The organism is Pseudomonas sp. LBUM1657, assembly GCF_059716075.1.
The window spans coordinates 1,036,029-1,093,699 of record NZ_CP166799.1 but is presented as its reverse complement, the minus strand read 5'-3'; the positions used below and the strand labels follow the sequence as shown (position 1 = coordinate 1,093,699).

Below are 57,671 nucleotides of genomic sequence, written 5' to 3'. Positions count from 1 at the left end.
CGAGCCGCGAATCAGCGCTTGTCGCGGCGCTTCTTGTCGGCTTTCTTGTGGTGCGACATCATCCGACGCTTCTTGTTGACCTGGCGGTCGGTGAGCGAATTCTTGTTGCCTTCGTACGGGTTCTCGCCGCCCTTGAACTCGATGCGGATCGGAGTACCGACCAGCTTCAAGACACGACGGTAAGTGTTTTCCAGATAGCGCACGTAAGACTTCGGCACCTTCTCGATCTGGTTACCGTGAATCACGATGATCGGCGGGTTAGCACCGCCCAAGTGGGCATAACGCAGCTTGATCCGGCGGTTGTTGACCATCGGCGGCGCGTGCTCACCAACCGCATCTTCCAGAATCGTGGTCAGGCGGTTGGTTGGCCAGCGGGTGACCGCAGACTTGAACGAGTTCTGTACGGAGGCGTAGAGGTTGCCCACGCCCGTGCCGTGCAGGGCCGAGATGAAGTGAATGTCGGCGTAGTCAACGAAGAACAGTCGACGTTGCAGCTCGACCTTCACGAAGTCACGCTCGCTCGGTGTCATGCCGTCCCACTTGTTGATCGCGATCACCAGCGCACGACCCGACTCAATGGCGAAGCCCAGCAGGTTGAGATCGTGATCGACCACGCCTTCGCGGGCGTCCATCACAAAGATCACCACGTTGGCGTCTTTGATCGCCTGCAGGGTCTTGACCACGGAGAATTTTTCGACTTCTTCATGGATCTTGCCGCGCTTGCGCACACCGGCGGTGTCGATCAGCGTGTACTTCTCGTCGTTACGCTCGAACGGGATGTAGATACTGTCGCGGGTGGTGCCGGGCTCGTCATAGACGATTACCCGGTCTTCACCGAGCATGCGATTGACCAGGGTCGACTTGCCGACGTTCGGGCGGCCGATGATCGCGATCTTGATCCCGTCTTTTTCGCTAGGGCCAGGAATGCGCTTGGCTTCCTCGCCTTCGGCAACGATCTCTTCCTCGCCTTCTTCCAGCTCGTCATCGTCTTTCGGGAAGTCGCTGAGGGCGATTTCCAGCATCTGGGTGATGCCACGACCATGTGCACCGGCGATCGGGATCGCGTGGCCCATGCCCAACGGGGCGAATTCAGCGCGGGCCATTTCAGGGTCGATGTTGTCGACCTTGTTGGCAACCACGTAAGAACGCTTGTTACGTTTGCGCAAATGCTCGGCGATCATCTGGTCGGCGGCGGTGAAACCGGCCTTGGCATCTACCAGGAACAGAACGACATCCGCTTCTTCAATGGCCAGCAGCGACTGCTCGGCCATTTTTTCGTCCATACCGTGCTCGTCACCGGAGATACCGCCGGTGTCGACCAGAATGTAGGAACGCCCTTGCCACTTGGCCTCACCGTATTGGCGATCACGGGTCAGACCGGACAAGTCGCCGACGATAGCGTCGCGAGTCCTGGTCAGGCGGTTGAACAAGGTGGACTTGCCGACGTTCGGTCGGCCCACCAGGGCGATTACGGGAACCATGCGGCTCTCCACTTCGTTATTTCAGAAAATACAAAAGCCGCTGCTAGGCAGCGGCTGGTGCTCGGGGCAGCACTTGGGAGTGCTGCGAACCCCGTGATACCGGGGCCGCCTGGGGGTTTAACCCCAAGCATAGTCAAACCTTTACTTGATGGTCAGGGCTTCCAGTTTGCCGCTGTTGCCATACAGATAAATCGTGTCACCCACCACCAGCGGACGGGCACGCAGGCCGTCGCTGTCGATGCGCTCGCGGCCGACGAAACGACCGTCCACCTGACTCAGCAAATGCAGGTAACCTTCCATATCACCGACTGCAACATAGCTGGAGAACACTTCCGGAGCCGACAGTTGACGGCGAGCCAGCGAATCGTTGCTCCACAAGGCTGTGGTGGAACGTTCGTCGACGCCTTCAACGGTGCCCGCAGACAGGCTCACGTACACGCTGCCAAAACCCTGGGCGACACCGGCATAGCTGGAAGCATCCCGCTGCCAGAGCTGACGACCGCTTTCCAGATCCAGTGCCGCAACGCGGCCCTGATAGCTGGCGACATACAGCGTACCGCCGGACAGCAGCAGACCGCCGTCGATGTCGACAACGCGCTCCAGCTCCGAACGGCCTTGCGGAATCGCTACCCGTTGTTCCCATACCGGCACGCCGTTGGAAATATCGAGAGCGACCACTTTACCGGTCGACAGGCCAGCCACCGCGAGGCGATTGGTGACGATCGGCGCACTGGTACCGCGCAGGGTCAGGACTGCCGGAGTGCTGTCGTACAACCAGCGCTGGCTGCCGGTGGCGGCATCCAGACCGATCAGACGGTCATCCTGAGTCTGGACCACAACCACGTCACCGTTGTTGGCCGGCGGCGCGAGAACTTCGCTGGAAACGCGAGCGCGCCATTTCTCTTCACCGTTGATGGCGTCCAGGGCAACGATTTCGCCCTTGGTCGTACCGATCAGGAGCAGACCGTAACCCACGCCAACGGCGCCGGAAACAGGCAGTTCGAGATCCTTCTTCCATTTGACGTCGCCATTGCTGCGATCCATCGACATCACCACACCGGTGACGTCGGCGGCGTAGATGGTATCGCCATCGATCGCCGGAACCAGCATGTTGTACGTTTCGCCCTGACCGTCACCGATCGAACGACTCCACTGCTTTTGCAAAACCACTTCTTCTTTGAAGTCGGTCAGCTCGGCCGGTGGCAGTTCTTTTTTGCTGTTGCTGCTGCAACCCGCGGCCAGTATGGCCAGAGCCAGCAATGCTGCATGTTTCCAACGGATCACGTCACGCATCCCCTTTGGCCAGGTCGTCCAGCTTGATTTGTAGGCCACCGACCGCCGCTTCATCCGACAGTGCCGCCTTGGCTTTCTGATACGCCGTGTTTGCTTCGTCGGTACGACCCAGTTGCACCAGCAGATCGCCCTTGAGCTCCTCGCGAGTGGCCAGGAATGCCTTGTCCGCTTCGCCGTCGAGCAATTTCAGGGCTTCATCGGCCTTGTTCTGCGCGGCCAGCACCTGCGCCAGGCGCTGACGGGCGATTTCGCCCAGGGCCGGGTTGGCTGGTTTGGCGACGATTGCTTTCAGTTCAGTGACGGCGTCGTCCAGCTTGCCGCTGTCGACCGCGACTTTCGCCATGAACAGGCTGCCGTACTGCGCGTAGGCGGTACCGCCGAATTCGCTGTTGAGCTTGCCGGCCAAGTCCGAAACGCGGGCGGCATCAGGCTTGCCGTCAGGCGTCAGCGTGGTTTCCAGCAGTTGCTGATAGAGAATCGAGGCGCCTTGCGACTGATTGCTCTGATACTTCTCAAAGGCCTGCCAGCCGAACACGATGACCAGCGCCAACAGGCCGCCAGTGACCAGGGGCTTGCCGTTGCGTGTCCACCAGTCCTTAAAATCCGCCAGCTGTTCGTCTTCGGTACTCGACACCCCAATACTCCTTAATCGCTAAATCGGCTGTTTGACAGCTTCAACCCTGCACGACGCAGGTGGCCAGGTGTGCTGCAAGCGCATCCCAGGCAATGCTTTGTTGTTCGCCCTGGCCACGCAGGGGTTTGAAACCTACCACTTGCTGGGCCATTTCGTCGTCACCGAGGATCAGTGCGTACAGCGCACCGCTCTTGTCGGCCTTCTTGAACTGGCTTTTGAAGCTGCCGGCGCCGGCATTGACTTGCAGGCGCAGGTTGGGCAATTGATCACGAACACGCTCGCTCAGCGCCAGACCGGCCAGCTCGGCGGCTTCACCGAAGGCGCAGAGGTAGACGTCGACCTGACGGGAGATCTCTTCCGGGATCTGTTCCAGGGTTTCAAGCAACAGCACCAGACGCTCGATGCCCATGGCGAAACCTACGCCCGGGGTCGGCTTGCCGCCCATCTGCTCGACCAGACCGTCATAACGACCACCGGCACACACGGTGCCTTGGGCGCCCAACTTGTCGGTAACCCATTCGAAAACGGTCTTGCTGTAGTAGTCCAGCCCGCGAACCAGCTTCGGGTTGATCACGTAAGGAATGCCGGCGGCGTCCAGGCGAGCCGTGAGGCCCTCGAAGTGCACGCGGGATTCTTCATCGAGGTAGTCGGCCATCTTCGGCGCGTCGACCAGAATGGCTTGTGTGTCAGCGTTCTTGGTATCCAGGACCCGCAGGGGGTTAGTCTTCAGACGGCGCTGGCTGTCTTCGTCCAGCTTGTCCAGGTGTGCAGACAGGAATTCGACCAGCGCTTCGCGATAACGACCACGGGATTCGCTGGTGCCCAGGCTGTTGAGTTCGAGCTTGACCGCATCGCGGATACCCAGCTCGCCCCACAGGCGCCAGGTCAGCACGATCAGCTCGGCGTCGATGTCCGGACCGTCGAGGTTGAAGACTTCGCAACCGATCTGGTGGAACTGGCGATAACGACCTTTCTGCGGACGTTCGTGGCGGAACATCGGGCCGATGTACCAGAGTTTCTGCACCTGGCCACCACCGGTAATGCCGTGCTCGAGCACCGCACGCACGCAGGCCGCCGTGCCTTCAGGGCGCAGGGTCAGGGAGTCGCCGTTGCGGTCGTCGAAGGTGTACATCTCTTTTTCGACGATGTCGGTCACTTCACCGATGGAGCGTTTGAACAGCTCGGTGAATTCGACGATAGGCATGCGGATCTGCTTGTAACCGTAGTTATCCAGCAGACGCGAAACGGTGCCCTCGAAATGACGCCACAGGGGAGTCTGTTCGGGCAGGATGTCGTTCATGCCACGAATGGCTTGCAGAGACTTGCTCACTATAAATCCTTAAATTCGTTCGGCTCTTCAGTCGGGCTCAGCCGCGGGCGATTACTGCCGCGTCGGCTTCGACCTTTTCGGCCGCTTTCTGGCGGATCAAGCGTTCAAGCTCATCCACCAGATTGTCATTCGTCAGTTTCTGCGACGGCTTGCCGTCGATGTAAATCAGGTTTGGCGTGCCGCCGGTCAAGCCGATATGGGCTTCCTTGGCTTCGCCCGGTCCGTTGACCACGCAGCCGATGACCGCGACATCCAGCGGCACCAGCAGGTCTTCGAGGCGCCCTTCCAGCTCGTTCATGGTCTTGACCACATCGAAGTTCTGCCGCGAGCAGCTCGGGCAGGCGATGAAGTTGATGCCACGGGAACGCAGGTGCAGGGATTTGAGAATGTCGTAGCCGACTTTCACTTCCTCGACCGGGTCGGCCGCCAACGAGATGCGAATAGTATCGCCAATCCCTTCGGCGAGCAGCATACCGAGGCCCACGGCGGATTTCACCGTGCCTGAACGCAAACCACCGGCTTCGGTGATGCCCAGGTGCAGCGGCTGGACGATTTCCTTGGCCAGCAAGCGGTAGGCGGCGACGGCCATGAACACGTCGGAGGCTTTCACGCTGACCTTGAAGTCCTGGAAGTTCAGGCGTTCAAGGTGCTCGACATGACGCAAGGCAGACTCGACCAGCGCGGCCGGGGTCGGCTCGCCGTATTTCTTTTGCAGGTCTTTTTCCAGGGAACCGGCGTTCACACCGATACGGATCGGGATTCCGCGATCACGGGCGGCATCGACCACTGCACGCACGCGGTCTTCACGACCGATGTTGCCCGGATTGATCCGCAGGCAGTCAACACCTAGTTCGGCTACGCGCAGCGCGATCTTGTAGTCGAAGTGAATGTCGGCAACCAGTGGAACCTTGACCAGTTGCTTGATCTTGCCGAAGGCTTCGGCAGCGTCCATGTCTGGCACGGAAACCCGCACGATATCGACGCCAGCGGCTTCCAGACGGTTGATCTGGGCAACGGTGGCAGCCACGTCATTGGTGTCGCTGTTGGTCATGCTCTGAACAGCGATAGGCGCATCGCCGCCAACAGGCACGTTACCGACCCAGATCTTGCGGGATTCGCGACGTTTGATTGGAGATTCGCCGTGCATGACTTATTGACCCAACTTCAGGCGAGCAGTCTCGCCACTGGTGAACGGAGCGACATCAACCACCTGCCCGTTGTAACTGACCTGCGCGCCACGGGCGAAGCCCAGACGCACGGCAAAGGGCGGTTTGCCGCTGACGGTAACGTTTTCGCCTTTGCGCTTGAGACCACTCAACAGCACTTTACCGGTGCCGTCGGTCACTTGGGTCCAGCAATCGGCGGTGAATTGCAGTTGAACCTGACCTTGGCCGGCGAACGGAGCCGCAGCTGCTGGCGCGGGAACGACCGGGGCAACCGGAGCCGTCACAGTCGGGGCCGGCACAGCAGGAACGGCTGGGGCCGGCGTCGCTGGGGTCGGGACAACCGGAGCAGTGCTGTGCGTCGGTGCAGCAGGCACGGGTGCAGTAGATGCAGTAGGCGCGGTTGCTTCAACTTCTGCCGGTGCTTCAGACGAAGTATCGGCTTGCGGCAACGCCAGCGCCGTGGTGCCTTCAGCCTGACCTTCCGCGACGGCCTGGTCTTCCGGCTCGTCCAGCGGATGGATCTGGGTGGTGCCGTCGGCGCCTTCGACTTCTACGTGTTCCGGGCTCAAGCTGATCAGGTCCTTGGTGCGCAGCGAGGTTTGATCCTGCCACCAGACAAAACCACCGCCAATCACCGCGATCAGCAACAGCAGGCTGACAATTCGCAAGATGGTGTGGGAAACCCGAACCGGCTCTTCGATACGACCCAGGCTGTGAACGCTGCTGCCCTGGGAGTCGGTGCCGGTGGATTGGTCGAACTGCTGGACCAGAACGGTCTGATCCATGCCCAGCAATTTGGCATACGCGCGAATATAACCACGAGCGAAGGTATGCCCAGGCAGCTTGTCGAACGCGCCCGCTTCCAGATTGCTCAGGGAATTGACAGTGAGGTTGAGCTTGAGGGCCACTTCGGCCAGCGACCAGCCATTGCTTTCGCGGGCCTGGCGCAAAGTCTCACCGGGATTAACGCGATTCGCTGCTACAACTTCGGGATGCGCCGCTTTCATCATTGCTCCGACAGGTATTGCTGATATTCCGGCGTACCGGGATAGAGTCGTTTTAGTTGCAGGCCAAAACTGGCGGCCTTGTCGCGATCTTCAAACACTTTTGCCAGCCGAACGCCGAGCAATAGACTACGTGCATTTTGCTCGGTGAGCTGGCTAAAACGGTCGTAATAGTCTCGCGCGGGCACATAATGCCTGTCTTCGAAGGACAACTCAGCCATTTCCAGCAGTGCACGAGGCTGTTGGCGATTCAAACGCAGGGCTTTTTCCAGTTGTTGCCGGGCCAGATCACGCTCGCCGAGCTTCGAAGCGGTCATGCCGAGGTTCTCGAACACTCGCGAACGCTCAGGATACAGGGTATCGGCAGCGGCCTGTTCGAAGCGCTCGTAAGCCTCTTTGTAACGTTTTTCCTGGAAAAGAAAACTGCCGTAGTTGTTCAGGATTCGCGCATCTGTGGGGCGGGAAGACAGCGCCTTGCGAAAATGTTCGTCGGCCAGTTCCGGTTCCATTTCGGCCTGGAACACCAGACCCAGCGCCGCGTTGGCGTCGGGGTCCGAGCTATCCAGTTCCAAAGCCTTTTTCAGCGGGACTTTGGCACGTTCGGTCATGCCCTGCTGCAAATACCCCAAACCCAGTTGCACATAAGCAACGCGCGCTTCGTCACGCCCCTTGCTGGTCTTCATCGGGTTGAAATCGCCCGACAGGACACAACCAGCACACAGGCTGGCCAACAGCAAAAGCAGCGCGAAGCGCAGGGACATAGAGATCCTCTCTTAATTATTGTTCGCAGCGTTCTGTGCGATATCGTTTTCGGCGCTCAACTCGCGCACGGCGATATAACGCTCGCTGCGACGGGTGCGATCCAGCACCTGTCCTACCAATTGGCCACACGCGGCATCGATGTCTTCACCGCGAGTGGTGCGCACGGTGACATTGAAGCCTGCATGGTGAAGCTGATCCTGGAAACGGCGGATCGCATTGTTGCTCGGACGCTCGTAACCGGAATGCGGGAACGGGTTAAACGGAATCAGGTTGATCTTGCACGGAATGTTCTTGAGCAACTCGATCATTTCGACCGCGTGTTCGACCTTGTCGTTGATGTCCTTGAGCAAGGTGTATTCGATGGTCAGCACGCGCTTTTCGCCCAGGGACGACATGTAGCGCTGGCACGACTCGAGCAGCATCTTAAGCGGATACTTCTTGTTGATCGGCACCAATTGGTTACGCAATGCGTCGTTCGGTGCGTGCAGGGACAACGCCAGGGAGACGTCGATGTGCTTGGACAGCTCATCGATCATCGGCACCACGCCCGAAGTGGACAGGGTCACGCGGCGCTTGGAGATCCCGTAGCCCAGGTCATCCATCATCAGATGCATGGCGGCCACGACGTTGTCGAAGTTCAGCAGCGGCTCACCCATGCCCATCATCACCACGTTGGTGATGGCACGGTCGGCGGTTGCCGGGATGCTGCCGAACGATTTATTGGCAATCCACACCTGGCCGATGACTTCAGCGGCGGTGAGGTTGCTGTTGAAACCTTGCTTGCCGGTGGAGCAGAAACTGCAATCCAGGGCACAGCCTGCCTGGGACGAAACGCACAGAGTGCCGCGTTTGCCCTGGGGAATGTACACGGTCTCGACGCAGCTGCCGGACGCCACGCGCACCACCCATTTACGGGTGCCGTCGGTGGAGATGTCCTCGCTGACCACTTCGGGGCCGCGAACCTCGGCAATAGCCTTGAGCTTGTCGCGCAAGGCCTTGCTGACGTTCGTCATGGCGTCGAAATCATCGACGCCAAGGTGGTGAATCCATTTCATTACCTGACCGGCACGGAAACGCTTCTCCCCGATTGAGTCGAAGAATTTTTCCATTTCCTGCTGAGTCAGACCCAGCAGGTTAGTTTTTACAGTCGATGTAGTCATGGATTCACCTTCACTCTTAAGCCAATGCTTAGCGAGTGGTTACTTCGGTAGCTGCGAAGAAGTACGAGATTTCGCGAGCAGCAGCGGCTTCGGAGTCCGAACCGTGTACGGCGTTGGCGTCGATGGAATCAGCGAAGTCAGCGCGGATGGTGCCGGCAGCAGCTTCTTTAGGGTTGGTAGCGCCCATCAGCTCGCGGTTCAGAGCGATAGCGTTTTCGCCTTCCAGAACCTGAACGACAACCGGACCGGAGATCATGAAAGCAACCAGGTCGCCGAAGAAACCACGAGCGCTGTGCTCAGCGTAGAAGCCTTCAGCTTCAGCTTTGGACAGTTGCTTCAGTTTCGAAGCTACAACGCGCAGGCCAGCTTTTTCGAAACGAGTGGTGATCTCGCCGATAACGTTTTTTGCAACAGCGTCAGGCTTGATGATGGAGAAAGTACGTTGAACAGCCATGGTGTAACTCCAGAAACGGTAATTTGTGAAAAATTAAACCCGCGAATTATACGCGGGTTCTTGGGTATTGCCTAACTGCGTACGGCGCAGACTCAGTCTGCTTCTTCGATCCAGGCGGCCTGAATGGCTTCAAGCACCTTCTCGCCACCGCGGGTCGGATCATCGCTGAACTCCGGCAATGCCAGCACCCATTTGTGCAGATCGACGAAGTTCACGTAACGCGGGTCCACATCCGGCTTGGATTCAGCCAGCTGGATCGCGATTTCCAGCACATCAACCCATTTCAGACTCATGTCACTTCCTTGAATCAGTGCGGCGCTTCGGCAGCATGGTTGAGCGAATATTTAGGAATTTCGACGGTCAGGTCTTCTGTCCCGACGATCGCCTGACAGCCTAGACGCGATTGTGCTTCCAGGCCCCAGGCCCGATCAAGAAAGTCTTCTTCCAGCTCATCTGCCTCGTCCAGCGAGTCAAAACCTTCGCGGATGATGCAGTGGCAGGTGGTGCAGGCGCAGACGCCGCCACAGGCGCTTTCCATCTCGATATGGTGCTCATGAGCCAGTTCGAGAATGGAAATACCGGGCTCGGCCTCCACAACCATGCCCTCAGGGCAAAACTTCTCGTGTGGTAGAAAAATGACCTGCGGCATCAGTTATCCTCGATTTCATTCAGATTGCGCCCCGCCAGAGCGGCTTTCACCGTCGAGTCCAGGCGGCGGGCAGCAAAGGCATCGGTCACTTGAGACAGACGCTTGGTCTGCTGCTCGATGGCGTAACCATCGGTGCCTTTCATCAGTTCGGTCAGTTCCTGCATCTGCAATTCGATGACCATGCGCTCTTCGGCGTCGAGCAAGCGCTCGCCGTCGGCATCGAGGGCGCCTTGCACCGCCTCGATCAGACGCTGGGCATCGACCTGCTGCTCACGCAGCACACGGGCGACCTTGTCGTCATTGGCATGCTGGAACGAATCCTTGAGCATCTTGGCGATTTCGCCGTCGGTCAGACCGTAGGACGGTTTGACCTGGATGCTCGCCTCGACGCCCGACCCCAATTCCCGGGCTGCAACGCTGAGCAGACCGTCGGCATCGACCTGGAAGGTCACGCGAATCTTCGCCGCACCGGCCACCATCGCTGGGATGCCGCGCAATTCAAAGCGCGCCAGGGAGCGGCAGTCGCTGATCAGCTCGCGCTCACCCTGCAACACATGGATCGCCATGGCCGACTGGCCATCTTTATACGTGGTGAAGTCCTGGGCACGGGCGACGGGGATGGTGGTGTTGCGCGGAATCACCTTCTCCATCAGGCCGCCCATGGTTTCCAACCCCAGGGACAGCGGGATCACGTCGAGCAGCAGCAGTTCGTCGCCATCGCGCTTGTTGCCGGCCAAGGTATCGGCCTGGATCGCGGCACCAATGGCCACCACTTGATCCGGGTCGATGTCGGTCAGCGGCTCGCGACCGAAGGCTTCAGCCACCGCTTCACGAACGCGAGGTACACGAGTCGAACCGCCAACCATGACAACAGCGTGGACGTCTTCCAACTCGACACCGGAATCACGCACCGCACGGCGGCAGGCTTTCAGGCTGCGGGCAACCATTGGCTCGATCAGCGCATTGAAGGCTTCACGGGTCAGCTCAGCCTTCCAGTCGCCATAAGCGACTTCAACAGCCGCAGCGTTGGTCAGGGCTTCTTTGGCCGCGCAGGCGGTTTGCAGCAGATTGCGTTGCGCACCCGGATCGAGGTCGGCGGACAAACCGGCGCGCTCGATGATCCAGCCAGCGATCGCGTGATCGAAGTCATCGCCGCCCAGGGCGCTGTCGCCGCCGGTAGCCAGCACTTCAAACACACCGCCAGTCAGGCGCAGAATCGAAATATCAAACGTACCGCCGCCCAGGTCATAAATGGCGACCAGGCCTTCAGCGTGCTGATCCAGACCGTATGCCACGGCAGCGGCGGTCGGCTCATTGAGCAGACGCAGCACATTCAGGCCGGCCAGTTTGGCTGCATCCTTGGTGGCTTGACGCTGAGCATCGTCGAAATAGGCCGGAACGGTGATCACCGCGCCAACCAGTTCGCCGCCCAAAGTGGCCTCGGCGCGCTGACGCAGCACCTTGAGAATATCGGCGGAGACTTCGACCGGGCTTTTCGGGCCCTGGATCGTGTCGATGAACGGCATGTGCGACTCGCCGCCGACAAAGCGGTACGGCAGTTGATCGCCCAATTGCTTGACGTCGGACAGACCACGACCCATCAAGCGCTTGACCGACAGCACGGTGTTCAAAGGATCGGTAGCGGCAGCCAGCTTGGCCGACTCGCCCACTTCGACGCGATCGGCGTGATAGCGCACGGCAGACGGCAGGATGACCTGCCCGTCAGCGTCGGCCAGAGGCTCGGAAAGACCACTGCGCAACGCAGCGACCAGCGAATTGGTAGTGCCCAAGTCGATCCCCACAGCCAGACGACGCTGGTGCGGTTGAGGACTTTGGCCGGGTTCGGCGATCTGCAGTAGGGCCATCGTAATCAGGACTTATCTGTATATCAGGCGTGCGACCGGAGCGGCACTGGGTTAATCGTCGAGGCGCTCTTCTAACTGGCGCACTTCGTAGGTGAGCTTGTCGAGGAACTGCATGCGCCGCATCAGGCGTTCGGCCTGTTCACGTTGCGCTGCATCATCCCAACAGGCTGCGAAGCTTTCGTTCAGTTCATCCTGAGCGGTTTTCAGGCGGCGCTTGAACGCTGCAATACCGGCCATGTCGGCGCTGTCTTGCAGGTCTTCGAGCTCTTCACGCAACTCCATTTGCTGCAGAAGAAACTCCGGATCATGCACCGTGACCTCCAGCGGCAGCTCGCGACCGCCCATGGCGAGCAGGTATCGCGCGCGCTTTGGGGGATTTTTGAGCGTCTGGTAGGCCTCGTTGAGGCTCGCGGATTGCTCTAGCGCCAGCCGCTGCTCGCGCTCGGAAGCGTCTGCAAAGCGGTCTGGATGAACACCGCGCGCCAACTCACGATAGCGCGTGGCCAACTGATCGAGATCCAGACGGAAGCTCGGTTTCAGCTCAAATAAAGCGAAATGACAAGGAGTACCCACGAGCAGCCTCAGATATTGAAGCTTTCGCCGCAGCCACATTCACCGCGTACGTTGGGGTTGTTGAACTTGAAGCCTTCGTTCAACCCTTCCTTGACGAAATCGAGTTCGGTACCGTCCAGGTAGGCCAGACTTTTCGGGTCGATGATCACTTTCTCGCCGTGACTTTCGAACACCTGATCCTCTGCAACCACCTCGTCGACAAACTCCAGCACGTAGGCAAGGCCGGAACAGCCTGTGGTGCGAACACCCAGACGAATCCCTTCACCTTTGCCGCGCCCGTTGAGGGAGCGTCGCACGTGTTGAGCAGCCGCTTCTGTCATGCTGATAGCCATCGGTGACTCCTTACTCGTCGCCAAATCTTGAAAGTCAGATCAAGCCTTTCTTCTGCTTGTAGTCGCGAACGGCCGCTTTGATAGCGTCTTCAGCAAGTACGGAGCAGTGAATTTTCACTGGCGGCAGGGCCAGTTCTTCAGCCAACTGAGTGTTTTTGATGGTCTCTGCTTCATCCAGAGTCTTGCCTTTCATCCACTCGGTAGCCAGGGAGCTGGAGGCGATAGCCGAACCGCAACCATAGGTTTTGAACTTGGCGTCTTCGATGATGCCTTGCTCGTTGACCTTGATCTGCAGACGCATCACGTCGCCGCACGCCGGAGCGCCGACCATGCCGGTGCCGACATCAGGATCTTCCGCGTCCATCTTGCCGACGTTGCGCGGGTTTTCGTAGTGGTCGATGACCTTTTCGCTGTAAGCCATGATTCTTAATCCTCACTCATCAGAGAGTCGCTCTTGAAGCCCTGCCAACCTTAAGTCTACAGGGCCGGTTTGCGGCGACTTGAAATCAGTGTGCCGCCCACTCGATTTTCGAAATGTCGACACCGTCTTTGTACATGTCCCACAGCGGCGACAGGGTGCGCAGCTTGGTAACTGCCTCGCAGACTTTCTGCGCGGCGTAGTCGATCTCTTCTTCGGTGGTGAAACGGCCGAAGGTGAAGCGAATCGAGCTGTGTGCCAGTTCGTCGTTGCGGCCCAGGGCGCGCAGTACGTACGAAGGCTCAAGCGATGCAGAGGTGCAGGCCGAACCGGACGAAACCGCCAGATCCTTGAGCGCCATGATCAGCGACTCGCCTTCAACATAGTTGAAGCTCAGGTTGAGGTTGTGCGGTACGCGGGCGGTCATGCTGCCGTTGACGTACAGCTCTTCCAGGTCTTCAACCTGCTTGAAGAAGCGGTCGCTCAGGGCTTTGATGCGCACGTTCTCGGCAGCCATGTCTTCCTTGGCTACGCGGAAAGCTTCGCCCATGCCGACGATCTGGTGGGTCGCCAGGGTGCCGGAACGCATGCCGCGCTCGTGACCGCCGCCGTGCATGGTCGCTTCGATGCGAACACGCGGCTTGCGGCTCACGTACAGTGCGCCGATGCCTTTAGGGCCATAGGTTTTGTGTGCAGAGAACGACATCATGTCGACTTTCAGCTTCGACAGGTCGATCTCGACCTTGCCGGTGGACTGAGCAGCATCGACGTGGAACAGGATGCCCTTGGAACGGGTCAGCTCGCCGATGGCTTCGATGTCGTTGATGGTGCCGATTTCGTTGTTCACGTGCATGACCGAAACCAGGATGGTGTCGTCGCGCAGGGCTGCTTCGATCATCTCTGGCGTCACCAGGCCATCAGTGCGAGGCTCGAGGTAGGTGACTTCGAAACCTTCACGCTCCAGTTGGCGCATGGTGTCCAGGACAGCCTTGTGCTCAATCTTGGTGGTGATCAGGTGCTTGCCTTTGGTGGCATAGAAATGCGCCGCGCCCTTGATTGCCAGGTTGTCGGACTCGGTGGCACCGGAGGTCCAGACGATTTCACGCGGGTCGGCGTTGACCAGGTCAGCGACCTGGCGACGAGCGTTTTCGACGGACTCTTCAGCTTTCCAGCCGAACACGTGGGAACGGGACGCCGGGTTACCGAAGTTTCCGTCGACCAGCAGGCATTCACTCATCTTTTGCGCGACACGCGGATCAACCGGGGTGGTCGCAGAGTAATCAAGGTAAATCGGCAATTTCATGGACTATCTCCTAAATCAGGCTGGCTGGCGTGCCGCTAGCTCTTTGGCTGTCATTCGACGGCGGACGCTTCAATCTTGTCCAGGCGTGGCGCCTTGCTGTTGCAACGGCGCTGGTCCTGACGCTGGGCTACTTCTTGTACCTCACGGCGAGTGACAAGATCAGCCAAGCTGATACCGCTCAGAAATTCGTGAATCTGCAGGCTCAGATCGCACCACAAGTGGTGGGTCAGACAGGTATCACCTTGATGGCAATCACCCTGGCCCTGGCATTTGGTTGCATCGACCGATTCGTTTACCGCATCGATCACCTGGGCGACCTGGATGCCCTGCATGTCGCGGGACAGCTGGTAGCCGCCGCCAGGACCGCGGACGCTGGACACCAGATTGCTGCGGCGCAATTTGGCGAAAAGCTGTTCGAGGTAGGACAGGGAGATGCCTTGGCGCTCGGAGATATCGGCCAGGGACACCGGCCCGTGTTGCGCGTGCAACGCCAGGTCAAGCATGGCGGTCACGGCGTATCGGCCTTTTGTAGTCAGTCGCATGGACAATTACCACGGAGTTCGGAATGGGGCGAGTATGCAATTCCCGAGTATTTAAGTCAACTATAAGACCTAGTGTTTTAGTCAGGATTGCTCGCAAAAGAGCGCGCGCATCATAGCAAAGGCTGGCGGCGTACAGCCAGTAATTGCGCGTTATCGTTCTTCGCGAGCAAGCCCGCTCCCACACTTGACCGAGCTGTCCGGAAGGACGCGCTCTAATGTGGGGGGCTTGCTCGCGAAAGGGCCACCTCGGTTTAGCTGGCCTGACTCTGATCCTTGTCCTTCACACAGGCAAAATCTTCTTCGCGCAGCTCAGGCAGCTCCTTGGCGCAATAATTACTGCCCAGATCCTTCAAAGCCCCGCACATCCCCTCCAGACGACCATCGACCGCCTGCAAGTGATCGAGCAGTTGACCAATGGCACGAGCCACCGGGTCGGGCATGTCTTCGCCGACGCCGTAGGCATCGAAGCCGATCTTCTCGGCCATGGCCTTGCGCTTGGCGTCTTGCTCATCATCGGACTTGACGATAATCCGCCCTGGAATCCCGACTACCGTAGCCCCGGCCGGCACAGCCTTGGTCACCACGGCATTCGAACCCACCTTCGCCCCGGCACCGACCGTAAACGGACCAAGCACCTTGGCACCTGCGCCGACCACCACACCGTCTTCCAGGGTCGGGTGACGCTTGCCCTTGTTCCAGCTGGTACCGCCAAGGGTCACGCCTTGATAAAGAGTGACGTCGTTACCGATCTCGGCGGTTTCGCCGATGACGATGCCCATGCCATGGTCAATAAAGAAGCGACGACCGACCTTGGCGCCCGGATGGATCTCGATCCCGGTCAACCAGCGACCGAAGTTCGATACCAGGCGTGCCAGCCATTTCCAGCCCATGCCCCACAGGGCCGACGACAGGCGATGGATCCAGATGGCGTGCATGCCCGGGTAGCACGTCAGGACTTCAAATGCGTTACGCGCCGCCGGGTCACGATGGAAAACACTCTGGATATCTTCACGCAAACGCTCGAACATCATTAATCCTTCCGCTTTAGAAGCTCGCCACGGGCCGCTTTTTGGGTTTCCGTGAGGATGCCACGCAATATATTCATTTCCGCCCGGCTGACCGAGCTGCGTCCGTACAACCGGCGCAGGCGCGCCATCAAGTGCCGTGGCTTTTCCGGATCGAGGAACTCAATGGCCACCAGGGTTTGCTCCAGGTGTTCATAGAATCGCTCCAGCTCATCCATGGTCGCCAGTTCACCACTTTTGGTGGACGCCACTTCATCCTTCTCGACCTTGCTTGGCTGACCTTGGGCCGCCAGCCAGGACATGCGCACTTCATAGCTCAACACCTGCACCGCTGCCCCAAGGTTCAGCGAACTGAACTCAGGGTCTGATGGGATGTGCACGTGATAATGACATCGCTGCAGCTCTTCATTGGTCAGGCCGGAATCTTCACGGCCGAACACCAGAGCGATTTCGGCGCCCTGCGCGGCTTCCTCGACCACTTTCACACCGCATTCGCGGGGATCGAGCAGCGGCCAGGGAATGCGACGGTCACGAGCACTGGTGCCGAGCACCAGATTGCAGCCGACCAACGCATCTTCCAAGGTGGCGACGACTTGCGCGTTTTCAAGGATATCCCCAGCGCCGGAGGCACGAGCATCGGCCTCGTGGTGCGGGAACAACCGCGGTTCGACCAGCACCAGCCGCGACAGGCCCATGTTCTTCATGGCACGCGCAGCCCCGCCGATATTCCCGGGATGGCTGGTATTGACCAGGACGACACGAATGTTATGCAGCAAGGGAGGCGCTCTCGAACACTTTAATAGGGAGCCGAATCTTACAGTTCCTCCTACCGTTAAGCTATGAAAGCGAACACCGACCTTCACCTGTAGAAACTTTCTGATAGAATGCCCGGCTTTCTTTAACAACCTTAGGTGACACATCCATGCAGCCCATGCTGAATATCGCGCTGCGCGCCGCCCGCAGCGCCAGTGAATTGATCTTCCGCTCCATCGAGCGCCTGGATACCATCAAGGTCGACGAAAAAGACGCCAAGGATTATGTATCCGAGGTGGATCGCGCCGCCGAACAGAAAATCATCGATGCGCTGCGCAAGGCCTACCCTACCCACGGCATTCTCGGTGAAGAAACCGGCATGCACCCGGGCAGCGGCGAAGGCGAAGACTACCTGTGGATCATCGATCCGCTGGACGGCACCACCAACTTCCTGCGCGGCATTCCTCACTTCGCTGTCAGCATCGCCTGCAAATACCGCGGTCGCCTGGAACACGCTGTTGTTCTGGACCCGGTTCGCCAGGAAGAATTCACCGCCAGCCGTGGTCGCGGCGCTCAACTGAACGGTCGTCGCCTGCGCGTCAGCGGTCGCACCAGCCTGGACGGCGCCCTGCTGGGCACCGGCTTCCCGTTCCGTGACGACCAGATGGACAACCTCGACAACTACCTGGGCATGTTCCGCGCCCTGGTTGGCCAGACCGCAGGCATCCGCCGCGCCGGCTCGGCAAGCCTGGACCTGGCCTATGTGGCCGCCGGTCGTTTCGACGCCTTCTGGGAGTCGGGCCTGTCCGAGTGGGACATGGCTGCAGGCGCCCTGCTGATCCAGGAAGCAGGCGGCTTGGTGAGCGACTTCACCGGCGGTCACGACTTCCTTGAGAAAGGCCACGTCGTCGCCGGCAACACCAAGTGCTTCAAGGCAGTATTGACGGCCATTCAGCCGCACCTGCCGGCATCGCTGAAGCGCTAAGCGCCGAGCCACAAAAAAGCACCCTTCGGGGTGCTTTTTTTATGCCTGAAATTCGGTTTCGCAAACATCTTGAGTCCAATGTGGGAGCGGGATTGGTGGTGAGGCATAAATCTCGGGCACAAAAAAAGCACCCAACCGGGTGCTTCTTTTTGAATCTGAATTTCAGCTGATTACTGAGCCGGCTCATTCTGCGACAGTATCAACTTACCTTCCTTGTCGACCGGTATCTGGTTGCCCGGATCGCGATCCATCCGCACTTTACCTTCCTTGCCATCCAGCGAATAACGAACGTCGTAACCTACAACCTTGTCGCTGATGTCATTCACGGTGTTGCAGCGAGCTTGGGTCGTAGTGTAGGTATCGCGATTCTGCATACCCTCCTGAACCTTGTTGCCTGCATAACCACCGCCGACAGCACCCGCAACGGTAGCGATCTTTTTACCCGTGCCGCCACCGACCTGGTTGCCGAGCAGACCACCTGCGACGGCACCGATGGCAGTACCGAGGATCTGGTGTTGATCCTTGACCGGCGCCTGACGGGTTACTGCAACGTCCTTGCAAACTTCACGTGGTGTCTTGATTTGTGTCTTGACCGGTTCAACGGCTAGAACTTGCGCATACTCAGGGCCGCTTTTAACCAGGCTGTAGGTGGCAACAGCACCCCCGGCAGTCACACCGACAGCACCCAATACCGCACCAACCAGCAACGACTTGTTCACATGAACCTCCTGACCATCACATGCGGGACATGCCCGCGCTTCTCCCAGCCTTGGAGCATAAAAAAAGGCGCGAGTTCAACTCGCGCCTTTTTTGGCAGACAACTGGAAACCGATAGCCGTTATGGGCGGTCGTCGACTTCCTTCTCGGTAGCCACGGTCGGAATCAGATCCTCAGTGCTCAGGTTCAGCCAGATCAGCACCACGTTGGCGATGTAGATCGACGAGTAGGTACCCGCCATAACACCGACGAACAGTGCGATGGAGAAGCCGAACAGGTTGTCGCCACCGAAGAACAACAGGGCCGCGATCGCCAGCAACGTGGAGATCGAAGTTGCCATGGTTCGCAGCAGGGTTTGCGTGGTCGAGATGTTGATGTTCTCGATCAGGGTCGCCTTGCGCAGCACGCGGAAGTTCTCACGAACCCGGTCGAATACCACGATGGTGTCGTTGAGCGAGTAACCGATGATCGCCAAAACCGCCGCCAGCACCGTCAAATCGAAGGTGATCTGGAAGAAGGAGAGGATACCCAGGGTCACGACCACGTCGTGAATCAGCGAGACGATGGCTCCGACCGCGAATTTCCACTGAAAGCGGAAGGCCAGGTAGATCATGATCCCGCCCAGCGCCATCAGCATGCCCAGGCCACCCTGGTCACGCAGCTCTTCGCCGACCTGCGGGCCGACGAACTCGACCCGCTTGACCACCGCCGGGTTGTCGCCACCGACCTTCTGCAGCGCTTCAGCCACCTGGTGACCCAGTTGCGGGTCTTCGCCCGGCATGCGCACCAGCAAATCGGTGGTTGCACCGAAGCTCTGCACGATGGCTTCGTTGTAACCCGCCGTCGTCAGCTGCTCGCGCACCTTGGTGACATCGGCCGGACGCTCGTAGGTCAGCTCGATGAGCGTACCGCCGGTGAAGTCCAGACCATAGTTCAGGCCCTTCTGGAACCAGCTGAACAACGCCAGAACCGTAAGGAGCAATGTGACGCCGAACGCAACGTTTCGAACGCCCATGAAGTTGATTGTACGTAACATGGCAGCCCCTTAAATCCACAACTTCTTGAAGTCACGACCGCCGAAGATCAGGTTGACCATCGCGCGGGTCACCAGGATGGCCGTGAACATCGAGGTAAAGATCCCGAGGGACATGGTCACTGCGAAGCCTTTGACCGGGCCGGTGCCCATGGCAAAGAGAATCCCGCCGACCAGCAACGTGGTCAGGTTGGAGTCGAGAATCGCAGTAAATGCCCGGCCGAAGCCTTCGTTGATTGCACGTTGTACGGTCATGCCCGCCGCAATCTCTTCACGAATCCGCGAGAAGATCAGTACGTTGGCGTCGACCGCCATACCCATGGTCAACACGATACCGGCGATACCTGGCAGGGTCAGCGTTGCACCCAGCAGCGACATCAGGGCCAGCAGCATCACCATGTTCACCGTCAAAGCGACAGTGGCGATGATGCCGAAGAAGCGGTAGATGGCGATGATAAACAGCGAGACGAACAGCATGCCCCACAGCGACGCGTCGACACCCTTGACGATGTTGTCGGCACCCAGGCTCGGGCCAATGGTGCGCTCTTCAGCGAAGTACATCGGTGCAGCCAGACCACCGGCACGCAGCAGCAGCGCCAGTTCGGACGACTCACCCTGGCCGTTCAGGCCAGTGATGCGGAATTGAGCACCCAGTGGCGACTGGATGGTCGCCAGACTGATGATTTTCTTCTCTTCTTTGAAGGTTTGTACCGGTACGTCTTTTTCGACGCCGTTCACCACTTGCTTGGTGTACGTGGTGACCGGACGCTGCTCGATGAAGATCACCGCCATGCTGCGACCGACGTTGCTGCGAGTCGCACGACTCATCAGCTCGCCACCGTGGCCATCCAGACGGATGTTCACTTCTGGCGTGCCCTGCTCGCCGAAGCCAGCCTTGGCGTCAGTCACCTGGTCGCCAGTGATAATCAGGCCACGCTCGATCTGTGCTGGAGGACGATTGCCTTCACGGAACTCGAAGGATTCGGAAGTGGCTTTCGACGCGCCCGGCTCAGCGGCCAGACGGAACTCAAGGTTGGCCGTCTTGCCGAGGATACGCTTGGCTTCGGCGGTGTCTTGTACGCCCGGCAGCTCAACCACGATGCGGTTGGCGCCCTGACGCTGAACGATCGGTTCGGCAACACCCAGCTCGTTGACGCGGTTACGTACCGTGGTCAAGTTCTGCTTGATGGAGTATTCGCGGATTTCCGCCAGCTTGGCCGGGGTCATCGCCAGACGCAGCACCGGTTGACCATTGAGGTCGGCCGGAACAATGTCGAAATCGCTGAAATTCTTGCGGATCAGTGTACGGGCTTGTTCGCGAGCAGCTTCATCAGTGAAGCCCAGCTGAATGGCACCGTCCAGTTGCGGCAGGCTGCGATAGCGCAGACGCTCTTTGCGCAACAGACTTTTGACGTCGCCTTCGTAGACTTTCAGGCGTGCGTCGAGGGCTTTGTCCATGTCCACTTCCAACAGGAAGTGCACACCACCGGACAAGTCCAGACCCAGCTTCATCGGATGCGCGCCGAGGTTGCTCAGCCATTTCGGGGTGGTTTGCGCCAGGTTCAGTGCAACGACATAGTCATCACCCAATGCCTTGCGCACGACGTCTTTGGCAGGCAACTGATCTTCAGCCTTGACCAGACGGATCAGACCGCCCTTGCCGCCCTCTGCCAGGTTGGCAGCCTTGACGTTGATCCCGGATTCCTTGAGCGCTGCGCTCACACGATCCAGATCAGCCTGAGTAACCTGCAGCGAAGTGCTTGCACCGCTGACCTGAATGGCCGGGTCATCAGGATATAGATTGGGAGCGGAATAAATCAGACCGACCGCCAGCACTGCCAGGATCAGAATGTATTTCCACAGAGGGTATTTGTTCAGCATCACGCCGCCCGCTTATGACGCGGGGCGCCTTGCGCGCCCCGTCGATTGAGTAGAAGTTGAAACTTAGATCGCTTTCAGCGTGCCTTTTGGCAGCGTGGCGGCGATGGCGCCTTTCTGGAATTTCATTTCGACGGTGTCGGAAACTTCCAGAACAACGAAATCGTCTGCCACTTTAGTGATCTTGCCGGCGATACCACCAGTGGTCACAACTTCGTCGCCTTTTTGCAGGCTGCTCAGCAGGTTTTTCTGTTCTTTGGCGCGCTTGGCCTGTGGACGCCAGATCATCAGGTAGAAGATGACCAGGAAACCGACCAGGAAAATCCACTCAAAGCCGCCGCCCATTGGGCCTGCAGCAGGTGCAGCAGCATCAGCCATGGCGTTAGAGATAAAAAAGCTCATTTAGCACTCCAGTTGCAAATGTTGAATCTTGGGGTCAGAAAACTCAGTCCAAAGGCGGAACAGCAAGCCCGCGTTTGGCGTAGAAGGCATCGACAAAGGCGGCCAATGTACCCTGTTGAATAGACTCGCGCAAACCAGCCATAAGCACCTGGTAATGGCGCAAATTGTGGATGGTATTCAACATGCTACCCAGCATTTCGCCACACTTGTCCAGATGGTGCAGATAAGCACGGGAGAAGTTCTGGCAGGTGTAGCAATCGCAGGTCGGATCCAGCGGCGAATCATCATGGCGATGGAACGCGTTACGGATCTTCAGCACGCCTGTATCAATGAACAGATGCCCATTGCGGGCATTACGGGTTGGCATCACGCAATCGAACATGTCCACACCGCGGCGCACACCCTCAACCAGATCTTCCGGTTTGCCAACGCCCATAAGGTAACGAGGTTTGTCAGCCGGCATCTGACCTGGCAGGTAATCAAGCACCTTGATCATTTCGTGCTTGGGCTCGCCCACCGACAGACCGCCAATGGCCAGGCCATCGAAGCCGATCTTGTCGAGGCCTTCCAGGGAGCGCATGCGCAAATCCTGGTGCATGCCGCCCTGAACGATGCCGAACAGCGCCGCGGTGTTGTCGCCGTGGGCTTCTTTCGAACGCTTGGCCCAGCGCAACGACAGCTCCATCGATACACGAGCGACGTCTTCGTCGGCCGGGTACGGCGTGCATTCGTCGAAAATCATCACGATGTCGGAGCCCAGATCACGCTGGACCTGCATCGACTCTTCCGGCCCCATGAACACTTTGGCGCCATCAACCGGAGAGGCGAAGGTCACGCCCTCCTCCTTGATCTTGCGCATGGCGCCTAGGCTGAACACCTGGAAACCGCCGGAGTCTGTAAGAATCGGGCCTTTCCACTGCATGAAATCGTGCAGGTCGCCGTGCTTCTTGATCACTTCGGTGCCAGGACGCAGCCACAAGTGGAAGGTGTTGCCCAGAATGATTTCCGCGCCCGTGGCGGTGATATCCCGCGGCAGCATGCCCTTGACCGTGCCATACGTGCCCACCGGCATGAAGGCCGGGGTCTCAACGGTACCGCGCGGGAAGGTCAAACGACCGCGACGAGCCTTGCCGTCGGTAGCAAGCAACTCAAACGACATACGACTTTGGCGACTCATTCTTTGTCCTCAGGGCCACGTGGTGCGGGGTTACGGGTGATAAACATCGCATCACCGTAGCTGAAAAAGCGGTATTCATGCTCCACGGCGGCTTTATAAGCGGCCATGGCTTCGGGATAACCGGCGAACGCCGAAACCAGCATCAACAGCGTGGATTCGGGCAAATGGAAGTTGGTGACCAAGGCATCGACCACATGAAACGGCCGCCCAGGATAGATAAAGATGTCTGTATCGCCGCTGAACGGCTTGAGCACGCCATCGCGCGCGGCGCTTTCGAGGGAACGCACGCTGGTGGTCCCCACGGCGATCACACGACCACCGCGAGCGCGACAGGCCTCGACTGCATCGACCACATCCTGGCCGACTTCCAGCCATTCGCTGTGCATGTGGTGATCTTCGATCTTCTCGACCCGCACCGGCTGGAACGTGCCCGCACCGACGTGCAAGGTCACGAACGCCGTCTCGACGCCTTTGGCGGCAATCGCCTCCATCAGCGGCTGATCGAAATGCAGCCCCGCCGTCGGCGCCGCCACAGCGCCCAAACGCTCGGCGTAGACCGTCTGATAACGCTCGCGGTCCGAGCCTTCATCCGGGCGGTCTATATAAGGAGGCAACGGCATGTGCCCGACGCGGTCGAGCAGCGGCAACACCTCTTCGGCAAACCCCAGCTCGAACAACGCATCGTGACGCGCCAGCATCTCGGCTTCGCCACCGCCATCAATCAGGATCTTCGAACCCGGCTTCGGCGACTTGCTGGACCGCACATGCGCCAGCACGCGATGACTGTCGAGCACCCGCTCCACCAGGATTTCCAGCTTGCCGCCGGAAGCCTTCTGGCCAAACAGCCGCGCCGGAATCACCCGGGTATTGTTGAACACCATCAAATCGCCCGGGCGCAAATGCTCGAGCAAATCAGTGAATTGACGGTGTGCCAGGGCGCCGCTGACCCCATCAAGGGTCAACAGGCGACTGTTGCGACGCTCGGCCAAAGGGTGGCGAGCGATCAGCGAATCTGGGAGTTCGAAAGTAAAGTCAGCAACGCGCATGATGGGGTTCGTCTAGCAGGGGCCGGAAGTCTAGCCGAAATAGTGAAAATTCTCTATGTACCTGATTGACCGACGGTAATCTCATCTCTATACTTCGCCGCCATTGAGCCCTGATGGCGGAATTGGTAGACGCGGCGGATTCAAAATCCGTTTTCGAAAGGAGTGGGAGTTCGAGTCTCCCTCGGGGCACCAAAATTAAGAAAGGTCTTGCTTAGCAAGGCCTTTTTTTTCGTCTGCGATAAAGTGGCTGACGCCCCGCCGACCTGTAGGAGCCGGCTTGCTGGCGATGCTTTTGATCTTCTCGTTCTCGGTTGGTACGACAATTCTCAAGGATTCACCCCATGGAACTGCTACTGGAAACCGTCGCCCTCTTCTCTCTCAAGCTTGCTTATGAGACGGAGGATTCAAGCCCGATTCTTCGGGATGATCCGATCATGAGTGATTATGAACGGGAGGTATTTGGGTTGCTGGTGCGCCGGGGTGATGTTAAGGGTATTCAGTTTAGAGTGGCGCACTGTGTAAGTTTGGCGCTAGACGCTATAGGGGCTGAAACGCCAATGGGGCGAGAGCTGCGACGTTTGTCAGCTGATTTCAGCAGTGCGCGGACAATGGAGCAGCTTAATGCGCCGATCATCGCGCTCAAGGATTACATGAAAGACATTCAGTGAATGATCGGGTGAGGCAAAGTTTAGTAACCCATTACACCGACTAGTGCTGGCCAGGGTCTTGTCTGATATGGAAATCTATCTGCCCACTTTTCAATTGCGTCAGCAGACAGCAATGAAAGACCTTTTCGGAATCACAAGGACGTATCAATGCGGCAAATCGCCCTCAGCAACAAACAACTCAGAGGCATTCCCCGCCGCCTTCGCGCTCTGGAACGCTGGGCCTCCAGTTTTCGCGACGAGTTTCACCCGCGATCCGAGCACAGGGAGCGCTACACGCATTGGAAGATCCCGGTGCACGCGGCCTTGGTTGAAGGTCCTCAAGCCAGGATCGAAGTTCAGGCATACTGTATTCAGCAACTGCTCGAAGCCGCTAGCCACCTGTCCAACGCTGCTGACCACTCCCAGGGTTACTACCGCGTCGCTTGCCTGCTGGTGTGGCCATGGGTTCATCAGAGCGAGGTCACCGTCTTCTATGACCGGGACTATTATCTGGGTTTTCTCGGTGAAACTAACGCTCTCATGCCTGAGCGGATCAGTCATGCTCTTGCGTTGCACACACCAGCGAATTTCCTCGAGCACGGGCATGACGTAACTCAACCTGACGATGAAGTCGCAGTACAGTGGTGGTGCATCGGGGAACCGGCCTGACGGCTTTGGCGAGCAGGCTCGCTCTCACAGGGATTGTGGCGAGCTGACAGTCATCGTTTAACCCTAGTGCGTGAATAATAAATCGAATAATAAATCTGCCCCCTTTTCCCTCTAACTTTCCATCGCAAAAAACCAATTCTCTTTTGACCAATAGTCATCGACGAATGTTCAAGCAATAAAGTTAAACCACTAATTGGCTATTTTGCTTCCACACCAGAAAAACATACAAAAGAGGACAAAAGCGTACGTAGTCGATATAAAGCTTTACGGCGCCACACATCCTTCCCTCAGCTTAAAAAGCTAAACTTCATATAACTCACTGCCTAGACACATCCAACACAAAAATGTCTACAAGCCCTTTCAACTGTTGCGGCATGTTGGCCTCAATACTTAACTTCATTTCATGCGCAGAATTGATATCCGCATTTCTTCGACCTGCTACTACTTCACCACCACCGAACCACAGGACGATATAAATTCCTTGTTCCTCTGCATCTTGGTGAATCGAATAACGTTCATGCAACTGGGCCTTCGCAGCAGTGTATAGCTCTGGATGCCACTGCCCCTTTACCTCAGCAACAAGTAGCCTTCTTTTACCATTGATAATTACTGTTGCAGTAAAATCACTGCGATTCCCCCCCTTCATCTGATGCTCTGGAGTAATCATTATACCTCTGGACTCAAGCCGTATACTTAGACGCTCTTCAATAACCTCGGCACACCTCAACTCACCCCGTCGCTTATCTTTTTCATAAAAATGATTTCCCGTATTAAACTCGCCACCCTCTATAACACGTTGAAAAAGTTCAAGCTCATCAATAATTAGTTGACGCAAACCTTCAACCGTGACGACGGAGTCCGTATCGAGAAGAGATACAACATCTGATGGCGTTGGCGCCTCATAGTTCCGGAGCGCTTGCCTGCGAATTTGAGTGCTACAAATACTTCTTAGATCCCTATGCATTAGTTCATAGCGGATATCTGCAAGGAGATCGTAAACAACAGGCAAAGCCTCATCGGGCTCTAATGACACTAAGCTCCATACCAAATCTCTAATAAAGCGATAAGCCTTTTCTTCTTTCGGGCTATCGCTTCCCCAATGGCTAGGCAATTCCACCTCTGGCCAGTAGCTGACGAAAGAGTCAAGTACGGTTTTAACTTTGACGGCGGACAAACTTGGCCATTCTGAGCCACTATGCCTTCGATGGCCAAAGCGCTCATAAAATGCAAAAACATTATCGGCATCACCTTGAAGCCAGTCCCACTGAGCTTTCGAGATATCACTGATAAAATAGAAGCGACAAACAAACCAAAACAAACGCCCTTCCCTCAGGCTTTCGGAGTTCCCCTCATCAGAACATAGCGGCATCAACGCTGTGCAGCGATCCTCGATAACAGTTTCCAGCACATTTCGGTCTCCGTGCTGAACAGCCATATCAAACAAGACTCTTACTGTGTCCAGTTTTACATGTTTGAATCGCGCCAGCCACTCAACAGCTAGACATGAACGTAACTCGCTAAAAACCTCATCCCCTTGCAGAAGCCAAACATCGGGGTGGCTACAGTCTGGGATGGCAAGCTGACTCTCAACATATGCTCTGATAAACGATTCCGCGCTACCTTCATCAGAAAAAATCTGTCTATCTACCTCACGCTTAAGGGCAGCGCTTTCTTCTTCACCAACACAGCCGTAATGAACATTAATGTTAGCTCTTAAAGATTTAAGGAGCCGCACATCAATATTAGCCAGGCTATTCTCTTCACGCATAATTTCTAAGCATGCCGCATGCAACACCTGAATTGCCATTGACCCTTTTGATGAGCAGGATAATGCGGCAACCTCAGGAAGATCTGGTACAAACGGGCTTATAAATTCAATACAATTTCTTAAAGCTTTTTTTGCGATCACTTCCTCGCCGAACTCTTCCTCTATGCCGTTCGGTTGCATTAGTGATAGTTCTGCAAGCCGGACTAAACTTTTCCAGTGCAAACCAGATTCTATTAACTCTCTATTTTCTCTAATATAGAGCGCATTCTTTTCACGGAGAATTCTTTGCTTACGCCGGCTTCTGTTTATTCTTCTTTTTAGGTTAAAAGGCATACCATAAAGCCGATCGAGCTTCGATGCAGATCTTTTATAATTGGCCCATTCTTTCATAAATGCAGGTTTTGTGAGCGCTTGCATTCGCAAATGCCGTCGCAATTCGTCAGAGCTTCTGGAGTTCACGACCTGATGTTTAAGATGATACGGAATACAGGTTGACCATAGGACTGGATTATCTGATTCAAAAGCAAGATCCGCCAAAAACTTTATATCTTCACGATAAAGCGTCAAACCAGAATGGTTATGAAATTCAAATTTGTGTAACTTCTCAGTTCTTATCTTTTCACGATCCATCAACCGCCCAAGGGCATGTGAAATTATTCCATGGCGTAGTTCTATATCTGTTTGTAAAACCCGAACCGCTTCACTCTGGCTCGCACTTAGCTGATAAGTGTAATTTAGATTTTCGACCCACTTCCAGATTTTGACTGGATCATAAGGCGGGGCCATAGCGACAAAATATTGATCAAGCAAGGCGCCAATGATTTTGCTTGTACCATTTTTACAACCGCACTCATATATCTCTTTCCCACAGGTGCAAACAAGATCCAAATACAATGCATTCAGAAGCCATTCCACCACTTCTAAACACAAACAATTGATCAATTGCTTAATAAAATATCGAGACTCTATGGAATTATGCTCTCGATCATACCCTTTCGAGTACAGAGCCGCGCAGGCTCGAAAGAGATCCAGCACAATGTATTTATCAAATTGTTGAGGAAAAGAGCTTTTGATTATCTCAGCTGCAACTCGTAAAGAAGCGTTGGAGGCCTCAGAAATTAGTGATTTTAAGTTGGACGTGTGGTCGCGACCATCGATTGCAAGTAAGCATCTGCACACGAGCAATCTTTCACCTTCAGGCTCCGACGAGTTTAATAGCAGGCCAACCAATTCCGGCTCAAACTTACCGCCCTCCTTTGAACTAATTAATAACTCTAAAATCAATTCACGAAGATTACCCTCATTATCCAAAATTAAGACTGATCGAATATCATCAATAATATCGCTCGCAAAAAAACCAGCAACACTGAACCCCCTACCAAAGTCTCCTCTTCTAAAATAAGGATCATTCAGCTCTGCTTCTTTCAATTTCTTAATAAGAAGACGCTTTGAAGACAACTCAAGCAGTGATGGATCACCGTTTGCCAATACTGCGTATGGATCCAAACTGATGGCCGCTGCTTGGATATCCTTGTTGCCTAATGCTGCCATCCATCCAATAAGCCCGCGAAGCTCATCGCGAACAATCGAGTTGGGAGCAATAACTGGAAGACACTTCGTCAAAGTGAGTGGATCGCTCGCATCTCTAATCCGTTTTGTTAAGTAACTTGCAGCGCAGTACTCGGCGACAACTTTATGGACCGGGCGATGTTGATCTGGAGTATCACCAGGCTTAAACAGCCTCGTCGCTAGAATGTCACTATTATTATTATTTTTATTGGAAAGTGAGCCAATAACTGGATAAATCCGGCTCTCACTGGCCTCGTTATTAGTCACACCGTCGGAACCTGATAAGAGCAGCTTGGCAAACACTTCAGATCCAAAAGCTACTTTCTCAGCAAGCGAAAGAGCGTTAGGTTTTTTTGCAATTCTGGGGTTCGTCTCTCTAGACAAACGCTCTACCGCCAGTGAAAAAATAGAACGTTTATCGGAAAAACTTCTTCCACTCTCGACGAAAGCATCTGCGAATAGCTTTAGAAATTGGGGGTTCGGTAGAAGGGAGCCTAAGTCAAATTTAGATACTTCCTTTTGGAAGCTTTTAAAATTCTCGCCCGGAACATGATGATCGAATATAGCCTCTTGCTCATCCTCATTGAAATCACAGAGACGCACCACGAGCGGAGTTCGCCCAAGGACGTCGGCAAATGCTTGAGTGGACGATGTGCCCCACTCACTGGATCGACTAGAAATGACAACATGGTGAGGATCAGATTTCCTGGCATAAGCAAGGAGTCTATGGATACCCGTCTGGTCGATTTTAGCGAGCTCATCAAAAGCATCGATGACCAAAGATGTTTTTTCTGCATCGGCTCCCAGGTAGCTGAAAGCATTAGCGGTCACACAGTCAACTCCCAGCTGCTGTGCAAGGCTGTCCAGCAACGAAGATTTCCCGCCACCCGGTTCAGAGAGGACAACTATGTAGTCCGAAGCAAGTAGGAGCTCCCCCTCAGTATAAGTCGTACCATCAGCTGTGAGCTTGCGGGGCAAATAGTAGGCCGTGTTCATTGTGGCAAGCTCATCCATTGAAACGCACAGTGCGTTTAGCGATCTGACAGAAAAACATTCAAACCATCATGGTTTTAGATGTTATCCCTGAGGTTACGATATTTTTCCGGCTATGTGAGAGTGATGCAATCGATTGGAAGCCTAATCGTTCATCTTCTCCCCGCTGCAGGCCTCGGCGAATGACAGTCGTTCGCAGCCCCCACAAAAACTGAGCACTAACCAAATTGATACTCAAAGATTTACTGAAAATGTAACACCAATGCGCATTGTTACACCTCACATACGAAGTCGCTTCCAGGAGGTGTAACATGCTATTTACCCTTTATATTCAATAGGTTAGAGATGACTGTTACACCTGCAACACCTGTTACACAACATTCAACAGCTACTGCCCCGCTCCCCATGTGCGGCGGGCTCCTTCAGCGGAGAGACCCATCAGATGCCGGGGGCCCCTGAGAGAATGCGATACACACGGGGTCGGAAACCCGCGGGATCTTGTTAGCGGGAGAACTCCCAGCTTAGTGAACAGGTGAACCCGGTGAACTGCCTGTTCACCTATGCATTTGCCCTACGAAATGACCGATCAGAGCTCACCGTTACCGTTCCGGTAACGATCTGCCTTTTTCTTCAAGATCCTTTCAATTTCAACGTTTGTATTTCAGTAAGCTGGGGCACCTTCCGCTATCAAAGCCCCGCGGGTTTCCGACCCCGTGTATTTCTAAAGTGTGCAGGGTCCCCAGCGCTATATTTATCAGAACCTGTAAAATCAATAACCACCATCCTCGTCTCCAATCACAGCGGCTTTTGGCTTATAGGTATGCGGAGCATCTATATCCAAAAATGTGACATCGAGGTTCTTAAATAATTTTGCGACGGGATCAGCGATAATATTTGAGGCGTTTACTAGATGTAGAAGCCAGTCGCGACGATAGCACTCATATGCAAACAGCCAATGATCCTGCTCAAAGCAATCATCAACTAGCCATCCCTCCCACAATAGAGACGTGAATCCAGGATCGAAAACTCCCACCTCTCGCGCACGCATTGAAGCAGTAGCTACACAACCATCATCCATGCGGGAAATAACAGTTTGGGAAACATCACTTAAAGTTATTCCTAGTAACATACATGCCCATACGCTCCATACAACTTCGCTACCATGACCAACTGGAGCACTAGCTTGAACTAACGCGTTAATTGCCCGAGAAGCAATATTTTTGTCGAGAGCATGCCCACCGTGCTCCATATTCAGAAGCAAGACATCAAGAACAATACGCAAACATCCTGGGTCTAACGCAATGCATTGCCACAAAAGACTTTGGGCCAACTCCCACTGCCCATCTGCTGCCGTCACACTTTTAAGAGCCGCGATACTATATCGAAGGACCCCTTCAGTCGGATTTTGACGAGCAAGCCCGAATGCGCTATTAAAATAGTCAATCCACTCAAATGACGACGCACCATGATACGCCGGAATCATTGGCCTTAGCTTACTTACATAAATTGATTCAAGCTCACTAGGCAATTCAAAAATAGCCGTTTTATTACCATTAAGCTGGAGTTCCCGCTCATACAGCTGCGCCTCCAGCATAATTAGTGCATTCTCAGCATCGGACAATGTCGAAAAAGACAACTCAATATCATCAATAAACCTAACACCACCGACAATTTTACATTCAGAGACTAATTTCGCGTCGATCGAGCTAAGCAATAACTCAGCAATGCCAAGTGAGGTATCTGGCCCTATCGCAATCCCTTTAGTCTGACCCGACTGACATGCCTGCAACTCTTTATCTATAACATTCCCACAGAGAGTAAGATCTCTGGGGCGTGCTTTTGCAATTGCCTTAGTGTGTAAAGCCCATGGAATCGTATGTGTGTAAATAGATGAGTAGAATTGCGATATATCTGCTCGCAGAATGTATCTGGCTCCGACACGAGTAATTGCACGCGCGATAGCTCGATCCGAGGCACTGGACGCAATTGCTCTCAACCCTTGAGGGTCATACTGAGGGCGAGTATGAGAGAACGGTGATTTCGCCCATTCTGTTGCCAGCTGAGCGTTATGTGTGGCAAAAACATTAGCGAGTCGAAAGTAATTTGACGGATTGGGGATGGTGAGACGCCGACGAAGCCCACCTACTCTCGACAAATTATGATGCATCGGCTGCGTCCAAACGGCTTGAACCTTCGTCAAATTTTCGGGCAGTTGCCCCGTAAATCGTCCAACGTAACCTAAGGTTGCTGAGGAAAACAAAGGTGGTAATTCTCGAGGTAAAAATCCCTTTTCTAACAGCGCTTCTAGCATGAATGATCCCCGAGTGTTTTTGGCCAATGGTGGCAACATGAAATTACCACCGGGGGAACCTGCCGGATAGGCCTTGGTAGGACAACACTTCGCTTGGGAAGGCTTTGGAGATAGTCGGAGCAAAAGCAAAAACGTATCCTCACCAAAGCAAACCCTGTATCCCTACCTGTATCCCTAATTGTACAATCTCGCTACAAGGCACGAATTATATGGATCGCACGAGTCTCCCTCGAGCACCAAAATTAAGAAAGGTCTTGCTTTGCAAGGCCTTTTTTTCATCTGCGCACTTCAGGACTATTTGAAAGTTATCCACTGAGGCATAGGGACTGACTATTTCGAAGAGCCAGGTATGTATGTATTCAAGCCATAGACTTATGCCGCAGCCTGCTAGATCCCGAACAGCTTCCGAGGGAATCCGGTTTCATCCGGGAACCCCATTGCCTTGAAGGTGCAGCCAGGCATAGCAGGCTTGCAGTCGATCAGATCCGCAACGTCGTGAATCCAGGTCGAGGCTGGTGCGATTTTCTGCAGCAAAAACCATATGACTGCGACTAACCCATACAGTCTCTTTAGCGCATGTTGATCAAGCCCTAACGTCTGAAAATACGGTTCCGTAGGAACCGCCAGCGGGTTAGGTGAGGCCTGATTCCAGACACGCGCATGGTGCGCACAACGGTTGCGCAAATGGCTGATTTGTTGCATCCACCGGCTGAGCATTTTGGCGTTGTTCATACCGAGGCGCGCCAGTATGAGATTCTGATACTTGCTGCTCAGCAGTTCGAAAAATTCCGATAGATCCCCGAAATCCCATGCTTCTACCGCAACCCAAACGGGAATGGACTTACCGGCTCGAAAGTGCCACTGAATGCAGTCCTCTTTGCTCCGCGCAATGTGCGACTGCTGCTTCTGACTCCACTCCGCCCACTTGTTCCGCCTATTGCCGCTGCGGTCCGTGTACGGTTGAGTCCATTTTTGCAGGATGAATTTCTCATTGGTGTAGGCCATTGGGTCGTGATACCCAACCTCGTGAGCCATTACCGTCTTGAGGTGAACCTCCAAACGCTCGACTGCATCCAGCATAAGCATTCGCAATCGTTTATCGAACTTGTAAAGGTCTACGGCCGAGTTGAAACAGGTGGCTGCCTGGAAAGTGTCCAGACGCAGAGGTTTGCCCGTGAACGGGCAGGCTGCTTGCTGCAGGCCGTTCATTTTGAACTCTCGCGCCGGATACCAGTAACCGCTGAGGCGGTAATACCCTAACTGCGCGAGCTTGCGTTCTGCACGAGACGAGTCTTGGATTTGCATACCCCTGCTGACAAGCAAAGCAACCAAATCAGGGTATGTACGGAACGGCTTCGGAGGGGCTGGGTTAGACAACTTCCATGTTCCAGAAACAAGAAGGCCCGAACGTAATGCCGGACTAAGCCAGCACCAGAGGATCGGGCGCGATTGGGGTTGATGCTGCCGTAGCCTGATGACCGTGTCAATGTGAACGTCACGGCAAGCGCGGCAAACACACGGGTTTATACGGGTTTGCGACGATCTGTTGCAGGCGAAGGCACACGCTTGTTGGCAGCCTAAATCAGAGCGCTGCGAATTGTTGTCGGGCCATTCCGAGAGAGCGGTAGGGATATTCTCTTTTGGGCCTGACGCTAGCGGCGGCCGAGCAAAGGGGTTTGGGAAGTTGCAGGAACGGGGCCTGCACGATACCCTCCCACCGTCGCTGCAAATTCAGCGACCGGGCTTGGTAACCCGAGGTAAATCACTGCGCAACAGTGCCATGCGTTCGCAGGCGCTTTTTTTTCGCCTGCGATCTGCGTTATGGCGGCTGTGCGTGGGACGTCTTCGGACGTGCCGGTTTCCTTGATTTCCCGGTTTACCAACCTGCGCACAGCTGCCACCCATTCGCTTGGTAACGAATTGTGGCGGCTCTTCAAATTAAGGAGCTTTGCAATGCGCATTATGGATCTGTACAAAAATTGGCTTTTCCCTCTACACAATTCCCAATCGCGTAACACTCTCCCCGACCGCCTCTCCCTCATCGGAGGTGGCCAATGACCGAACAACCAGAACTCAAAACCATCGGCCTAACACCCGCCATCTACTGCGCGGATCAGGCCCTATTCCATGTCACTCGCGGCGTACCCCTCGGTGATGCGTTATCAATGGCTTCTGACTTTCTGTTCCTCGCCAAAAAGCTGACCGAAGATGCTGCCTACGCCACAGACACCGACCGCCACGCCTGGGCCGCGCATTATTTGACGGCGATGAGTAAGGCGGTGGTTGATGATGCGGTGAAGGTGCTGAATCGGGATCGGGATAATGAGCTGGCGTCTAAGCGGGCGGGGGCGAAGGCTGAAGCTTAGTGTTTGAGGCCTGTGGGGTGTGGGTGGCTTGTGATGTTGGCAGCTGATTCAGCATTTGTGTTGGCTGGGCTGGCGCTTTCGCGAGCAGGCTCGCTCCCACAGGGATTGTGGTGAGCTGACAGGCATTATTTGGTCCGAGTGGGTGAGTGGGTTTTGATTGCGGTGCATCTTCAGCATTGATGGTGGCTGGGCTGGCGCTTTCGCGGGCAAGCCCGCTCCCACAGGGTTTTGTGGGGTGATTGGGATTTGGGATTTGCCTCGAAGTTTTTCGGGGCTTTTTGTTATTCGGCTCGGGGGGAATGGCTTTCGGTTTACAGCGGGATAGATCAACGCATCTGCTCCCTGGAATGCCCTCGGATCTGATGCTGTTTCTTATCTGTAATGCTTGATATACATCAGGCATCGACAGGCCCTCTGGGCATTAGGCCAGTGAGTGAACACCCCGCGTTACGCTCATCTAGACTTAATGGATAGTCGTAGGCAGAACCGAACACGTCGCTTTGGTGCAGTTCGATCAATAGCAGCGTGGCAAGCTGCCCTTTATGCCCCAGTAGAGGTGCGACGAAGATCGCGCCGGGCACAACAAGATGCCCGCCAAGGGTGCCCTGGCCAACGGCCTGAAAATGCCACGATACCGTGACGTGGTGTGAATGCCGCAGCCGACACTTTCGGACGACCGACAACCGCCTGGTTTGTCCGTGACCGTGAGGAATGCTGTATGCCTGATGAGATGTTGAACATGCGTATGGTCAACAGCCTGCTGGAGCGCCACAAGGGCTCCCCGGGTGCACTGTTGCCCATCCTCCATGATATTCAGGAACGCATCGGTTACATCCCCGATGCGGCCGTCCCCGAGATTGCCCACGCCCTCAATCAGAGTCAGGCCGAGATTCGCGGGGTGATCAGCTTTTACCATGACTTCCGTACCGCGCCGCCGGCCCGACACATTCTGCGTCTGTGCCGCGCCGAGTCGTGCAAGAGTCGCGGCGCCGAGCAGCTTGCGGCGCAGTTGCGCGAACGCCTTCAATTGGACGACCACGGCAGCAGCGCCGACGGCAGCATCAGTTTGCGTCCGGTTTATTGCCTCGGCGCTTGCGCCTGCTCGCCCGCTCTGGAATTGGATGGCCGGGTGCATGCGCGGCTGAGCGCTGAGCGTCTGGATGCCTTGCTCGATGCTTGCAGGGAGGACGCATGATGCCGGCTCTTTATCTGCCCACCGATTCGCTGGCCCGTGCCGTGGGTGCCGATGAGGTAGCGGTGGCCCTTATCACTCAGGCCCGGGAACGCAATCTGCCCCTGGAGTTGCAGCGCACCAGCTCTCGCGGTCTGTACTGGCTGGAGCCGCTGCTGGAAGTGGACAGCCCGCAAGGCCGGATCGGCTTCGGCCCGCTGACCGCCGCCGATGTGCCATCCGTGCTTGAAGCCCTGCAAGGCGAGCCGTCCGCGCATCCGCTGGCCTTGGGCCTGGTGGAAGAACTGCCTTATCTGAAGACACAACAACGCCTGCTGTTTGCCCGCGCCGGTATTACCCGGCCGCTGTCGCTGGATGATTACCGGGCCCATGGCGGTTTCGAGGGTTTAACGAGGGCCGTGACCGTTGGCGGTGAGCAAACCGCAACAGAGGTGTTCGATTCGGGCCTGCGTGGCCGTGGCGGCGCGGCGTTCCCGGCCGGGATCAAATGGCGCACGGTGCGCGCTACCGAGGCGGCGCAGAAATACATTGTGTGCAACGCCGACGAAGGCGACTCCGGCACCTTCGCCGACCGCATGTTAATGGAAGGCGATCCTTTCCTGCTGATCGAAGGCATGGCCATTGCCGGCATCACCGTCGGCGCCACTTACGGCTACATCTATGTGCGCTCGGAATATCCAGATGCCGTGGCCACACTGCGCCAGGCGCTGAACATTGCTCGGGCCGCCGGTTACCTAGGCGCCAATGTCGGCGGTAGCGGCCAGGCCTTCGATATGGAAGTGCGGGTCGGTGCCGGCGCGTACATCTGCGGTGAAGAAACCGCGCTGCTGGACTCGCTTGAAGGCAAGCGCGGGATCGTTCGCGCCAAGCCGCCGATTCCGGCCTTGAAGGGTCTGTTCGGCTTGCCGACGCTGGTGCACAACGTGCTGACCCTGGCTTCGGTGCCGCTGATTCTGGCCAAGGGCGCGCAGTTCTATCGCGATTACGGCATGGGCCGTTCCCTGGGCACGATGCCTTTCCAACTGGCGGGCAATATTCGTCACGGCGGCCTGGTGGAACGGGCCTTTGGCCTGACCCTGCGGGAACTGGTGGAAGACTACGGCGGCGGGACCGCCAGTGGCCGGCCGCTGAAGGCCGCCCAAGTCGGCGGCCCGCTCGGCGCCTGGGTGCCGCCGTCGCAATTCGACACGCCACTGGATTACGAAGCCTTCGCCGGCATCGGCGCGATGCTCGGTCACGGTGGTGTGGTGGTGGCTGACGACAGCCTGGACATGGCCCAGATGGCGCGCTTCACCCTGCAATTCTGCGCCGAAGAATCCTGCGGCAAATGCACCCCCTGCCGCATCGGCTCGACCCGGGGCGTGGAGGTGATCGACCGTCTGCTGGCCGCGCCGGACCAAAGTGGTCGCGATGAGCAGGTAATCATCCTCAAGGACCTGTGCGACACCCTGCAATACGGTTCGCTGTGCGCATTGGGCGGCATGGCCCCCTTTCCGGTCGTCAGCGCCCTCAAGCACTTCCCCGCCGACTTCGGTCTGCAAGCCTCGGAGGCCGACCAATGATCACTCTCTTCGACCCGAACACTGATATCGATCTTGGTACCCCGGCCCGCGACAGCCAGGTGCAGGTCACTCTGAACATCGACGGCCGCAGCATCAGCGTGCCCGAAGGCACCTCGGTGATGCGCGCCGCCGCGCTGCTGGGCACCACCATTCCAAAACTGTGTGCCACCGACAGCCTGGAAGCCTTCGGCTCCTGCCGCATGTGCCTGGTGGAGATCGACGGCATGCGCGGCTACCCCGCGTCCTGCACCACGCCGGTCACTGAAGGCATGAGCGTGCACACCCAGACGCCGAAGCTCGCGACCCTGCGCCGCAACGTCATGGAGCTGTACATCTCCGATCACCCGCTGGACTGCCTGACTTGCTCGGCCAACGGCAACTGCGAGCTGCAAACCGTCGCCGGCCAGGTCGGCCTGCGGGAAGTGCGATATGGCTATGAAGGCGAGAACCATCTGGCTGACGTGAAGGACACTTCCAACCCCTATTTCGATTACGACCCGAGCAAGTGCATCGTCTGCAACCGCTGCGTGCGCGCCTGCGAAGAAACCCAGGGCACCTTTGCCCTGACCATCACCGGGCGCGGTTTTGAATCCCGGGTCGCAGCTGCTGGCGGCGATAACTTCCTCGACTCCGAATGCGTGTCCTGCGGCGCCTGCGTGCAGGCCTGCCCCACCGCGACCTTGATGGAAAAAAGCGTTGTCGAACTGGGTCAGCCCGAACGCAGCGTGATCACCACTTGCGCCTATTGCGGCGTGGGTTGCTCGTTCCGCGCCGAGATGAAAGGCGACCAGCTGGTGCGCATGGTTCCAGACAAGAATGGCCATGCCAACCACGGCCACTCCTGCGTCAAAGGGCGCTTTGCCTGGGGTTACGCCACCCACCCGGATCGCATCACCAAGCCGATGATCCGCAAACACATCAACGACCCTTGGCAGGAAGTCAGCTGGGATGAAGCGGTAACCTACGCCGCCAGCGAATTCCGCCGGTTGCAGCAAAAATACGGCCGCGATTCCATTGGTGGCATCACCTCCAGCCGTTGCACCAACGAAGAAACCTACCTGGTGCAAAAACTGGTGCGCGCCGCGTTCGGCAACAACAACGTCGACACCTGTGCGCGGGTCTGCCACTCGCCGACCGGCTATGGCCTGAAACAAACCCTGGGCGAGTCCGCCGGCACCCAGAGTTTCGACTCGGTGATGCAGGCCGACGTGATCCTGGTGATGGGCGCCAACCCCAGCGACGCCCACCCGGTGTTCGCCTCCCAGCTCAAACGCCGCCTACGTGAAGGCGCGCGGCTGATCGTCATCGACCCACGACGCATTGATCTGGTGGATTCGGTGCATGCCCGCGCCGAACTGCACCTGGCCCTGCGTCCGGGCACCAACGTCGCCATGCTCAACGCCCTGGCCCACGTCATCGTCACCGAAGGGCTGCTTGACCAGGCGTTTATCGACGCCCGTTGCGAGGGCAGCGATTTCGCCCGCTGGAGCGAGCTCGTAAGCCGTGCGGAAAACTCACCGGAAGTCCTTGGCGAAATTTGCGGCGTAGCCCCGGCTGACATCCGTGCCGCCGCCCGTCTGTATGCCAGCGCCGGAAACGCGGCGATCTACTACGGCCTGGGCGTCACCGAACACAGCCAGGGCAGCACGGCGGTGATGGGCATCGCCAACCTGGCCATGGCCACGGGCAACATCGGCCGCGAAGGCGTGGGCGTGAACCCGCTGCGTGGGCAGAACAACGTTCAGGGCTCCTGCGACATGGGCTCATTCCCCCACGAGTTGCCCGGCTACCGGCACATCTCCAACGAAGTGGTGCGGGCGCAATTCGAACAGGCTTGGAACGTTACCCTGCAACCCGACCCGGGCTTGCGTATTCCCAACATGTTCGAGGCCGCCCTGGGCGGTAGCTTCAAGGGTTTGTATTGCCAGGGCGAAGACATTGCCCAAAGCGACCCCAATACCCAGCACGTCACCGCGGCGCTGTCGGCCATGGAATGCGTGGTGGTGCAGGACATTTTCCTCAACGAAACCGCCAAGTTCGCCCACGTGTTCCTGCCGGGCTGCTCGTTCCTGGAAAAAGACGGCACGTTCACCAACGCCGAGCGGCGCATCTCCCGGGTGCGCAAGGTCATGGACCCCCTTGGCGGCAAGGCCGACTGGGAAGGCACGGTGGCCTTGGCCAACGCCTTGGGCTACCCGATGAACTACCAGCATCCGTCGGAAATCATGGATGAAATCGCCAGCCTGACGCCGACCTTCACTAACGTCAGCTATGCCGAACTGGATCGCCACGGCAGCCTGCAATGGCCGTGCAACGCGGCGGCACCAGATGGCACGCCGACCATGCACATCGATGAATTCGTGCGCGGCAAGGGGCGCTTCATGCTCACCGGCTACGTGCCCACCGAGGAAAAGGTCAACAATCGCTATCCGCTGCTGCTGACCACCGGGCGCATCCTCAGCCAGTACAACGTCGGCGCCCAGACCCGGCGTACCGAGAACGTTGCCTGGCACGACGAAGACCGCCTGGAAATCCACCCAACCGACGCCGAGAGCCGTGGCATCAACGAAGGTGACTGGGTCGGCATCGGCAGCCGCGCCGGCCAGACCGTGCTGCGTGCGCGGGTCACCGAACGGGTCGCCCCAGGCGTGGTGTACACCACTTTCCACTTCCCTGAATCCGGGGCCAACGTCATCACCACCGACAACTCGGACTGGGCCACCAACTGTCCGGAGTACAAGGTCACCGCCGTCGAAGTCAGCCGCGTTTACCACCCTTCCGAGTGGCAAAAACGCTATCAGGAATTCAGCGACGAACAAGACCGTTTGCTCAAGGATCGCCGCCAGGCTCGCGGCGTTAAAGCGGAGGTACGCCGATGAGCACTGACAACCTGATCAAAATGGTCAACCAGATCGCCCAGTACTTCGCCAGTGAACCGGACCAGCAACTGGCCGTGCTCGGCGTGCGCAATCATCTGCAGATGTACTGGACGCCCGGCATGCGCAAGGAATTGCTGGCCTGGCAAACGGAGCATCACGGGGCAGACTTGCACCCACTGGCGCAGGCGGCAGTCAGTGGGGCGGGCTGGGAGGCTTAGGTCACACGAACTTAAGCCTGTCTGAAAACCTGTGGGAGCGGGCTTGCTCGCGAAGAGGGAGTGTCAGTCAGCGTTTTTGGCGCCTGACACACCGCCTTCGCGAGCAAGCCCGCTCCCACAGGGGTCTGCGTGTTCAGAGCAAATGCTGAGAAATCAGCTTAGAAATTTCCACCATCGACGTCCTGCCGGTGAATTCAAACTTCACCTTCCCCAGCGACGAAAAATAAATCTCCAATTCCGAATCCAGGTCAAACGTCCCGGACGTTTCCACCGAATACGCCACGATGTTTTTGTACGGCAACGAGGTGAAGTCTTTCTTGCTGCCAGTAAGGCCCTGCACGTTGACCGCAATAATCCGTTTGTTGGTAAACACCACCCCATCACGCATGGATTTGTAGGAGTCGATGACCTGCTCCCCGTCCAGTAGCAGCGCGGTGACGCGTTCTGCGTACTCGTCGTTTTGCTTGAGTTTGAAGAAGCCTTTGTTGTTGAAATCAATCATCTGCCATTCCCTGTTTTTAATGGACATCTAAGCCGAGTGCACCGGCGACACCGCCGTCAGAACGTATTTACGCCGTAACCGCTACTTGTGCACGAATCCTACGCAAGTCGGCAACGATTCATTTACACAAGCTGCGTTATCATTGCGCGCTCCTCTGTACCAAGAACCCGGATGTCCATGTCTTCACCTTCGCCTGACGATCATCAATCCCTGCCCCCTGTCCTGGCCGGACCGCTGTTGCGGCGGCTGGAGCCCACGCGCCTGGTGATGTGGCTGGTGGGATCGCGGGCGTTGGCGCTGACGTTGCGCCTGCAAGACCACGACGACGTTCGTCTCGACGAAAAGCACTGCACGATCATCCCGATCGGCACTCACGCCTTTGTGCATCTGATTGATGTGAAGCTGGACACTGCCCTGCCCTTCGACACGTTGATTGAGTACGACTTGTTGATTGAAGACGCGGTGACGGGCATCGCCGAGTGGGCGCCGCATTTGCTCTACGGCGAAGCGCGTTCGCCGAATTTCGTCTTGCGCTCTCGGATCGATCAGTTGCTGCACGGCTCCTGCCGCAAACCGCACTTCCCGGCGGCCGATGGGTTGCTGTGTGTCGATCGGTTGCTGGCGGCGGAACACGAAGCCAAAGATCGGCCGGCGCTGCTGATGATGAGCGGCGATCAGGTCTACGCCGATGATGTGGCCGGGCCGACACTGCGGGCGATTCATGCCTTGATCAAGCGGCTCGGGCTGTTCGAGGAGCACCTGGAAGGCGCAGTGGTCAGTGACAGCGCCAAGCTCTACGAGCATCCCGCCAGTTACTACCACCGTGCGGATTTGTTACCGGCGCTGCAAAGCAATGAAACCCTGCGCGAGCGATTTTTCGGCGGGGCGCGTAAGCCGATTTTCACCAGCAGCAGTGCCGACAACCATCTGGTGACCTTTTCCGAAGTCATGGCCATGTACTTGCTGGTGTGGTCGCCGACGCCCTGGGCATTGATCACGCTAAAACCGCCGAAACTGATCAAAGAAAGGCGCGAGCGTTATGCCCTGGAGCAAACGCGCATCGACGGCTTCAAGGCCGGTCTCGGTAACGTCGCGCGGGCACTGGCGCATCTGCCGAGCCTAATGATCTTCGACGACCACGATATTACCGATGACTGGAATCTTTCCGCGCAATGGGAGGAAACGGCCTACGGTCATCCGTTCTCCAAGCGCATCATCGGCAACGCGCTGATTGCCTACATGCTGTGCCAGGGTTGGGGCAACAACCCGGATGCGTTCGGCGCGGTGCTGGAGAAGGCCAGCGGATTGAGCGCCAGCGGAAACGACGGCTACCTCGACAGCCCCGTGCAAGATGCCTTGATCGATGAACTGCTGCAGTTTCAGAACTGGCACTACGTGCTGCCGACCAGCCCGGCCTTGGTGGTGCTCGACACCCGCACGCGGCGCTGGCGCAGTGAGATGACGCTCAAGCAGCCATCGGGTCTGCTGGATTGGGAAGCGCTGAGCGAGTTGCAGCAGGAATTGCTGGATCATCCGTCAGCAATCATCGTTTCGCCGGCGCCGATCTTCGGCGTCAAACTGATCGAGACCGTACAGCGCGTCTTCAGTTGGTGTGGTTTTCCGCTGCTGGTGGACGCCGAAAACTGGATGGCCCATCGCGGCGCGGCCCAAGTGATCCTGAACATTTTCCGACACTCCCGCACACCCGGTAACTACGTGGTGTTGTCGGGCGATGTGCATTATTCCTTCGTCTATGAAGTCCTGATCCCACACCGCAAGGCCGGCCCGAAGATCTGGCAGATCACCAGCAGCGGCATCAAAAACGAATTCCCGCCCACGCTGCTCGAATGGTTCGACCGCCTCAACCGCTGGCTCTACTCGCCGCGCTCACCGCTGAACTGGCTGACCAAACGTCGACGCATGCGCATCGTTCCGCATGTGCCGGAACATGCTGAAGCGGGTGAACGGTTGTGGAACTCGGCGGGGATCGGGCAGGTGTTCTTTAATGAAAAAGGGCAGCCGCAGGATATCTATCAGCACAACTCCAATGGTTCGCCGAAGACGCGGATGGTGGCGCCTGAGGGTGATGATTGATGGAGTGAGACCGAGTCGCCTGCTTCGCGAGCATGCCCGCTCCCACATTTGATCGGTGGTGGTTATGGATTTCACTCGGACTCTGATCATCGGTAACTCTGGCTCCGGGAAAAGCTGGTTGGCCAAGCGATTGGCCGAGCAGCTGCAAGTGCCGTGGGTCGATCTTGATTCGATTAACTGGTTGTCCGACGAATGCAGCATCGCCCGACCACGCGCCGAAGCGCTTGGGATGGCACGGGTGGCTGCGAGTGAAGAGCGTTGGGTGATCGAGGGCGTTTATGGCTGGATGATCAGCGAACTTATCCACCGTGCCACGGCGTTGATCTGGTTGTGTGTTGAAGATGAAGAATGCGTCGCCAACATTCGCCAGCGCGAGGCGACACGCGATGATAACGATGAATTGTTGATTGCCTTGCTGGACTGGGCCGGCAGCTATCGGACCCGCGAAGGGTCCAGTGGATTTGCCGCGCATCAACGTCTGTTCGATGGATTTACCGGTTCGAAATTACAGCTGATGGACCGCAGTGAAACTGCGGCTTTCGTAGGTTCGATGTGAAAAACCAACTGATCTCCCCCACTATTTCCCGCGCTGACGGAGACACCGATCCTGTTTAAGGTTGCGCAAGTTCCAGCGATGTCAGGCTGCTTTCACCGCCCGACAAACCCCTCTGACAATCATCTCCACTTCCCGCTCATCAATCGTCAACGGCGGCAGCAGACGGATGGTTTTGCCCCGCGTCACGTTGATGAGCAAGCCGTGATCCCGTGCGGCGATCAGGGTCAGGTCGCGAATTGGCTGTTTGAGTTCGATGCCGATCATCAAGCCCTGACCACGGATCGCCAGGACATTGGGCGCGTCCGCCAACTCGATACACAATCTGGTCAACAAACGTTCGCCCTGCAGTCTGGCGTTCTCCAGCAGCCCTTGTTCTTCAATGATTTCCAACACGGTGCAACCGACGCGGCACGCGAGCGGATTACCGCCGAAGGTGCTGCCGTGGCTTCCGGGAGTGAACAGTTCGGCAGCTTTTCCACGAGCCAGACAGGCGCCAATGGGAATGCCATTACCGAGGCCTTTGGCCAGGGTCATCACATCTGGAACGATGCCTTCATGCTGGAAGGCAAACCACTGGCCTGTGCGGCCGATACCGGTCTGTATTTCGTCGAGCATCAGCAACCACGAGCGCCGGTTGCAGAGTTCGCGGACGGCTTTCAGGTAACCGGGCGGGGCCAGTTGGACGCCGCTCTCACCCTGAATCGGTTCCATCAGGATCGCCACGATGCACGGGCCGTGGGCCTGCTGCACCTTGTCCAGCGCCTTGAGGTCGCCGAACGGTACTTTCACGAAGTCCCCCGGCAGCTCGTTGAACCCCAGGCGTACGGCTGGTCCATCGCTGGCGGATAACGTACCGAGCGTCCGGCCGTGGAAAGCGTTCTCCATGACCACCACCAGCGGTTGTTCGATGCCTTTGTGCCAGCCGTACAAGCGCGCCAGCTTCAGCGCAGTTTCATTGGCCTCGGCGCCGGAGTTGTTGAAGAAAGCCCTCTCCATTCCGGCCAGCAGAGTCAGCTTCTGCGCTAGCCGTTGTTGCCAGTCGATGCTGTACAGGTTGGAGGTATGCAATAACAGGCCAGCCTGTTCGCTGATCGCCGCGACGATTTTAGGGTGAGAGTGGCCGACATTGGTCACTGCCACGCCCGCCACCGCGTCCAGGTACTCGCGACCGGACTGATCCCACAGGCGCGTACCCAGACCTTTGTTGAAACTCAGGGCCAGGGGTTGGTAAGTGGTCATCAGGCAGGCGGCGGTCATGGCATCAAGCTCCATCAATTGTCGGTGTTTTTACAGTATGGTTAGCCACCAGAGCTGGATAAACGCCGCAGCACTTCAATCATTTTAAAGCTGAGCTTGATAATGGATTTGTTCCAGGCAATGACCGTTTATGTGAAAGTGGTGGAAGCCGGCAGCATGACGGCCGCCGCGTTGCAGTGCGAAATGTCCACGACCATGGTCGGCAATCATCTAAAGGCGCTGGAACAACGCCTGGGTGTGCGTTTGCTCAACCGTACGACGCGGCGTCAACGGTTGACGGAATTCGGCACCGCGTACTATCAGCGGTGTCTCGAAGTGCTGGGGCTGGTGGCGGATTCCGAGCGCTTGGCCGAACAGGCCCTCGACGAGCCGAGCGGCACCTTGCGTATCACCGCACCACTAACGTTCGGCACCGAAAAACTGGCACCCGCGTTGAGTGAGTTCGCCCTGCTTTGTCCGCGAGTCAAACTGGATGTAGTCCTCACCAACCGTCGCCCGGAACTGCTCGAAAACGGTTTGGACGTCGCGTTTCGCTTGGGTGCTACCGAGCAGTCCAACCTGATCTCCCGTCCACTCGGCGACTACACCCTGACCATGTGCGCATCCCAGGAATACCTGGCGCGCCGTGGCGTGCCGGAAAAACCTGAAGATCTGCAACACCACGACTGCCTGTCCTTTGCCTATCCGGCCGGTGACGACTGGCACTCGGTGGAAAAACAATGGCGCCTGGCCGGCCCCGAGGGCGAAGTCGTTGTGGCGGTCAGCGGGCCGATGCTGATCAACAGTTCGGCAGGTCTCCATCAAGCGGCACGAACGGGAATGGGCATCGTGATGTTGCCCGACGCGTTGGTGGAGCAAGACCTCAAGGACGGAAAACTGCTGGCCCTGATGCCGGACTACCTACCACCCAGCCGGCCAATGAACCTGATGTATGCACAGGATCGCTACCGGTTACCGAAACTACGCAGTTTCGTCGACTTCGCCATGCGGATGTGGGGCAAGTAGTAACCGGCTCTATACGCTGCTCACATCCCCGCCTTCACCAACACCGGTTTTTCCTGATACCGATCCGGATACAGCTGCTTCAACTGCGCCACTTTCGGTAGATCGTTGATCACGATGTACGGATGGGTCGGGTGTTCGGTCAAAAAGTCCTGATGCTCTTCCTCGGCCGGGTAGAAACCGTTGTAGGTTTCCAGTTTGGTCACGATGGGTTTGTTGAACGAACGGGCGGCGTCGAGTTGAGCGATGTAGGCCTGGGCCACGCGCTGCTGTTCACTGCTTTGCGGAAAAATCGCCGACCGGTACTGGGTGCCGGTGTCAGGTCCCTGGCGATTGAGTTCGGTCGGGTTGTGGGCCACCGAAAAATAGATTTGCAGCAAGGTGCCGTAGCTGACCTGAGCGGGATCGAACGTGACTTCGACTGATTCTGCATGACCGGTATCACCGTCGCTGACCCGTTCGTACCGAGCGGTATTGGCTGCACCGCCCGCGTAACCGGAAACAGCCATCTTCACGCCTTTGACATGCTGGAACACACCTTGGACGCCCCAGAAACAACCGCCTGCGAAGACCGCGGTTTCGCTGTGGGCCTGGGTGGTTTCGTCGAGGGTCGGTGGCGGAATGATGACCGCCTCTTGCGCAGAGCCGAAAGAGAATGCCGAGCATTGGCTGATGACTCCAGCGGCGACCACCCCCATCAGGGCGCGGCGCCAGGTAAACAGGGTTTTCATGAGTCTGACTCCTGGGTAAATAAAAGAGTGATCAACCAAACGTAAAGGCATATGCCGAAACACCCGGATCGAGAAACTCGATGCTGAAGGTCCGGTCCGTAACGCCGCCGTTCTGGCGTACCAATTGATACAAGCGCTGCTCGGTCACGCTGCCGCTGCCATCGGGCGCCACATCCGTACCGTGGGCATCGCCCGGGGCTTTCCCGTCAATCAGCACCTTGAATCGCACCGGCTTGCCATCAGCACCCGGCCCCAACACCAGATGCAAGTCACGAGCGTGAAAGCGGTAAACAATGCGACTGGACGGTGCGCTTGCAGTCGCGCGCTCCGAACCGACATTCCACTGACCGTCCAGACTCCAGTCGTTGAGCGCCAATTGCGACGGAGGGCTGTAGGCCGACACCTTGTCTGGCACCAGGCTGGTTTCAGGGACGAAACGCTCCGCTCGCTGGAAGCCGAGATAGGTTTCGGGCGATTGCACTTCGTTCATGTCGGGGGCGAGTTGGACACCCTTGGCGTCGACATTGATCAGGCCATCGGCCACCTTCGCGGTGCCCGCTTCACGCAGCAGTTGCTGGATCACTCGCTCCGATTCGGCGTACTCGCCTTCGCCAAAGTGGTGATAACGAATGCGCCCCTGAGCGTCGGCAAAATAGTGAGCCGGCCAGTATTGGTTATTGAAGGCACGCCAGACCTTGTACTCGTTATCGATGGCCACCGGGTAGTTGATGCCCAGGTCCTTCATGGCTTTGGTGACATTACCTACGTCCCGTTCGAACGCAAATTCGGGTGCATGGACACCGATCACAACCAATCCCTGGTCGCGGTACTTTTCGGCCCAGGCCTTCACATAGGGGAGTGAGCGCAGGCAGTTGATGCAGGAGTAAGTCCAGAAATCCACGAGCACGACCTTGCCTTTCAAATCCTGCGCGCTCAGTGGTGGCGAGTTGAGCCATTGCACCGCGCCGTCCAGTGATGGAAGGTTGCCTTCAATCGGCAGTGCGCCCGGCGCTGTGACAGCCGCTTTCATCGCACCGCCGGGGTCTCGCGCCATCATCGCTCCGCTGGCGCTGGGTGACTTACCGGCCAAGCGCGCCACCAGGGCCTGCTCGATACCGCCGGTGGATGCGGTCGAAATCCGCGCCAGAATCCCGGTGTCCAGTCCCAGGGCAATCGCCACCACACCGGCCAGCATCGCGCCTCCCAAACCTCGACGCACCCATTCGCCTGCGCCAATCGAGCGCTTCATCGCCGCGAAGACTTTACCGCCCAGCAACAACGCCATGGCGAGAGACGTTGCGGCACCCGCGGCGTACGCCAACAGCAACAACGTGGTCGCAATACTTGCCCCTTGCAACGCCGCACCAGTCAGTACCAACCCCAGAATCGGCCCGGCGCACGGCGCCCACAACAGGCCCGTGGCGACACCGATCAGGAGCGAAGCGCCGGGGCGCGGCCGGGCATCGGCACCCGCCGCTTCCGACAGCCGACTGCCCGCCGCCACCAGTGGCCGTGTCAATCGCTCGGCCACTCGCGGGAGCAACAGCGTCAGCCCGAACAGTGCGACGAACAACAAGGCGAGCCAGCGACCGTACTGGTTGAGCTGCACCACCCAACTACCGCCCACCGCTGCTAACGAGGCAACCAGCGCGAAGGTCAGCGCCATCCCTGCCAGCAGTGGCAAGCCACTCTTCATGAACGGCTGCCCGGTGCGGGCGAAGACAAACGGCAGTACCGGCAGAATGCACGGGCTGACAATCGTCAGCACACCACCGAGATAAGCGAGGACCAGAAGCCACATAACATCGACCTGCATAAAAAGTGGAAAAAAAGATCAAGCCGCCTGGGGCTTGAAGGTCAGCGCAAGACCGTTCATGCAATAACGCAGACCGGTGGGCTTTGGCCCGTCATCGAAGACATGCCCCAGATGACCGCCGCAACGTCGACAGTGAACTTCTTCGCGTAACACGCCGAATGACCGGTCCTGACGGGTCGCCACTGCATTCTCCAGCGGTGCCCAGAAGCTGGGCCAACCGGTGCGACTGTCAAACTTGGTCGCGGAGGAAAATAGAGGCAGAGCGCATCCGGCACAGGCGAACGTGCCGTCCCGGTGCTCGTTGTTCAGCGGGCTGCTGTAAGCCCGTTCGGTACCCTCTTCACGCAGGATTTCGTACTGCTCGGCGCTCAGCATCGCGCGCCATTCACTGTCGCTGTGGACCACCTCGAAAGCCTCCGCCGCACTGGCTTCAGTGACCAGCGCAAAACTCGCGGCAAATTTTGGCAATACACCGATCGCCAGGGCTGCAACCCCCAGCCCGCCGCTCGCTACAAGAAACTTCCGCCGTGAAAACATGGTCTTCTCCGAAAAATCCAGGTGCCTGACATGGAACACAGCCTAGGCTTGGGTTGATCGCCAAATCCTCACGAGGAGTTAAACAATTCGTGATAACTCAGGCCCCGGAAAACCCGCACAATGCGCTCATTGCGCTGAAGGATTGAGCTTTGATGGAACAGACCAAACGCGTCCTCGTGGTCGAGGACGACCTGCATATCGCCGACCTTATCTGCCTGCATCTACGCGATGAGCAGTTCGAGGTGGTGCATTGCGCCGATGGCGATGAAGGCATGCGACTGCTGCAGCAAGGAAGCTGGGACGCACTGATCCTCGACCTGATGCTGCCAGGTGTCGACGGCCTCGAAATTTGCCGCCGCGCCCGCGCCATGGCTCGTTACACGCCGATCATCATCACCAGCGCGCGCTCCAGCGAAATGCACCGGATTCTCGGGCTCGAACTCGGGGCCGACGACTACCTGGCCAAACCTTTTTCCATGCTCGAGCTGGTCGCCCGGGTCAAAGCGCTGCTGCGACGTGTCGACGCCATGGCCCGCAACCTGAAAATGGATGCCGGGAGCCTGATCACGGACGGCCTCTCCATCGACCCGATTACCCGCGACGTGTCCCTCGACGGTCGCCGTCTTGATCTCACTCCACGGGAGTTCGACCTTTTGTATTTCTTCGCCCGTCAACCCGGCAAGGTGTTCTCGCGCATGGACCTGCTCAACGCCGTGTGGGGTTACAGCCATGAAGGCTACGAGCACACGGTCAATACCCACATCAACCGCCTGCGGGCGAAAATCGAGACCGATCCGGCACAACCGGCGCGCATCCTCACGGTATGGGGTCGTGGCTATAAATTCGCGGCCAGGGAGGATCAGTCATGAGGCTGACCCTGACTCAACGCCTGTCTCTGGTGTTCGCCGTGCTATTGCTGGTGTGCTGCGGGACGTCGGCGTGGATGCAGGTGCGCTCCAACCAGATGCATGAACTGGAAGTGGTGCAGGGACTGTCGCGCGATCTTGCTCAGCACATCGCCCGTGACACCGTGCTGATGGACGCCAATGGCCTGATGCCCGATGCCGTGCGCGAGTTGTTCAGCCAGCTGATGCTGGTCAACCCCAGTGTCGAGGTCTATCTGCTGGACACCGAGGGCAAGGTTGTCGGCAGCGCGGCGCCCGAAGGCCGGATACGTCGGGAGCGGGTCGACCTGGCGCCGATCCAGCGTTTGCTCAAGGGCGATGCCCTGCCGATTCTCGGCGACGATCCACGCAACGCCGAGGGTCACAAGGTATTCAGCGCTGCGCCACTAACGGTCAATGGCAAGCCGGCAGGCTATCTCTACGTGGTGTTGCTGGGCGAAGCGCACGATCGCCTGGCCGAACGCGGTGCAACCAGCGCGGCCCTCAATACGGCGCTGCTGTCCATCGGGTTGGTGGCGCTGCTGTGTCTGATTGCCGGTCTCACGGCGTTTGCCCTGATCACCCGCCCGCTGAGGCGGTTGACCGACACCGTCAGCCAGTTCGACATTGACGGTGTCCCGATCACACCGCCCCCGTCTGCCCCCGTGGAGAAAGCTGCCAGCCACGATGAAATTGCCGTACTCGATGCGGCCTTCCGGCAGATGCAGGCACGCCTCAGCGAACAATGGCGTTCCTTGACCCGCCAGGACCAGGAGCGCCGCGAATTGGTGGCGAACATCTCCCACGACCTGCGAACACCTTTGGCCTCGCTGCACGGTTATCTGGAGACACTGTCGCTCAAGGACGCCACGTTGTCTGCCGTCGACCGTCGTCGCTATCTGGGCATTGCCCTGGATCAAAGCCGCAAGGTCGGTGGCCTGGCGCAATCGCTGCTGGAACTGGTGCGGCTGGAACACGGCTTCGTGCAACCGGTGCTGGAGCGCTTCTCCCTGACCGATCTGGTGCAGGACATCTTCCAGAAATTCGAACTCACCGCCGAAGCGCGCCAGGCCGAACTGAAAGCCACCTTCGCATCCAACGTTTCGTCGGCCTGCGCTGACCTTGGATTGATCGAGCGAGTACTCACCAACCTGTTCGACAACGCCCTGCGCCATACCCCCCAAGGTGGAGAGATCGAACTCAGCCTGCGTCCGCAAGGACCTTTCGTTGAAGTCACCGTCAGCGACACCGGCCCCGGCATCGCCACCGAACTGCGCGACGGTCTGTTCCTGCGCCCCTTCAATATTGGCGGCGCACGGCGCGATGGCGGGCTGGGTTTGCGGATCGTGCACAGGATCCTGCAATTGCACGGTCGCGAGATCCAGCTGATTGATCTTCCTGGACGCGGCGCGACCTTTCGCTTCTCGCTACCGGTGGATGAGCAAACGGCAGAGCAATGGGCTGTTCGGTCAATGAATCTGAATTCGCTGGGGAATCCGTGACAACGCAGCGCAGGTCCAATAGATTAGGCGGCCTGAAAAGGCCCCGTGCTTTCTCGCCTCAACCCAAGTTAAAAGAAGTAGTGAAATTTCAATGTCCGATTCCAATACCGCTGAATCCGTAGTCACCTTGTCGTCCAAAGCGGAATACGAAAACTCCATCAATCTTTCACAGCATGTGCCCCAGGCCAAGACCATCAGCGAGATGGTCCTGGACGCTTTCCAGTCCACCCGGGAAAGCGACCAGATCCGCGAGCTGCGCGCCGCGATTCGCCAGGCTCACGACCGCTTCGACGACGACACAGCCTACGAACTGATGGGCGAACTCAAGCAACTCAAGGACGCCGAGGCAGCCGACATTGCGGCCCTGGAAGACCTGAGCAGCAAGTTCCCGATCAGCCGCATCCTTTCCAGCTTCAAGGACGATCCTGCCTTTCAGGAAATCGTCTACGGTCTGGCGCTGAAGGTGCTGAACCAGACTCATCAGGCCATCAGCAACCCAACCAGCGGCAAGAGCAAAACTGCACGGGTCAAGAAAGAAGTCGAAGTGTTCACCATCAGCAAGGACGGCATAAGCGTCACGCTGCCGCTGCGCACCCCGCGATCGCGACTGAACGTTGACCGTGAAGCCCTGGAATTCCTGGGCTTCACCTTCGTCGGCGAAGGCGATGACGCGGAGCTGGAAAGCGAAACGTTCCTGGACAATGCCGGGGCCGAACAAGCGGTTAACCGCAAAAACATCATCACCGCACTTCAGCAGCAAAGCGCATTCGATGGCTACAGCATCGCCGCGCAGTAATACGATCTGGCAGCGGCGCGTCGAGCGCCACTCCCCCAGAAGCCCCGCCCTAGAGCGGGGCTTTTTATTGCCCGTGATTCCATAAAAAACTCGACGCTCTTGTCTATCGTCGTTGCCAACAGCGAGACAGTTGCAAAGTGCCACCCCCTTCGGCAATCAATGTCCAAAGCCACCCATGCCGCGGTGATTCGATACCAGAAAAACACGTTCCCTAACCCTTCAGCACCACGGGTCCGCCTGCAGGGATCGTCAACTCACTTTCCAGCCCAAGACCTCAGTGGTGCAATTGCTGAGGTCATCATGAACACGCCTCCCCTTTACCGGCAGTTAGCCAACCATTACCTCGACGCCATCCGCACCGGAACCTTGAAAACCGGTGAACGGTTTCCCTCCATTCGGCTGATGATGGAAAAGCACGCCGTCAGCCTGTCGACCGCGGTGCAGGTTTGCCGGGAACTCGAGGACTATGGTGTTCTGGAAGCGCGCCCACGTTCGGGCAACTACATTCGTCAGCCCGACACATTGCCCAAGTCCGTGCCGATCGCACCTCCTGAGCCGTTGGACACAGGGACTTACGTCGGGATTCACGAACAGGTTTCCTGGGTGCTCAAAGCGAGTCAACGCGCGACGATCAAGGTCAATTTCGCCAGTGCCTACTGTGCGCCGGAACTCTATCCGTTGAAGACCCTGCAGGACCACATGATCAAGGCGCTGCGCCACGATCAGCATTTGCTTGGCGCGGCAGGTTCAACCTGCGGTAACAGCGCGCTGCGCAACATCCTTGCCCGACGGGCGCTGACCGCTAACGCCAACCTGGCAGCGGAGCGGATTGTGATCACCAATGGCGCGACCGAAGCGATCAACCTGGCCCTGCGCGCGGTCACCCAACCCGGTGACACGGTGGCCGTGGAGTCGCCAACCTTTTACGGGCTGCTGCAAATTCTCGAAAGCCTGAACCTGCGCGTGCTGGAAGTCCCGGCAACGGCCCACGGAGGAATCAGTCTGGTAGCTCTCGAGCAATTGCTGCGAAGCCCCGAACAGATTCAAGCGTTGATCGTCATCCCCAACCTGCAAAATCCGTTGGGCAGCATCATGTCCGACGCCAACAAGGCGCGGCTGGTGCAACTGTGCGCCGAGCACAATACGGTGCTGATCGAAGACGACACCTATGGCGACCTGGTGGATAGCGAGCAGCCGTTGTCGATGCTCAAACACTGGGACCGTACCGACAACGTTATTTATTGCGCCTCACTGAACAAAACCCTCGCGCCAGGCATGCGCCTGGGCTGGATCAGTGCGGGGAAATGGCACGATCGCGTGGAAATGCTCAAACACACCCAGTCCCGCGGTTGCGAAGCGTTGTCGCAGCTGGCGGTCAGCGCGTTCATGAAGACACCGTCCTACGAACGTTACCTACGTCGCTTGAGGAAAACGCTGACTCAACAACGCCAGCAGATGAGCACAGCAATCACTCGCTATTTCCCACCGGGCACCCGCATAACCAACCCTCAGGGCGGTACGTTGTTATGGGTGGAACTGCCTCGCCACCATTCGTCCATGGCGTTTTTTCATGAGGCGTTGAAGGTCGGCATCCAGATTTCGCCTGGGGATATCTTTTCCAATGCCAATCGCTTCGACCACTTTGTGCGAATTGGCTGCGGAGCGCCGTATTCACCGCGAATTGAAGAGGCCCTGGCGACCCTCGGCCAACTGCTGAAAAACCAGGAATAAACAATTCCTATGGGAGCGGGCTTGCTCGCGAAGGCGGTGAGTCAGGCAGTATCTTTATTGACTGGACGGCCGCTTTCGCGAGCAAGCCCGCTCCACAGGGGTGAGTCGTCAAGCCGGGTTTTGGTGCAGGCAAATGATGTGGGGATCATCATTCCAATGCGGGAAACGTTCGGCGATTAGGGGATCATGGCCAGGAATCACGTGGTCTTCGCTGTCGGCCAAGCGATCGATTTCGATGAACGCCTCAAGCGTCTGCGCCAGGTCATCCAGTATCGGAAACGGACTGCGTTGACGAATGTTCGCCCACAAATGCGCAGCGTCCGAGGCCAGTACAATCCACCCGCGCGCGGTATTCACCCGCACCACCTGGCTACCCGGCGTATGCCCGCCTACCGGGTGCAGCGTCACGCCGGGAAGCACCTCAGCCATGCCGGTGTGCAAACGCATCCGCCCTTCGAACAGCGGCGGCAATGCCGACATCACGTCCTCGACCTCGTAGGTTTTGTTCACCGTGCGATGGGCCATTTTCGGTCCGGTACAGAAGCGCAGCTCCGCTTCCTGCAAATGCACCGTCGCCTTCGGAAACAATCCCAGGTTGCCAGCGTGATCCCAGTGCAAATGCGTAAGGATCAAGTTCTCGACCTGCGCCGGATCGATGTCCAGTTGACGTAGGGATTCTTCCGGCAAGCGATACATCTGACGATTGCGCCGATCCGCCGTGGCCGGTTGAAAACAGGTGTCGACCACCACCACATGCTGATCATTGCGAATGACCCAGAAGTAGTAGTCCAGCGGCATCGATGCATTCGGATCACCGCAGCACGCGTCGTACAGAAAATTCTCCCTGGCGGTGCGCTGGGCATTGGCGCCGACACGGATGGCGAATACTTCGTACACAGGAACGGACATGGACACCTCCTGGCTCAGGCCGCTGCGGTAGTTTTGAGGGTCGGACGGAAGTCGAAATCGATCTCGTCGCTGATGCCCAGATCCTGCGCCAGCCGATGCAGGCCACTGTAGTCGCGCATGATCGTCGCGTTTTTGTTGCTCTCCCGGGTGTCGGCGATGATCAGTGCGGCATCCTCGATTCCCAGCTGCGTGAGAATCGCCTCCCACATCGAGTAGTCCTGGGCCACAAAGGCACTCAGCGCCACCGACAACGTGCGTGCGAAAAACGCCCGCTGGATCGGCTGCATGTTCGCGTACATGACCTTCGCCACTTCGGCGAGCACCTTGCTGTGGGCATATTCGTCACGGTTATGCAGTTCAGCCACGCGGCGGTTCTGCGGCTGAATGCTTTGGTCGTCCGCCAGCAGATCCAGATAAGCGTTGACGCTGATCTCGGCCACCACCGCAAAGGTGATCGCCGCCAAGTCCCGCTGCCATTGCTCGGGCAATTCTTCGCGCAGCGCGGCCAGACGCAGGTAAGTGACCGACGGCGGCAAATCCAGATCCTGATCGAGCGCCCGTTCGACCTTGGTTCGTTCGATGGCCCGCAGGTGCATGAGCGTGTGGTAGTGCTCATCGATCAACGTTTGCTGCATGGCCTCGCGAAAATGCCAGTCGTCCTTGCCCAGGTATTGATTGGCGATGACGCTCAGCGCCGGGTTCACGACGTGTTCTTCCGCGGTCACGGTGCGCAGGTTGTAGCCGATCCAGCCCCAGGTCACCACGGTGCTTTTAAGCTCATCGCTCAGGACCTGGAATTTCGGGTGATGGAAAAATGGCACCATGCACTCCGGATAATCCGGGCGCGCCGGATCGAATGCTTCGCTGACGCCGACCTTGTCCGGCGCACAGACGGTGGCCCGCTTGGTCCACGCCTGATTCAGGCGTATCACCAGTTGATGATCGACCTTGGCGATCTCGATTGCTGTTTGCATGACGCGATACCTGTAGGACGCGTACCCGCTACGGGGTACGCCGATGGAATAATGGGCGACGGATGAATCAGGCCAGCCAGTAGCGGGTCAGGTTTCGCGCCGGGTCAGTGTATCGACTGCGGGCGTGGATCATTCGCCAGTTGTCCCAAATCAGCATGTACCCGTCGGGAATCAGCACCGGCGTGTGGTGCTGCACAAAATACGCTTCGCCCAGCACTGCAAACCTGGCCAGTGGCGACGAGCTGTTGGCGACCTGCGATTGCTGCAGATCCTCCTTGGATGGATTCACATCGCCGTAGTGAAACTGGTTGTAGCTGAAGCGGAAAATGTCCCCGGCCTCTGTAGGCGTCAGGATGTATTCCTTGACCCGGCGTTGCGCGGCTTCGCCGGGTTTGGCGGTGGCGACGAACTCCACAGGGGTGTCATCGAGCCATTCGCGCAGTTCCGGTTCACTGCACTCGAGGGACTTCAAAAATTCGTATCCATCCACCAGCCCCGTATGCCCGCCCCCACAGGTGGCTTGATGATGACAATGCAACGCCAGGTAGCGCGGCGGCGGTCCATACACCGGCGCCTCGGTATGCGGGCCGATACCGTTCATGCTCTGGGAATACGGCAAGTCTTCGTACCCCGGCTTGCGGGTGATGGCAAAAGCCGTCTGCCCATTGAACTGCGGAATAACCGGACCGAACTCGTGCAGCGTTCCTACAACATCATCAGCGAATTCGTCCGGTGTCAGTACCGTCCAGCCACGGGCCGACAACTCTTCATGACGATGGCCCAGTGAAATGTAAGGTGCAGACGCAACAATCCCTTGATCTGTCATGGTGATATTCCTGGCTGTTTATCAGGCGTTTACGGTTGAGGTGTAAGCGGCAATGAATTCCCGGCAGGCGCTGCTCGGTCGATAGCGATGTTCATCAATGCTCTGCACGGGTGTGATTTCGGCAGCGGTGCCGGTAAGAAAACACTCGTCGAAGTCGCCAAGCTCCGTAGGAACAATGGTTCGCTCGACCACCTGGTAATCCAGCGCCTCGGCCAGTTCGATAACGGTCTGACGGGTGATACCGTTGAGAAAGCAATCCGGCAGCGGCGTGTGCAGTGTCCGGCCCTTGACGAAGAACACGTTGGCGCTGGTGGCTTCGGCGACGTTGCCGCGCCAGTCGAGCATCAGGGCATCGTGATAGCCGTTGTTTTCCGCGTCGTGCTTGCTCAACGTGGCGATCTGGTAGTGCCCGGACGCCTTGGCTTCGAAGGGGCTGCAGTTCGGGGGCGGACGACGCCACTCGGCGGTCTTCAATCGAATGCCGGCCATGTGCCCTGCCGGGTCGAAATAGCTCGGCCATTGCCAGCAGGCAATCGCCACGTGGACGCTGTTGAAACGGGCCGAGGTGGAAATCATTTCACTGCCGCGCCAGGCCACCGGCCGCAGGTAACCGTTGACGATGTTGTTGCGGTGTAGCAGTTCGTGGCTGGCCGCTTCCAGCTCATCCAGTTCATAGGGAATGGCAAAGTCCATCAACTGCGCCGAGCGATACAAGCGCTCGCTGTGTTCACGCAATTTGAAAATCTTGCCGTTGTAGACCCGCTCCCCTTCATACACCGTGCTCGCGTAATGCAGGCCGTGGGTCAGCACATGCAGCCGCGCCTGGGACCACTCGACGAACTCGCCGTCGAGCCAGATAAATCCTTCGCGTTGATCAAACGGAATGCCACTCATATCCCTATCTCCTGATGAATTTTCCTACGCCGTTTCGAGCAGGACCGGTATCAATTCGAGTGCGGCTGCAGGCTCGGTCTGAAAGAAAAATGCTCGCTCACCAAAGGCCGGGCGTAACTGGTCGAACCAGGTCGCGAGCGGATCGAAGCGCGCATAGAACGTGCGCAACACCCATTGCGGGTCGCGGGCCTGGAGGAACTGCAACACGAAGACTTTTTCCCCGGCGACGGTTTCGATGCCGTTGATCAACACCTTGCCGTAGAAGGTGCTCATGGACGGACCGCGAACCGTGCGCGCCAATCCGGAGACCGTGCGGTAGGCCGCCTGAAAGATCTCGAACGCCCGCGCCAATGGCATCGCGAAGTAATGGCTGGGGCCGGTATCGCGCTCGACGAACATGTAATAAGGCACCGCCCCCAGGCGCACGCCTTCGGTCCACAGCGCCGCCCAGTCAGCGGGGTTTTCGTTGATATACCGAATCACCGGCGCCTGCATGCGCAAGGT

53 protein-coding genes and 1 tRNA gene (1 of these 54 only partly in view) are annotated in these 57,671 nt (G+C 57.6%); 16 read left to right on the top strand and 38 right to left on the bottom strand.

What is annotated here, in order from left to right; translation table 11 throughout:
* Window positions 1-11: 11 nt before the first annotated feature.
* From der to trmJ, 19 genes are all read right to left on the bottom strand, one after another.
* Window positions 12-1,481 (bottom strand): ribosome biogenesis GTPase Der, encoded by a 1,470-nt coding sequence (der, locus tag ACA055_RS04975; protein WP_046046039.1) that lies wholly within the window; start codon window positions 1,479-1,481, stop codon window positions 12-14.
* A gap of 141 nt (window positions 1,482-1,622) precedes the next feature.
* Window positions 1,623-2,774: an outer membrane protein assembly factor BamB gene (gene bamB, locus ACA055_RS04970; protein ID WP_497682617.1), complete on the bottom strand. Its 1,152-nt coding sequence runs from the start codon at window positions 2,772-2,774 to the stop codon at window positions 1,623-1,625.
* On the bottom strand, window positions 2,767-3,408 hold the full coding sequence (locus tag ACA055_RS04965) for a tetratricopeptide repeat protein (protein ID WP_497682616.1): 642 nt from the start codon (window positions 3,406-3,408) through the stop codon (window positions 2,767-2,769). Before ACA055_RS04965 ends, bamB begins: the two co-directional genes overlap by 8 nt.
* A gap of 40 nt (window positions 3,409-3,448) precedes the next feature.
* Window positions 3,449-4,738 (bottom strand): histidine--tRNA ligase, encoded by a 1,290-nt coding sequence (gene hisS / locus ACA055_RS04960; RefSeq protein WP_497682615.1) that lies wholly within the window; start codon window positions 4,736-4,738, stop codon window positions 3,449-3,451.
* A 37-nt stretch (window positions 4,739-4,775) separates the two neighbouring features.
* On the bottom strand, window positions 4,776-5,885 hold the full coding sequence (gene ispG, locus ACA055_RS04955) for a flavodoxin-dependent (E)-4-hydroxy-3-methylbut-2-enyl-diphosphate synthase (protein WP_007903603.1): 1,110 nt from the start codon (window positions 5,883-5,885) through the stop codon (window positions 4,776-4,778).
* A 3-nt stretch (window positions 5,886-5,888) separates the two neighbouring features.
* A complete protein-coding gene (locus ACA055_RS04950) occupies window positions 5,889-6,911 on the bottom strand; it encodes a RodZ domain-containing protein (protein ID WP_497682614.1) in 1,023 nt (340 codons plus the stop codon).
* On the bottom strand, window positions 6,911-7,669 hold the full coding sequence (gene pilW, locus ACA055_RS04945) for a type IV pilus biogenesis/stability protein PilW (protein WP_497682613.1): 759 nt from the start codon (window positions 7,667-7,669) through the stop codon (window positions 6,911-6,913). Before pilW ends, ACA055_RS04950 begins: the two co-directional genes overlap by 1 nt.
* 12 nt (window positions 7,670-7,681) lie before the next feature.
* On the bottom strand, window positions 7,682-8,830 hold the full coding sequence (gene rlmN / locus ACA055_RS04940; protein WP_074873948.1) for a dual-specificity RNA methyltransferase RlmN: 1,149 nt from the start codon (window positions 8,828-8,830) through the stop codon (window positions 7,682-7,684).
* A 28-nt stretch (window positions 8,831-8,858) separates the two neighbouring features.
* Complete coding sequence (gene ndk / locus ACA055_RS04935) at window positions 8,859-9,284, bottom strand: nucleoside-diphosphate kinase (RefSeq protein ID WP_007916882.1); 426 nt, start codon at window positions 9,282-9,284, stop codon at window positions 8,859-8,861.
* 92 nt (window positions 9,285-9,376) lie between these two features.
* Window positions 9,377-9,577: a Fe-S cluster assembly protein IscX gene (gene iscX, locus ACA055_RS04930; RefSeq protein ID WP_008147746.1), complete on the bottom strand. Its 201-nt coding sequence runs from the start codon at window positions 9,575-9,577 to the stop codon at window positions 9,377-9,379.
* 14 nt (window positions 9,578-9,591) lie between these two features.
* Window positions 9,592-9,933: an ISC system 2Fe-2S type ferredoxin gene (gene fdx / locus ACA055_RS04925; protein ID WP_497682612.1), complete on the bottom strand. Its 342-nt coding sequence runs from the start codon at window positions 9,931-9,933 to the stop codon at window positions 9,592-9,594.
* Window positions 9,933-11,798 (bottom strand): Fe-S protein assembly chaperone HscA, encoded by a 1,866-nt coding sequence (gene hscA / locus ACA055_RS04920; RefSeq protein ID WP_497682611.1) that lies wholly within the window; start codon window positions 11,796-11,798, stop codon window positions 9,933-9,935. Before hscA ends, fdx begins: the two co-directional genes overlap by 1 nt.
* 51 nt (window positions 11,799-11,849) lie before the next feature.
* Complete coding sequence (hscB, locus tag ACA055_RS04915) at window positions 11,850-12,371, bottom strand: co-chaperone HscB (protein WP_497684360.1); 522 nt, start codon at window positions 12,369-12,371, stop codon at window positions 11,850-11,852.
* A gap of 8 nt (window positions 12,372-12,379) precedes the next feature.
* Window positions 12,380-12,703 carry an iron-sulfur cluster assembly protein IscA gene (iscA, locus tag ACA055_RS04910; protein ID WP_007903589.1) on the bottom strand — a complete coding sequence of 108 codons (324 nt, stop codon included), beginning with the start codon at window positions 12,701-12,703 and terminating at the stop codon, window positions 12,380-12,382.
* Between the two features lie 34 nt (window positions 12,704-12,737).
* Complete coding sequence (gene iscU, locus ACA055_RS04905) at window positions 12,738-13,124, bottom strand: Fe-S cluster assembly scaffold IscU (RefSeq protein ID WP_003443374.1); 387 nt, start codon at window positions 13,122-13,124, stop codon at window positions 12,738-12,740.
* Between the two features lie 85 nt (window positions 13,125-13,209).
* Window positions 13,210-14,424 carry an IscS subfamily cysteine desulfurase gene (locus ACA055_RS04900; protein WP_497682610.1) on the bottom strand — a complete coding sequence of 405 codons (1,215 nt, stop codon included), beginning with the start codon at window positions 14,422-14,424 and terminating at the stop codon, window positions 13,210-13,212.
* A gap of 50 nt (window positions 14,425-14,474) precedes the next feature.
* A complete protein-coding gene (gene iscR / locus ACA055_RS04895; RefSeq protein ID WP_007903581.1) occupies window positions 14,475-14,966 on the bottom strand; it encodes a Fe-S cluster assembly transcriptional regulator IscR in 492 nt (163 codons plus the stop codon).
* Between the two features lie 251 nt (window positions 14,967-15,217).
* Window positions 15,218-15,994, bottom strand: coding sequence for a serine O-acetyltransferase (cysE, locus tag ACA055_RS04890; RefSeq protein WP_497682609.1), 777 nt, complete (start codon window positions 15,992-15,994; stop codon window positions 15,218-15,220).
* 2 nt (window positions 15,995-15,996) lie between these two features.
* The gene (trmJ, locus tag ACA055_RS04885) at window positions 15,997-16,767 is read right to left on the bottom strand and encodes a tRNA (cytosine(32)/uridine(32)-2'-O)-methyltransferase TrmJ (RefSeq protein WP_201114682.1); all 771 of its coding nucleotides are present in this window, start codon (window positions 16,765-16,767) and stop codon (window positions 15,997-15,999) included.
* A 146-nt stretch (window positions 16,768-16,913) separates the two neighbouring features.
* On the opposite strand from trmJ, the gene suhB reads away from it, so the two are divergent.
* The gene (gene suhB, locus ACA055_RS04880) at window positions 16,914-17,729 is read left to right on the top strand and encodes a type III secretion system regulator SuhB (RefSeq protein ID WP_033061458.1); all 816 of its coding nucleotides are present in this window, start codon (window positions 16,914-16,916) and stop codon (window positions 17,727-17,729) included.
* Between the two features lie 170 nt (window positions 17,730-17,899).
* On the opposite strand, the gene ACA055_RS04875 is transcribed toward suhB, so the two are convergent.
* The 6 genes from ACA055_RS04875 to queA form a co-directional block, all read right to left on the bottom strand.
* Complete coding sequence (locus ACA055_RS04875) at window positions 17,900-18,448, bottom strand: glycine zipper 2TM domain-containing protein (RefSeq protein ID WP_497682608.1); 549 nt, start codon at window positions 18,446-18,448, stop codon at window positions 17,900-17,902.
* 119 nt (window positions 18,449-18,567) lie between these two features.
* Window positions 18,568-19,482, bottom strand: a complete 915-nt coding sequence (gene secF, locus ACA055_RS04870) for a protein translocase subunit SecF (RefSeq protein WP_497682607.1) — start codon at window positions 19,480-19,482, stop codon at window positions 18,568-18,570.
* A gap of 9 nt (window positions 19,483-19,491) precedes the next feature.
* On the bottom strand, window positions 19,492-21,360 hold the full coding sequence (gene secD / locus ACA055_RS04865; protein WP_497682606.1) for a protein translocase subunit SecD: 1,869 nt from the start codon (window positions 21,358-21,360) through the stop codon (window positions 19,492-19,494).
* A 63-nt stretch (window positions 21,361-21,423) separates the two neighbouring features.
* Window positions 21,424-21,759, bottom strand: a complete 336-nt coding sequence (gene yajC / locus ACA055_RS04860; protein ID WP_007982729.1) for a preprotein translocase subunit YajC — start codon at window positions 21,757-21,759, stop codon at window positions 21,424-21,426.
* Window positions 21,760-21,802: 43 nt separating this feature from the next.
* Entirely contained in the window at window positions 21,803-22,918 is a 1,116-nt protein-coding gene (gene tgt / locus ACA055_RS04855; RefSeq protein ID WP_497684359.1) for a tRNA guanosine(34) transglycosylase Tgt, read from the bottom strand.
* A 14-nt stretch (window positions 22,919-22,932) separates the two neighbouring features.
* Window positions 22,933-23,982, bottom strand: a complete 1,050-nt coding sequence (queA, locus tag ACA055_RS04850) for a tRNA preQ1(34) S-adenosylmethionine ribosyltransferase-isomerase QueA (protein ID WP_497682605.1) — start codon at window positions 23,980-23,982, stop codon at window positions 22,933-22,935.
* Between the two features lie 107 nt (window positions 23,983-24,089).
* Here queA and ACA055_RS04845 point away from each other — a divergent pair.
* From ACA055_RS04845 to ACA055_RS04835, 3 genes are all read left to right on the top strand, one after another.
* Window positions 24,090-24,174 (top strand) — tRNA-Leu (locus ACA055_RS04845).
* A 149-nt stretch (window positions 24,175-24,323) separates the two neighbouring features.
* Window positions 24,324-24,650 (top strand): hypothetical protein, encoded by a 327-nt coding sequence (locus ACA055_RS04840; protein WP_497682604.1) that lies wholly within the window; start codon window positions 24,324-24,326, stop codon window positions 24,648-24,650.
* Between the two features lie 147 nt (window positions 24,651-24,797).
* Window positions 24,798-25,298: a DUF3916 domain-containing protein gene (locus ACA055_RS04835; RefSeq protein ID WP_497682603.1), complete on the top strand. Its 501-nt coding sequence runs from the start codon at window positions 24,798-24,800 to the stop codon at window positions 25,296-25,298.
* 316 nt (window positions 25,299-25,614) lie between these two features.
* Here ACA055_RS04835 and eruA read toward each other — a convergent pair whose 3' ends face one another.
* The 3 genes from eruA to ACA055_RS04820 form a co-directional block, all read right to left on the bottom strand.
* A complete protein-coding gene (gene eruA, locus ACA055_RS04830; RefSeq protein ID WP_497682602.1) occupies window positions 25,615-29,649 on the bottom strand; it encodes an NACHT domain-containing antiphage protein EruA in 4,035 nt (1,344 codons plus the stop codon).
* 748 nt (window positions 29,650-30,397) lie between these two features.
* Window positions 30,398-31,939, bottom strand: coding sequence for an RNA-directed DNA polymerase (locus ACA055_RS04825; protein WP_497682601.1), 1,542 nt, complete (start codon window positions 31,937-31,939; stop codon window positions 30,398-30,400).
* Window positions 31,940-32,326: 387 nt separating this feature from the next.
* A complete protein-coding gene (locus tag ACA055_RS04820) occupies window positions 32,327-33,244 on the bottom strand; it encodes an Abi family protein (protein WP_497682600.1) in 918 nt (305 codons plus the stop codon).
* Window positions 33,245-33,993: 749 nt separating this feature from the next.
* Between ACA055_RS04820 and ACA055_RS04815 the strand changes: the two genes are divergently transcribed.
* The 5 genes from ACA055_RS04815 to ACA055_RS04795 all read left to right on the top strand — a co-directional run bounded on the left by ACA055_RS04815 (window position 33,994) and on the right by ACA055_RS04795 (window position 40,156).
* Window positions 33,994-34,305, top strand: a complete 312-nt coding sequence (locus tag ACA055_RS04815; RefSeq protein WP_497682599.1) for a DUF3077 domain-containing protein — start codon at window positions 33,994-33,996, stop codon at window positions 34,303-34,305.
* 718 nt (window positions 34,306-35,023) lie between these two features.
* On the top strand, window positions 35,024-35,500 hold the full coding sequence (locus ACA055_RS04810) for a formate dehydrogenase subunit gamma (protein ID WP_497682598.1): 477 nt from the start codon (window positions 35,024-35,026) through the stop codon (window positions 35,498-35,500).
* The gene (locus ACA055_RS04805) at window positions 35,497-37,059 is read left to right on the top strand and encodes a formate dehydrogenase beta subunit (RefSeq protein ID WP_497682597.1); all 1,563 of its coding nucleotides are present in this window, start codon (window positions 35,497-35,499) and stop codon (window positions 37,057-37,059) included. Before ACA055_RS04810 ends, ACA055_RS04805 begins: the two co-directional genes overlap by 4 nt.
* Window positions 37,056-39,938 (top strand): formate dehydrogenase subunit alpha, encoded by a 2,883-nt coding sequence (fdhF, locus tag ACA055_RS04800; RefSeq protein WP_497682596.1) that lies wholly within the window; start codon window positions 37,056-37,058, stop codon window positions 39,936-39,938. The genes ACA055_RS04805 and fdhF overlap by 4 nt, the downstream gene beginning before the upstream one ends.
* Complete coding sequence (locus tag ACA055_RS04795) at window positions 39,935-40,156, top strand: formate dehydrogenase subunit delta (protein ID WP_497682595.1); 222 nt, start codon at window positions 39,935-39,937, stop codon at window positions 40,154-40,156. The genes fdhF and ACA055_RS04795 overlap by 4 nt, the downstream gene beginning before the upstream one ends.
* Before the next feature lie 133 nt (window positions 40,157-40,289).
* On the opposite strand, the gene ACA055_RS04790 is transcribed toward ACA055_RS04795, so the two are convergent.
* Entirely contained in the window at window positions 40,290-40,658 is a 369-nt protein-coding gene (locus tag ACA055_RS04790) for a PH domain-containing protein (RefSeq protein WP_149418251.1), read from the bottom strand.
* 171 nt (window positions 40,659-40,829) lie between these two features.
* On the opposite strand from ACA055_RS04790, the gene ACA055_RS04785 reads away from it, so the two are divergent.
* Together ACA055_RS04785 and ACA055_RS04780 are read left to right on the top strand one after the other, a co-directional pair.
* Complete coding sequence (locus tag ACA055_RS04785; protein WP_497682594.1) at window positions 40,830-42,752, top strand: alkaline phosphatase D family protein; 1,923 nt, start codon at window positions 40,830-40,832, stop codon at window positions 42,750-42,752.
* A 64-nt stretch (window positions 42,753-42,816) separates the two neighbouring features.
* The gene (locus ACA055_RS04780; RefSeq protein WP_497682593.1) at window positions 42,817-43,308 is read left to right on the top strand and encodes a P-loop NTPase family protein; all 492 of its coding nucleotides are present in this window, start codon (window positions 42,817-42,819) and stop codon (window positions 43,306-43,308) included.
* Window positions 43,309-43,389: 81 nt separating this feature from the next.
* Here ACA055_RS04780 and ACA055_RS04775 read toward each other — a convergent pair whose 3' ends face one another.
* Window positions 43,390-44,565, bottom strand: a complete 1,176-nt coding sequence (locus ACA055_RS04775; protein WP_497682592.1) for an aspartate aminotransferase family protein — start codon at window positions 44,563-44,565, stop codon at window positions 43,390-43,392.
* Between the two features lie 102 nt (window positions 44,566-44,667).
* On the opposite strand from ACA055_RS04775, the gene ACA055_RS04770 reads away from it, so the two are divergent.
* Window positions 44,668-45,570 (top strand): LysR family transcriptional regulator, encoded by a 903-nt coding sequence (locus ACA055_RS04770; RefSeq protein ID WP_497682591.1) that lies wholly within the window; start codon window positions 44,668-44,670, stop codon window positions 45,568-45,570.
* Window positions 45,571-45,590: 20 nt separating this feature from the next.
* Here the strand turns inward: ACA055_RS04770 and msrA are convergent, their stop codons facing one another.
* Genes msrA through msrB form a run of 3 tightly spaced genes read right to left on the bottom strand, consistent with a single transcriptional unit; the run spans window position 45,591 to window position 48,651 of the window.
* Window positions 45,591-46,298 (bottom strand): peptide-methionine (S)-S-oxide reductase MsrA, encoded by a 708-nt coding sequence (gene msrA, locus ACA055_RS04765; RefSeq protein WP_497682590.1) that lies wholly within the window; start codon window positions 46,296-46,298, stop codon window positions 45,591-45,593.
* Between the two features lie 31 nt (window positions 46,299-46,329).
* Window positions 46,330-48,099: a cytochrome c biogenesis protein DipZ gene (locus ACA055_RS04760; protein WP_497682589.1), complete on the bottom strand. Its 1,770-nt coding sequence runs from the start codon at window positions 48,097-48,099 to the stop codon at window positions 46,330-46,332.
* A 33-nt stretch (window positions 48,100-48,132) separates the two neighbouring features.
* Entirely contained in the window at window positions 48,133-48,651 is a 519-nt protein-coding gene (msrB, locus tag ACA055_RS04755) for a peptide-methionine (R)-S-oxide reductase MsrB (RefSeq protein ID WP_497682588.1), read from the bottom strand.
* A gap of 152 nt (window positions 48,652-48,803) precedes the next feature.
* Here msrB and ACA055_RS04750 point away from each other — a divergent pair, with 152 nt between their 5' ends.
* The 4 genes from ACA055_RS04750 to ACA055_RS04735 all read left to right on the top strand — a co-directional run bounded on the left by ACA055_RS04750 (window position 48,804) and on the right by ACA055_RS04735 (window position 53,564).
* Complete coding sequence (locus tag ACA055_RS04750) at window positions 48,804-49,520, top strand: response regulator transcription factor (RefSeq protein WP_497682587.1); 717 nt, start codon at window positions 48,804-48,806, stop codon at window positions 49,518-49,520.
* Entirely contained in the window at window positions 49,517-51,037 is a 1,521-nt protein-coding gene (locus tag ACA055_RS04745) for a sensor histidine kinase (protein WP_497682586.1), read from the top strand. Before ACA055_RS04750 ends, ACA055_RS04745 begins: the two co-directional genes overlap by 4 nt.
* 91 nt (window positions 51,038-51,128) lie before the next feature.
* Window positions 51,129-51,833, top strand: coding sequence for a hypothetical protein (locus ACA055_RS04740; protein WP_497682585.1), 705 nt, complete (start codon window positions 51,129-51,131; stop codon window positions 51,831-51,833).
* A gap of 300 nt (window positions 51,834-52,133) precedes the next feature.
* The gene (locus ACA055_RS04735) at window positions 52,134-53,564 is read left to right on the top strand and encodes an aminotransferase-like domain-containing protein (protein ID WP_497682584.1); all 1,431 of its coding nucleotides are present in this window, start codon (window positions 52,134-52,136) and stop codon (window positions 53,562-53,564) included.
* Window positions 53,565-53,672: 108 nt separating this feature from the next.
* Here ACA055_RS04735 and ACA055_RS04730 read toward each other — a convergent pair whose 3' ends face one another.
* The 5 genes from ACA055_RS04730 to ACA055_RS04710 form a co-directional block, all read right to left on the bottom strand.
* Window positions 53,673-54,473 (bottom strand): N-acyl homoserine lactonase family protein, encoded by an 801-nt coding sequence (locus ACA055_RS04730; protein ID WP_497682583.1) that lies wholly within the window; start codon window positions 54,471-54,473, stop codon window positions 53,673-53,675.
* A gap of 14 nt (window positions 54,474-54,487) precedes the next feature.
* Window positions 54,488-55,447, bottom strand: coding sequence for a diiron oxygenase (locus ACA055_RS04725; protein WP_497682582.1), 960 nt, complete (start codon window positions 55,445-55,447; stop codon window positions 54,488-54,490).
* 67 nt (window positions 55,448-55,514) lie between these two features.
* Window positions 55,515-56,273 carry a TauD/TfdA family dioxygenase gene (locus ACA055_RS04720; protein WP_497682581.1) on the bottom strand — a complete coding sequence of 253 codons (759 nt, stop codon included), beginning with the start codon at window positions 56,271-56,273 and terminating at the stop codon, window positions 55,515-55,517.
* 21 nt (window positions 56,274-56,294) lie between these two features.
* Complete coding sequence (locus ACA055_RS04715) at window positions 56,295-57,167, bottom strand: branched-chain amino acid aminotransferase (RefSeq protein ID WP_497682580.1); 873 nt, start codon at window positions 57,165-57,167, stop codon at window positions 56,295-56,297.
* Between the two features lie 24 nt (window positions 57,168-57,191).
* Window positions 57,192-57,671, bottom strand: partial view of a KamA family radical SAM protein gene (locus ACA055_RS04710; protein WP_497682579.1) — the final stretch only. Its footprint extends 861 nt past the window's final position; 480 of the gene's 1,341 nt are visible here — the last part of the coding sequence; the start codon falls outside the window, past its right edge — the gene reads right to left on this strand; the stop codon is at window positions 57,192-57,194.

Coding starts and splice junctions, on each gene's coding strand:
- der (WP_046046039.1), bottom strand. CDS start 1,481: ATGGTTCCCGTAATCGCCCTGGTGGGCCGACCGAACGTCGGCAAGTCC.
- bamB (WP_497682617.1), bottom strand. CDS start 2,774: ATGCGTGACGTGATCCGTTGGAAACATGCAGCATTGCTGGCTCTGGCC.
- ispG (WP_007903603.1), bottom strand. CDS start 5,885: ATGCACGGCGAATCTCCAATCAAACGTCGCGAATCCCGCAAGATCTGG.
- ACA055_RS04950 (WP_497682614.1), bottom strand. CDS start 6,911: ATGAAAGCGGCGCATCCCGAAGTTGTAGCAGCGAATCGCGTTAATCCC.
- pilW (WP_497682613.1), bottom strand. CDS start 7,669: ATGTCCCTGCGCTTCGCGCTGCTTTTGCTGTTGGCCAGCCTGTGTGCT.
- rlmN (WP_074873948.1), bottom strand. CDS start 8,830: ATGACTACATCGACTGTAAAAACTAACCTGCTGGGTCTGACTCAGCAG.
- ndk (WP_007916882.1), bottom strand. CDS start 9,284: ATGGCTGTTCAACGTACTTTCTCCATCATCAAGCCTGACGCTGTTGCA.
- iscX (WP_008147746.1), bottom strand. CDS start 9,577: ATGAGTCTGAAATGGGTTGATGTGCTGGAAATCGCGATCCAGCTGGCT.
- fdx (WP_497682612.1), bottom strand. CDS start 9,933: ATGCCGCAGGTCATTTTTCTACCACACGAGAAGTTTTGCCCTGAGGGC.
- hscA (WP_497682611.1), bottom strand. CDS start 11,798: ATGGCCCTACTGCAGATCGCCGAACCCGGCCAAAGTCCTCAACCGCAC.
- iscA (WP_007903589.1), bottom strand. CDS start 12,703: ATGGCTATCAGCATGACAGAAGCGGCTGCTCAACACGTGCGACGCTCC.
- iscU (WP_003443374.1), bottom strand. CDS start 13,124: ATGGCTTACAGCGAAAAGGTCATCGACCACTACGAAAACCCGCGCAAC.
- ACA055_RS04900 (WP_497682610.1), bottom strand. CDS start 14,424: ATGAAATTGCCGATTTACCTTGATTACTCTGCGACCACCCCGGTTGAT.
- iscR (WP_007903581.1), bottom strand. CDS start 14,966: ATGCGACTGACTACAAAAGGCCGATACGCCGTGACCGCCATGCTTGAC.
- cysE (WP_497682609.1), bottom strand. CDS start 15,994: ATGTTCGAGCGTTTGCGTGAAGATATCCAGAGTGTTTTCCATCGTGAC.
- suhB (WP_033061458.1), top strand. CDS start 16,914: ATGCAGCCCATGCTGAATATCGCGCTGCGCGCCGCCCGCAGCGCCAGT.
- secF (WP_497682607.1), bottom strand. CDS start 19,482: ATGTTACGTACAATCAACTTCATGGGCGTTCGAAACGTTGCGTTCGGC.
- secD (WP_497682606.1), bottom strand. CDS start 21,360: ATGCTGAACAAATACCCTCTGTGGAAATACATTCTGATCCTGGCAGTG.
- yajC (WP_007982729.1), bottom strand. CDS start 21,759: ATGAGCTTTTTTATCTCTAACGCCATGGCTGATGCTGCTGCACCTGCT.
- tgt (WP_497684359.1), bottom strand. CDS start 22,918: ATGTCGTTTGAGTTGCTTGCTACCGACGGCAAGGCTCGTCGCGGTCGT.
- queA (WP_497682605.1), bottom strand. CDS start 23,982: ATGCGCGTTGCTGACTTTACTTTCGAACTCCCAGATTCGCTGATCGCT.
- ACA055_RS04840 (WP_497682604.1), top strand. CDS start 24,324: ATGGAACTGCTACTGGAAACCGTCGCCCTCTTCTCTCTCAAGCTTGCT.
- ACA055_RS04835 (WP_497682603.1), top strand. CDS start 24,798: ATGCGGCAAATCGCCCTCAGCAACAAACAACTCAGAGGCATTCCCCGC.
- eruA (WP_497682602.1), bottom strand. CDS start 29,649: ATGGATGAGCTTGCCACAATGAACACGGCCTACTATTTGCCCCGCAAG.
- ACA055_RS04825 (WP_497682601.1), bottom strand. CDS start 31,939: ATGCTAGAAGCGCTGTTAGAAAAGGGATTTTTACCTCGAGAATTACCA.
- ACA055_RS04820 (WP_497682600.1), bottom strand. CDS start 33,244: ATGCAAATCCAAGACTCGTCTCGTGCAGAACGCAAGCTCGCGCAGTTA.
- ACA055_RS04815 (WP_497682599.1), top strand. CDS start 33,994: ATGACCGAACAACCAGAACTCAAAACCATCGGCCTAACACCCGCCATC.
- ACA055_RS04810 (WP_497682598.1), top strand. CDS start 35,024: ATGCCTGATGAGATGTTGAACATGCGTATGGTCAACAGCCTGCTGGAG.
- ACA055_RS04805 (WP_497682597.1), top strand. CDS start 35,497: ATGATGCCGGCTCTTTATCTGCCCACCGATTCGCTGGCCCGTGCCGTG.
- fdhF (WP_497682596.1), top strand. CDS start 37,056: ATGATCACTCTCTTCGACCCGAACACTGATATCGATCTTGGTACCCCG.
- ACA055_RS04795 (WP_497682595.1), top strand. CDS start 39,935: ATGAGCACTGACAACCTGATCAAAATGGTCAACCAGATCGCCCAGTAC.
- ACA055_RS04790 (WP_149418251.1), bottom strand. CDS start 40,658: ATGATTGATTTCAACAACAAAGGCTTCTTCAAACTCAAGCAAAACGAC.
- ACA055_RS04785 (WP_497682594.1), top strand. CDS start 40,830: ATGTCCATGTCTTCACCTTCGCCTGACGATCATCAATCCCTGCCCCCT.
- ACA055_RS04780 (WP_497682593.1), top strand. CDS start 42,817: ATGGATTTCACTCGGACTCTGATCATCGGTAACTCTGGCTCCGGGAAA.
- ACA055_RS04775 (WP_497682592.1), bottom strand. CDS start 44,565: ATGACCGCCGCCTGCCTGATGACCACTTACCAACCCCTGGCCCTGAGT.
- ACA055_RS04770 (WP_497682591.1), top strand. CDS start 44,668: ATGGATTTGTTCCAGGCAATGACCGTTTATGTGAAAGTGGTGGAAGCC.
- msrA (WP_497682590.1), bottom strand. CDS start 46,298: ATGAAAACCCTGTTTACCTGGCGCCGCGCCCTGATGGGGGTGGTCGCC.
- ACA055_RS04760 (WP_497682589.1), bottom strand. CDS start 48,099: ATGTGGCTTCTGGTCCTCGCTTATCTCGGTGGTGTGCTGACGATTGTC.
- msrB (WP_497682588.1), bottom strand. CDS start 48,651: ATGTTTTCACGGCGGAAGTTTCTTGTAGCGAGCGGCGGGCTGGGGGTT.
- ACA055_RS04750 (WP_497682587.1), top strand. CDS start 48,804: ATGGAACAGACCAAACGCGTCCTCGTGGTCGAGGACGACCTGCATATC.
- ACA055_RS04745 (WP_497682586.1), top strand. CDS start 49,517: ATGAGGCTGACCCTGACTCAACGCCTGTCTCTGGTGTTCGCCGTGCTA.
- ACA055_RS04740 (WP_497682585.1), top strand. CDS start 51,129: ATGTCCGATTCCAATACCGCTGAATCCGTAGTCACCTTGTCGTCCAAA.
- ACA055_RS04735 (WP_497682584.1), top strand. CDS start 52,134: ATGAACACGCCTCCCCTTTACCGGCAGTTAGCCAACCATTACCTCGAC.
- ACA055_RS04730 (WP_497682583.1), bottom strand. CDS start 54,473: ATGTCCGTTCCTGTGTACGAAGTATTCGCCATCCGTGTCGGCGCCAAT.
- ACA055_RS04725 (WP_497682582.1), bottom strand. CDS start 55,447: ATGCAAACAGCAATCGAGATCGCCAAGGTCGATCATCAACTGGTGATA.
- ACA055_RS04720 (WP_497682581.1), bottom strand. CDS start 56,273: ATGACAGATCAAGGGATTGTTGCGTCTGCACCTTACATTTCACTGGGC.
- ACA055_RS04715 (WP_497682580.1), bottom strand. CDS start 57,167: ATGAGTGGCATTCCGTTTGATCAACGCGAAGGATTTATCTGGCTCGAC.